The organism is Pseudomonas vranovensis DSM 16006 (assembly GCF_000425805.1).
In the GTDB taxonomy this organism is placed as follows: domain Bacteria; phylum Pseudomonadota; class Gammaproteobacteria; order Pseudomonadales; family Pseudomonadaceae; genus Aquipseudomonas; species Aquipseudomonas vranovensis.
Genome location: NZ_AUED01000024.1, coordinates 1 through 56,452, shown reverse-complemented (window position 1 = coordinate 56,452; position 56,452 = coordinate 1). Strand labels below are relative to the sequence as shown.

Annotated in this window: 55 protein-coding genes, 2 tRNA genes, 1 pseudogene and 1 riboswitch (1 of these 59 cut by a window edge); of the genes and pseudogenes, 33 read left to right on the top strand and 25 right to left on the bottom strand. The window is 61.0% G+C overall.

Going from position 1 to position 56,452, the window contains the following annotated elements; all coding sequences use genetic code 11:
* A protein-coding gene (recQ, locus tag H621_RS0118015) for a DNA helicase RecQ (RefSeq protein WP_028944738.1) crosses the window boundary here: on the top strand, positions 1-1,108 show its 3' portion. The gene continues 1,028 nt to the left of window position 1, outside the view; 1,108 of the gene's 2,136 nt are visible here — the last part of the coding sequence; the start codon falls outside the window, past its left edge; its stop codon occupies positions 1,106-1,108.
* Between the two features lie 117 nt (positions 1,109-1,225).
* Complete coding sequence (locus tag H621_RS0118010; protein ID WP_028944737.1) at positions 1,226-1,660, top strand: MarR family transcriptional regulator; 435 nt, start codon at positions 1,226-1,228, stop codon at positions 1,658-1,660.
* Between the two features lie 6 nt (positions 1,661-1,666).
* On the opposite strand, the gene H621_RS0118005 is transcribed toward H621_RS0118010, so the two are convergent.
* Complete coding sequence (locus H621_RS0118005) at positions 1,667-3,856, bottom strand: patatin-like phospholipase family protein (RefSeq protein WP_028944736.1); 2,190 nt, start codon at positions 3,854-3,856, stop codon at positions 1,667-1,669.
* A 70-nt stretch (positions 3,857-3,926) separates the two neighbouring features.
* Here H621_RS0118005 and H621_RS0118000 point away from each other — a divergent pair, with 70 nt between their 5' ends.
* Positions 3,927-4,211, top strand: coding sequence for an Rdx family protein (locus H621_RS0118000; protein ID WP_028944735.1), 285 nt, complete (start codon positions 3,927-3,929; stop codon positions 4,209-4,211).
* Positions 4,212-4,214: 3 nt separating this feature from the next.
* On the opposite strand, the gene H621_RS0117995 is transcribed toward H621_RS0118000, so the two are convergent.
* Together H621_RS0117995 and H621_RS0117990 are read right to left on the bottom strand one after the other, a co-directional pair.
* Positions 4,215-5,099 (bottom strand): DMT family transporter, encoded by an 885-nt coding sequence (locus H621_RS0117995; protein WP_028944734.1) that lies wholly within the window; start codon positions 5,097-5,099, stop codon positions 4,215-4,217.
* A gap of 77 nt (positions 5,100-5,176) precedes the next feature.
* Complete coding sequence (locus H621_RS0117990) at positions 5,177-5,941, bottom strand: helix-turn-helix transcriptional regulator (protein ID WP_028944733.1); 765 nt, start codon at positions 5,939-5,941, stop codon at positions 5,177-5,179.
* A gap of 136 nt (positions 5,942-6,077) precedes the next feature.
* Here H621_RS0117990 and H621_RS0117985 point away from each other — a divergent pair, with 136 nt between their 5' ends.
* Positions 6,078-6,887 (top strand): UDP-2,3-diacylglucosamine diphosphatase, encoded by an 810-nt coding sequence (locus H621_RS0117985; protein WP_028944732.1) that lies wholly within the window; start codon positions 6,078-6,080, stop codon positions 6,885-6,887.
* A 1-nt stretch (position 6,888) separates the two neighbouring features.
* On the opposite strand, the gene H621_RS0117980 is transcribed toward H621_RS0117985, so the two are convergent.
* On the bottom strand, positions 6,889-7,482 hold the full coding sequence (locus H621_RS0117980; protein WP_028944731.1) for an HD domain-containing protein: 594 nt from the start codon (positions 7,480-7,482) through the stop codon (positions 6,889-6,891).
* 95 nt (positions 7,483-7,577) lie between these two features.
* Positions 7,578-7,889: an Mpo1-like protein gene (locus H621_RS0117975; protein WP_028944730.1), complete on the bottom strand. Its 312-nt coding sequence runs from the start codon at positions 7,887-7,889 to the stop codon at positions 7,578-7,580.
* 160 nt (positions 7,890-8,049) lie between these two features.
* On the opposite strand from H621_RS0117975, the gene H621_RS0117970 reads away from it, so the two are divergent.
* Positions 8,050-9,117, top strand: coding sequence for an AraC family transcriptional regulator (locus tag H621_RS0117970; RefSeq protein ID WP_028944729.1), 1,068 nt, complete (start codon positions 8,050-8,052; stop codon positions 9,115-9,117).
* Here H621_RS0117970 and H621_RS0117965 read toward each other — a convergent pair.
* Positions 9,092-10,546 carry a TrkH family potassium uptake protein gene (locus H621_RS0117965; RefSeq protein WP_028944728.1) on the bottom strand — a complete coding sequence of 485 codons (1,455 nt, stop codon included), beginning with the start codon at positions 10,544-10,546 and terminating at the stop codon, positions 9,092-9,094. The two genes, H621_RS0117970 and H621_RS0117965, sit on opposite strands and share 26 nt — an antisense overlap.
* 100 nt (positions 10,547-10,646) lie before the next feature.
* On the opposite strand from H621_RS0117965, the gene H621_RS0117960 reads away from it, so the two are divergent.
* Positions 10,647-11,204 carry an NAD(P)H nitroreductase gene (locus tag H621_RS0117960; protein ID WP_028944727.1) on the top strand — a complete coding sequence of 186 codons (558 nt, stop codon included), beginning with the start codon at positions 10,647-10,649 and terminating at the stop codon, positions 11,202-11,204.
* 94 nt (positions 11,205-11,298) lie between these two features.
* Here H621_RS0117960 and H621_RS0117955 read toward each other — a convergent pair whose 3' ends face one another.
* From H621_RS0117955 to H621_RS0117930, 6 genes are all read right to left on the bottom strand, one after another.
* Positions 11,299-12,636: a sensor histidine kinase gene (locus H621_RS0117955; protein ID WP_028944726.1), complete on the bottom strand. Its 1,338-nt coding sequence runs from the start codon at positions 12,634-12,636 to the stop codon at positions 11,299-11,301.
* A 66-nt stretch (positions 12,637-12,702) separates the two neighbouring features.
* Positions 12,703-13,116, bottom strand: coding sequence for a Spy/CpxP family protein refolding chaperone (locus H621_RS0117950; protein WP_028944725.1), 414 nt, complete (start codon positions 13,114-13,116; stop codon positions 12,703-12,705).
* Positions 13,117-13,235: 119 nt separating this feature from the next.
* Positions 13,236-13,913, bottom strand: coding sequence for a response regulator transcription factor (locus tag H621_RS0117945; RefSeq protein WP_028944724.1), 678 nt, complete (start codon positions 13,911-13,913; stop codon positions 13,236-13,238).
* 7 nt (positions 13,914-13,920) lie between these two features.
* Positions 13,921-14,319, bottom strand: a complete 399-nt coding sequence (locus H621_RS0117940; RefSeq protein WP_028944723.1) for an SH3 domain-containing protein — start codon at positions 14,317-14,319, stop codon at positions 13,921-13,923.
* 118 nt (positions 14,320-14,437) lie between these two features.
* Positions 14,438-14,737 carry a YciI family protein gene (locus tag H621_RS0117935; protein WP_028944722.1) on the bottom strand — a complete coding sequence of 100 codons (300 nt, stop codon included), beginning with the start codon at positions 14,735-14,737 and terminating at the stop codon, positions 14,438-14,440.
* Between the two features lies 1 nt (position 14,738).
* Positions 14,739-15,347, bottom strand: coding sequence for a septation protein A (locus H621_RS0117930; protein WP_028944721.1), 609 nt, complete (start codon positions 15,345-15,347; stop codon positions 14,739-14,741).
* Between the two features lie 66 nt (positions 15,348-15,413).
* On the opposite strand from H621_RS0117930, the gene H621_RS0117925 reads away from it, so the two are divergent.
* The 6 genes and pseudogenes from H621_RS0117925 to H621_RS0117900 all read left to right on the top strand — a co-directional run bounded on the left by H621_RS0117925 (position 15,414) and on the right by H621_RS0117900 (position 21,887).
* Positions 15,414-16,277, top strand: a complete 864-nt coding sequence (locus H621_RS0117925; protein ID WP_028944720.1) for a PHP domain-containing protein — start codon at positions 15,414-15,416, stop codon at positions 16,275-16,277.
* Between the two features lie 13 nt (positions 16,278-16,290).
* Positions 16,291-16,920 carry an L-threonylcarbamoyladenylate synthase gene (locus H621_RS0117920; protein ID WP_036990014.1) on the top strand — a complete coding sequence of 210 codons (630 nt, stop codon included), beginning with the start codon at positions 16,291-16,293 and terminating at the stop codon, positions 16,918-16,920.
* An 86-nt stretch (positions 16,921-17,006) separates the two neighbouring features.
* Positions 17,007-17,747: a segregation and condensation protein A gene (locus H621_RS0117915; RefSeq protein ID WP_245219092.1), complete on the top strand. Its 741-nt coding sequence runs from the start codon at positions 17,007-17,009 to the stop codon at positions 17,745-17,747.
* Between the two features lie 14 nt (positions 17,748-17,761).
* A pseudogene (gene scpB / locus H621_RS0117910) lies at positions 17,762-18,526 on the top strand (SMC-Scp complex subunit ScpB); the annotation flags it as partial.
* Positions 18,527-18,679: 153 nt separating this feature from the next.
* On the top strand, positions 18,680-19,834 hold the full coding sequence (gene rluB, locus H621_RS0117905) for a 23S rRNA pseudouridine(2605) synthase RluB (RefSeq protein ID WP_028944716.1): 1,155 nt from the start codon (positions 18,680-18,682) through the stop codon (positions 19,832-19,834).
* A 631-nt stretch (positions 19,835-20,465) separates the two neighbouring features.
* Positions 20,466-21,887, top strand: coding sequence for an amino acid permease (locus tag H621_RS0117900; RefSeq protein WP_028944715.1), 1,422 nt, complete (start codon positions 20,466-20,468; stop codon positions 21,885-21,887).
* 47 nt (positions 21,888-21,934) lie between these two features.
* Here H621_RS0117900 and H621_RS0117895 read toward each other — a convergent pair whose 3' ends face one another.
* The 7 genes from H621_RS0117895 to H621_RS0117865 all read right to left on the bottom strand — a co-directional run bounded on the left by H621_RS0117895 (position 21,935) and on the right by H621_RS0117865 (position 29,232).
* Positions 21,935-23,062 carry a DUF1120 domain-containing protein gene (locus H621_RS0117895; protein ID WP_028944714.1) on the bottom strand — a complete coding sequence of 376 codons (1,128 nt, stop codon included), beginning with the start codon at positions 23,060-23,062 and terminating at the stop codon, positions 21,935-21,937.
* Positions 23,063-23,106: 44 nt separating this feature from the next.
* The gene (locus H621_RS27220) at positions 23,107-25,428 is read right to left on the bottom strand and encodes a fimbria/pilus outer membrane usher protein (protein ID WP_167332125.1); all 2,322 of its coding nucleotides are present in this window, start codon (positions 25,426-25,428) and stop codon (positions 23,107-23,109) included.
* Positions 25,429-25,556: 128 nt separating this feature from the next.
* Positions 25,557-26,270: a fimbria/pilus chaperone family protein gene (locus H621_RS0117885; RefSeq protein ID WP_051270588.1), complete on the bottom strand. Its 714-nt coding sequence runs from the start codon at positions 26,268-26,270 to the stop codon at positions 25,557-25,559.
* A gap of 135 nt (positions 26,271-26,405) precedes the next feature.
* On the bottom strand, positions 26,406-27,050 hold the full coding sequence (locus H621_RS0117880) for a DUF1120 domain-containing protein (RefSeq protein WP_028944712.1): 645 nt from the start codon (positions 27,048-27,050) through the stop codon (positions 26,406-26,408).
* A 71-nt stretch (positions 27,051-27,121) separates the two neighbouring features.
* Entirely contained in the window at positions 27,122-27,715 is a 594-nt protein-coding gene (locus H621_RS0117875) for a DUF1120 domain-containing protein (protein ID WP_146117336.1), read from the bottom strand.
* Positions 27,716-27,816: 101 nt separating this feature from the next.
* Positions 27,817-28,428 (bottom strand): DUF1120 domain-containing protein, encoded by a 612-nt coding sequence (locus H621_RS0117870; protein ID WP_051270585.1) that lies wholly within the window; start codon positions 28,426-28,428, stop codon positions 27,817-27,819.
* A gap of 150 nt (positions 28,429-28,578) precedes the next feature.
* A complete protein-coding gene (locus tag H621_RS0117865; RefSeq protein ID WP_028944709.1) occupies positions 28,579-29,232 on the bottom strand; it encodes a DUF1120 domain-containing protein in 654 nt (217 codons plus the stop codon).
* A gap of 342 nt (positions 29,233-29,574) precedes the next feature.
* Between H621_RS0117865 and H621_RS0117860 the strand changes: the two genes are divergently transcribed.
* Both H621_RS0117860 and arfB read left to right on the top strand, forming a co-directional pair.
* Positions 29,575-29,889, top strand: a complete 315-nt coding sequence (locus H621_RS0117860; RefSeq protein ID WP_084167979.1) for a helix-turn-helix domain-containing protein — start codon at positions 29,575-29,577, stop codon at positions 29,887-29,889.
* Between the two features lie 340 nt (positions 29,890-30,229).
* On the top strand, positions 30,230-30,640 hold the full coding sequence (gene arfB / locus H621_RS0117850) for an alternative ribosome rescue aminoacyl-tRNA hydrolase ArfB (RefSeq protein ID WP_036990018.1): 411 nt from the start codon (positions 30,230-30,232) through the stop codon (positions 30,638-30,640).
* 108 nt (positions 30,641-30,748) lie between these two features.
* Here arfB and H621_RS27215 read toward each other — a convergent pair whose 3' ends face one another.
* The 4 genes from H621_RS27215 to phhA are packed head-to-tail and all read right to left on the bottom strand — an operon-like array spanning position 30,749 to position 33,440.
* Positions 30,749-31,012, bottom strand: coding sequence for a hypothetical protein (locus H621_RS27215; protein WP_036990012.1), 264 nt, complete (start codon positions 31,010-31,012; stop codon positions 30,749-30,751).
* Positions 31,013-31,059: 47 nt separating this feature from the next.
* Complete coding sequence (locus H621_RS0117840) at positions 31,060-32,253, bottom strand: amino acid aminotransferase (protein WP_028944705.1); 1,194 nt, start codon at positions 32,251-32,253, stop codon at positions 31,060-31,062.
* Positions 32,253-32,609 (bottom strand): 4a-hydroxytetrahydrobiopterin dehydratase, encoded by a 357-nt coding sequence (locus H621_RS0117835; protein ID WP_028944704.1) that lies wholly within the window; start codon positions 32,607-32,609, stop codon positions 32,253-32,255. Before H621_RS0117835 ends, H621_RS0117840 begins: the two co-directional genes overlap by 1 nt.
* Before the next feature lie 42 nt (positions 32,610-32,651).
* Complete coding sequence (gene phhA / locus H621_RS0117830) at positions 32,652-33,440, bottom strand: phenylalanine 4-monooxygenase (protein ID WP_028944703.1); 789 nt, start codon at positions 33,438-33,440, stop codon at positions 32,652-32,654.
* A 292-nt stretch (positions 33,441-33,732) separates the two neighbouring features.
* Here phhA and H621_RS0117825 point away from each other — a divergent pair, with 292 nt between their 5' ends.
* Positions 33,733-35,307 carry a sigma-54-dependent phenylalanine hydroxylase transcriptional regulator PhhR gene (locus H621_RS0117825; protein WP_028944702.1) on the top strand — a complete coding sequence of 525 codons (1,575 nt, stop codon included), beginning with the start codon at positions 33,733-33,735 and terminating at the stop codon, positions 35,305-35,307.
* Between the two features lie 84 nt (positions 35,308-35,391).
* On the opposite strand, the gene H621_RS0117820 is transcribed toward H621_RS0117825, so the two are convergent.
* Entirely contained in the window at positions 35,392-35,652 is a 261-nt protein-coding gene (locus H621_RS0117820) for a DUF2790 domain-containing protein (protein ID WP_028944701.1), read from the bottom strand.
* Positions 35,653-36,059: 407 nt separating this feature from the next.
* Here H621_RS0117820 and acs point away from each other — a divergent pair, with 407 nt between their 5' ends.
* The 13 genes from acs (at position 36,060) to astE (ending at position 50,589) form a co-directional block, all read left to right on the top strand.
* Positions 36,060-38,021, top strand: a complete 1,962-nt coding sequence (gene acs, locus H621_RS0117815; protein WP_028944700.1) for an acetate--CoA ligase — start codon at positions 36,060-36,062, stop codon at positions 38,019-38,021.
* Positions 38,022-38,523: 502 nt separating this feature from the next.
* Positions 38,524-39,309 carry an ABC transporter substrate-binding protein gene (locus H621_RS0117810; RefSeq protein WP_028944699.1) on the top strand — a complete coding sequence of 262 codons (786 nt, stop codon included), beginning with the start codon at positions 38,524-38,526 and terminating at the stop codon, positions 39,307-39,309.
* A 90-nt stretch (positions 39,310-39,399) separates the two neighbouring features.
* Positions 39,400-40,089, top strand: a complete 690-nt coding sequence (locus H621_RS0117805; RefSeq protein WP_028944698.1) for an ABC transporter permease — start codon at positions 39,400-39,402, stop codon at positions 40,087-40,089.
* A complete protein-coding gene (locus H621_RS0117800; protein WP_028944697.1) occupies positions 40,086-40,784 on the top strand; it encodes an ABC transporter permease in 699 nt (232 codons plus the stop codon). Before H621_RS0117805 ends, H621_RS0117800 begins: the two co-directional genes overlap by 4 nt.
* A gap of 64 nt (positions 40,785-40,848) precedes the next feature.
* On the top strand, positions 40,849-41,613 hold the full coding sequence (locus H621_RS0117795; RefSeq protein ID WP_028944696.1) for an ABC transporter ATP-binding protein: 765 nt from the start codon (positions 40,849-40,851) through the stop codon (positions 41,611-41,613).
* Between the two features lie 97 nt (positions 41,614-41,710).
* Positions 41,711-42,691, top strand: a complete 981-nt coding sequence (gene argR / locus H621_RS0117790; protein ID WP_028944695.1) for a transcriptional regulator ArgR — start codon at positions 41,711-41,713, stop codon at positions 42,689-42,691.
* Positions 42,692-42,955: 264 nt separating this feature from the next.
* A complete protein-coding gene (locus H621_RS0117785; protein ID WP_028944694.1) occupies positions 42,956-44,176 on the top strand; it encodes an aspartate aminotransferase family protein in 1,221 nt (406 codons plus the stop codon).
* A 132-nt stretch (positions 44,177-44,308) separates the two neighbouring features.
* On the top strand, positions 44,309-45,328 hold the full coding sequence (gene aruF / locus H621_RS0117780) for an arginine/ornithine succinyltransferase subunit alpha (RefSeq protein WP_028944693.1): 1,020 nt from the start codon (positions 44,309-44,311) through the stop codon (positions 45,326-45,328).
* A 75-nt stretch (positions 45,329-45,403) separates the two neighbouring features.
* Positions 45,404-46,429, top strand: a complete 1,026-nt coding sequence (astA, locus tag H621_RS0117775) for an arginine N-succinyltransferase (protein WP_028944692.1) — start codon at positions 45,404-45,406, stop codon at positions 46,427-46,429.
* Complete coding sequence (astD, locus tag H621_RS0117770; protein ID WP_167332126.1) at positions 46,426-47,892, top strand: succinylglutamate-semialdehyde dehydrogenase; 1,467 nt, start codon at positions 46,426-46,428, stop codon at positions 47,890-47,892. The genes astA and astD overlap by 4 nt, the downstream gene beginning before the upstream one ends.
* Positions 47,893-47,916: 24 nt before the next feature.
* Positions 47,917-49,266 (top strand): N-succinylarginine dihydrolase, encoded by a 1,350-nt coding sequence (gene astB / locus H621_RS0117765; RefSeq protein WP_028944690.1) that lies wholly within the window; start codon positions 47,917-47,919, stop codon positions 49,264-49,266.
* A 14-nt stretch (positions 49,267-49,280) separates the two neighbouring features.
* Positions 49,281-49,571 (top strand): topoisomerase II, encoded by a 291-nt coding sequence (locus tag H621_RS0117760; protein ID WP_028944689.1) that lies wholly within the window; start codon positions 49,281-49,283, stop codon positions 49,569-49,571.
* A 10-nt stretch (positions 49,572-49,581) separates the two neighbouring features.
* On the top strand, positions 49,582-50,589 hold the full coding sequence (gene astE, locus H621_RS0117755) for a succinylglutamate desuccinylase (protein ID WP_028944688.1): 1,008 nt from the start codon (positions 49,582-49,584) through the stop codon (positions 50,587-50,589).
* Positions 50,590-50,664: 75 nt separating this feature from the next.
* On the opposite strand, the gene H621_RS0117750 is transcribed toward astE, so the two are convergent.
* The gene (locus tag H621_RS0117750; RefSeq protein WP_028944687.1) at positions 50,665-51,171 is read right to left on the bottom strand and encodes a 6,7-dimethyl-8-ribityllumazine synthase; all 507 of its coding nucleotides are present in this window, start codon (positions 51,169-51,171) and stop codon (positions 50,665-50,667) included.
* 93 nt (positions 51,172-51,264) lie between these two features.
* A riboswitch (FMN riboswitch) is annotated at positions 51,265-51,416 on the bottom strand.
* A gap of 362 nt (positions 51,417-51,778) precedes the next feature.
* On the opposite strand from H621_RS0117750, the gene alaS reads away from it, so the two are divergent.
* From alaS to H621_RS0117725, 5 genes are all read left to right on the top strand, one after another.
* The gene (alaS, locus tag H621_RS0117745) at positions 51,779-54,397 is read left to right on the top strand and encodes an alanine--tRNA ligase (RefSeq protein WP_028944686.1); all 2,619 of its coding nucleotides are present in this window, start codon (positions 51,779-51,781) and stop codon (positions 54,395-54,397) included.
* Between the two features lie 88 nt (positions 54,398-54,485).
* Complete coding sequence (locus tag H621_RS0117740) at positions 54,486-55,721, top strand: aspartate kinase (protein ID WP_028944685.1); 1,236 nt, start codon at positions 54,486-54,488, stop codon at positions 55,719-55,721.
* A 183-nt stretch (positions 55,722-55,904) separates the two neighbouring features.
* Positions 55,905-56,093 carry a carbon storage regulator CsrA gene (gene csrA / locus H621_RS0117735; protein WP_010226667.1) on the top strand — a complete coding sequence of 63 codons (189 nt, stop codon included), beginning with the start codon at positions 55,905-55,907 and terminating at the stop codon, positions 56,091-56,093.
* Positions 56,094-56,165: 72 nt separating this feature from the next.
* Positions 56,166-56,256 (top strand) — tRNA-Ser (locus tag H621_RS0117730).
* A 108-nt stretch (positions 56,257-56,364) separates the two neighbouring features.
* A tRNA-Arg gene (locus H621_RS0117725) sits at positions 56,365-56,441 on the top strand.
* The last annotated feature ends 11 nt before the right edge of the window (positions 56,442-56,452 follow it).

The window sequence follows — 56,452 nt, the reverse complement described above, 5'->3', positions numbered from 1 at the left end:
GTTGCAGAACTCCGAAGGGGACGAGCGCCACAAGCGTATCGAACAACACAAGCTCGACGCCATGCTCGCCTTGTGTGAAGAAACCCGTTGCCGCCGGCAGATCCTGCTCAACTACTTCGATGAAGAGCTGCTGCAACCGTGCGGGCACTGCGACAACTGCATCGATGGCGTGCAGACCTGGGACGCGACCGAGCCTGCACGCCAGGCATTGTCAGCGGTGTACCGCACCGGTCAGCGCTATGGCGTGGGCCATCTTGTGGATGTACTGCTGGGCCGCGACAACGAAAAAATCCGCAACTTCGGTCATGAAAAGCTGGCTGTTTACGGCGTCGGCAAGGACCGCTCCGAAGGCGAGTGGCGTTCATTGTTCCGCCAGCTGGTTGCCCGTGGGCTGGCCGATATCGACCTTGAAGGCTACGGCGGCCTGCGTCTGTCCGACACCTGCAGGCCGTTGCTGCGCGGTGAGATCAGCCTGGAACTGCGTCGCGACCTCAAGCCGCAAACCACCAGCAAGGGCAGCAGCATTGGCGGCAGCCCGGCCAGCCAGCTGGTGCGTGGCGAGGAGCGCGAGCAGTGGGAAGCCTTGCGTGCCTTGCGACGCAAGCTGGCCGAAGAGCATGGCGTGCCGCCGTACGTCATCTTCCCTGATTCGACCTTGCTGGAAATGCTGCGCAGCCAACCCGCCAGCCTCAGTGAAATGGCCCGGGTCAGCGGTGTGGGGGCGCGCAAGCTCGAGCGCTATGGCGAGGCCTTCCTCGAAGTGTTGGGGGGGGCGGCCGAGGCGCCACCGGTGGTGGCTGACCTGCGTCACGAACTCACCAGCCTCGCCCGTGCCGGCATGACGCCGGCGCAGATCGCCGGGCAGCTCAATTGCAGCGAAAAGAACGTCTACAGCATGCTGGCCGAGGCCATTGGCCGCCAGCAATTGTCGTTGGAGCAGGCCCTGGACCTGCCCGAAGACCTGCTGGCGGAAGTCCAGGATGCGTTCCTTGACGGCGAGGGCGAGCTACCGCCTGTATCGGCCATCGCCGAGCAGTTTGGTACACGGGTGCCGGAGGGTGTGTTGTATTGCGTGCGTGCAGCATTGGCCGCTGAATTCGAAATGTAATGCAAGGTTTGTCATCATTTCTAACGATTACCGGGTAGCGGGCGGCTTTATGAGCCTTGCCTGTTACGCAGGGTCATGGTTAGCTGGCTAATAATTAGTTCTGATGATGAGTTTTTTATGCCGTTGACTGACCACCACCGCTTCGGAATGCAGATAGCCCAGATGTCCCGAGGCTGGCGTGCCGAGCTGGACCGTCGCCTGGCCGGGTTGAATCTGTCCCAGGCCCGCTGGCTGGTGTTGTTGCACCTGGCGCGTTTCGATGAGGCCCCCACCCAGCGCGAGCTGGCCCAGAGCGTCGGCGTTGAAGGTCCCACCTTGGCGCGCCTGCTCGACAGCCTTGAATCCCAGGGGCTGGTGCGCCGCCAGGCTGTCCTTGAAGACCGCCGCGCAAAGAAAATCCATTTGTGCCCGCCGGCCAAGCCGCTGATCGAGCAGATCGAAACCATCGCCAACGCCTTGCGCGCCGAGCTCTTTACCGGAGTCGACGAAGAAGAGTTGCGCGTGTGCATGAAGGTCCACGCGCGTATCCTCGCCAACCTCGAAAAGTCCTGACGTAGTTCAGAAGGTGTGACCCAGGTTCAGGTACAACGCCTTCTGATTCTCGCTGTTTGCCCCGTAGCTGAAGTTCAGCGGTCCCAGGGGCGTCTCGAACCCAACGAAGATGCTGGCTGCATTGATGTAGCCACTGTCGAACTCGTTGTCATTGTTCCAGGCCCTGCCTCGCTCGAGCGACCCGCCCAGGTACAGCGGGAAGTCCAGCGGCAGGTAGGCGCGTGGGGTCAGCCTGCGGTAATAGACCACGCGCATCAGGCTCATGTTCTGGCCGGACACCGAGTCCTGGCGAAAGCCTGAAAGCTGCCTGGCACCGCCGAACACAAAGCTTGAAGTGATCACATCGGCGTCATCCAGCGTGCGACCGTACTGGGTGCCCAGTACCCAGGTGTTGGGCCCGCTGCTCAAGGCCTTGTCCAGTTTGAAGTTCCACTGCCGGTAACGCTGGTCAGAGCCAAGGTCCGGCTCGAACTGCCGCAGGGTCAGGCTGATGTCTTCACCTTCGTGCGGGAAGTAGACGTTGTCCAGGGTGTCGAAGGAGTACTTCAGCTCGTAGAAGCCCTCGTTGAAGCTGAAATGCGGCAGGTCCTGGTCGCCGATGCGTACATCCGCCTTGCCCCAGGCCTGGCCGACACCAAAGCGTACTTCACCGCTGTTGCCTATCTGGCGGCCCAGGTTCAGGCCGAAGCCGTAGCGCTGCAGGCGGTATTCGGCTACCGGGTCGTCGTCCAGAGTGGCTTCGACATTCTGTGAGCCCAGGTCCAGGTAGGGGGCGACGAAGTAGCGCGAGCCGGCATCCAGTGGTTGATAGAACTCGCTGTAGAGTTCCTGCTGATCACCAATCTGCGCCCGGGTCAGCCATTCGGCGCCCAGCTCGTTGATGCCGTTGACCCGATAGCTTGCGCCAATGTTGAAGGCGCTGTCGCCGCGCATGTCATCCGACAGGTTCAGGCCCAGGCGCAGGTAGTCGGTACCGCCGCGTCGACCGCGGGCGTTGATCACCAGGGTGTTGTCGCTGCCCTTGTGGACAACCCGGTATTGGACCCGATCGAAGTAGTCCAGGCCATACAGGGTACCCATGTCGGTCTGCAGGCGACCCAGTTCCAGTGGCTCACCGATCGGCTGGCGAATATAGAAGCGGATCACGTCATCGCTGACCTTGGAGTCGTTCTCGATCCTGATAGCGGTGATCACCGGATTGCGCTGGCTTGGCGAGCGGGCGACATCCAGTTCGGCATCGATGTTTTCCGGACGCTTGAGCACCGCCAGGCGCGCGTCCAGGGCGCGGGCGGCCCGGTAGCCGGCATCGATCATTTCCTGGGCACGGCCAAAGTCGGTCACACCGAAGCTGGCCAGCGGCGGCTGGATCAGGATGTCGTCACGGTGCAGGGCTGCCAACTGCTCTTCGGAGTTGCGACGGGTCATCAGGGTGATCGACTGATTGAGCACATCGACCACGGTTGCCAACTCTTTGCGGCTGCGCAACGGGGTGCCGATATCAACGACGATCGCCATATCGACGCCCATCTCGCGGGCGACGTCCAGGGGAATGTTATCGACCATGCCGCCATCCACCAGCAGGCGGCCATCCAGTTCCACCGGGGCGAACACCGCCGGGATCGACATGCTGGCGCGAATTACCTGGGGCAGGTGACCACGGCGGAATACCACTTTCTCGCCGCTGGCGATGTCGGTGGCCACTGCGCGGAACGGAATTGGCAGTTTGTCGAAGTCACGGGTGTCACTGGTATGGGCAAGCATGCTTTCCAGCAGCAGGGCCAGGTTCTGTCCCTGGATCACCCCCAGCGGCAGGCCAAGGCTGCCATCGTCGCGAAAGCTCAGCTTCTGTTGGACCAGAAAGTCACGATCATCCTGCTTGCGCCGGAACGGGACGTCCTTGCGGGGCGGGGCGTCCGACAGCGCCTGTTGCCAGTCGATACCCAGGGCGAGCTTTTCCAGCTCTTCGACTTTGTAGCCGGAGGCGTACAGGCCGCCGACCACCGCGCCCATACTGGTGCCGGCGATGGCATCGACCTGGATACCTTGCTCCTCCAGGGCCTTGAGCACACCGATATGGGCCAGGCCACGAGCGGCACCGCCCGACAGCACCAGGCCGACTTTCGGTCGTGGTGGTTCGGCAGCCAGAAGTGGAAAGGAAACGACGAACAGCAGCAGGCTCAACAGCAGGCGGTGCATCATGGCTCTCGGAGCTAAGGCTAAAGACCGCTAGTATAAGCGCGCCCGCCTGTCAGGAGTCTTTCGTCCCATGAATGCGCACAAAGCTGAAATTGTCATCACCTATTGCACCCAGTGCCAGTGGCTGCTGCGTGCTGCCTGGCTTGCCCAGGAGCTGCTCAGCACCTTTGGTGAAGATCTGGCCCGTGTTGCCTTGGAGCCTGCCACCGGCGGCGCCTTCCGTATCACTTGCGACGGTGTGCTGATCTGGGAGCGCAAGGCCGATGGCGGCTTTCCCGAGGCCAAGGTGCTCAAGCAGCGCGTGCGCGACCAGATCGACCCACAGCGCGACCTGGGCCACAACGACCGCCCGTGAGCCTCAACCTTGCGCCGCAGCCGTCTTGACGGTCGTGTTGCTGGCCGCCAGGCGGCTGGAGATGACGATGGCCAGGATGATCAAGGCACCACCCAGCAACATGCGCAGCGTCGGGGTCTCGGCGAAGATCAGCCAGGCCATGGCAATGCCATAGACCGGTTCCAGGGCGAACACCACCGCTGCAGTGCGAGCCTTGATCACTGCCAGGCTTGCGACGAACAGGCTATGGGCAACACCGGTGCAGAACACCCCCAGCAACGCAATCCACAACCAGTCCATCGCGGGCACATCAGCCAGCGCGGGGGCCGCAGCCGGCAACAGGCACAGGGCGACCACGGCGTTCTGGCACAACGCTGCCTGCACGGCTGGGATACGTCCGTTGGACGCGCGGTTTGTCAGTGACAGCAATGAAAACAACAGGCCCGACAATAAGGCCCAGAGCAGACCGCCGGTGGCCTGGCTGGCCAGGTCGAAATCCGGGGTGACCAGGACCAGGCCGATGCTTACCAGCAGTACCAGGATGATTTCGTTGCTGCGGATCCGCTCGCGAAACAGCAGCCCTTCGAGTATCACGGTAAAGGCCGGGAAGCTGGCAAAGCCCAGGGTGGCGATGGCGACCCCGGCAACTTTGACGGCAATGAAAAAACTCACCCAGTGTCCGGCCAGCAAAATGCCGCCCAGCAGCAGGCGGCGCCAGTCCTGGCCTTGCAGCGGTTGCCAGCCCTTGCGCGCGCAACCGGCGAAAATCGCCAGCGCCAGCACGGCAAAGGCAGCACGGCCGAAGACGAGGATCGACGGTGCCGCCTGGGCCAACTTGCCGAAGACGCCGGTCAGGCCAAAGAACAGCGCGCCGATGTGCAGGGCGCCGAGGGCAGTGCGGTGGTTCATGGTGATCCTTTTGGTAGGCGGGACAGCCCGGCCAGTCTACGAGGCTGTGGCGGCGGCTGTCTGTCGCGTTCCTCGCGTCAGTTGTCGTCAGGCTCTCGTCGCATGTCCCGGGGCGCACGACCGAACGCCTTGAGCATGGCCGCCGAAAATGCGCTTTGTGAGCTGTACCCGACCCGGCTGGCAATTTCGCCGATGGCCAAGGAGGTTTCGACCAATAGTTTGCGCGCCTGCAGCAGCCGGCGCTGGCGGATGTAATCCATGGGCGTCATGGCCGCTTCGAGCATGAAGCGGGCATGCAGGCGGGCACTGGAGAGGCCGGCCAGGCGGGCCAGGTCGGCCACTTGCAGAGGATGGGCGGCGTGTTGGTCGATGTGGACATCAAAGGCGGCGTAGGGCAACAGCTTCTGCTCAACAACCGGAACCTGGACGCTGCAGAGGCTGGCAAGCAGCAATACGGCACCTTGCTGGGCTATCACCGGGTCGTCCACTGGGCTTGCCGCCAGCCAGTCGACCAGTTGCTGCTGGCGATTGTCCAGGTTCAACGGACCACGGTGTTCGACCAGGCGCTGGCTGGCCGAGGTATGTTCGCCAAGGCTTCGGGAAAGCCACGTATCACCTGGCACGTCGAGCACCAGGCAATGGCTGCCTGCTGCGCTGCCACAGGTGTGGTGGGCGCCTGCCGGCACTACCATCAAGCCTTGGCGGTCAACCCGCGCGCCACGGCCATCGAGCTCGAAGTCCAGTTGCCCGCGCAGGCCGAACACCAACTGCGGGTGCTCATGGCTGTGGGCGATCAGGTCGTCGCGATAATGGCGCAGGGAAAGTAGCGAGCTGCCGCTCATTGCAGTGTCCTCCAGGCAGTGGCGGCAGTGTACAGGCTGGCGCGGGCAGCGGGTGTGTCATCAGATCGACGTGGTTTCGTCACCTTGGCTTCACTGCCCACTGGCACGCTCGACAAAACAGCCCCGGAGCCCGCTCATGAGCCATGCCGAGCTTGTCAGACCTTCACGCAAGCAGCGTGTGCGCACGTTGTGGATTTCCGACGTACACCTGGGCACCCGAGACTGTCAGGCCGAACACCTGTCGCACTTTCTCAAGGGGTTCCAGGCCGATCGGATCTACCTGGTGGGCGACATTATCGACGGCTGGAAGCTGCGTGGCGGCATGTATTGGCCCCAGGCACACACCAACGTGATCCGCCGCCTGCTGACCATGAGCAAGCGCGGCACCGAGGTGATCTATGTCACCGGCAACCATGATGAGTTTCTGCGGCGCTACTCCAAACTGGTGCTGGGCAATATCCAACTGGTCGATCAGGCCGAACACCTGACCGCCGACGGTCGTCGGTTGCTGGTTATCCATGGCGACCAGTTCGATGTCATTACCCGTTATCACCGCTGGCTGGCGTTCCTCGGGGACTCGGCCTATGAATTCACACTGACCTTGAATCGTTGGCTCAACCACTGGCGTGCTCGCTATGGCTACGGGTACTGGTCGTTGTCGGCGTACTTGAAGCACAAGGTCAAGTCGGCGGTCAGTTTCATCAGCGATTTTGAAGAGGCCATTGCCCATGAGTGCGTCAAGCGCGGGTTTCATGGGGTGGTGTGCGGGCATATCCACCATGCCGAGATTCGCAAGGTAGGCGGGGTCGACTATTTGAATTGCGGCGATTGGGTCGAGTCATGTACGGCCCTGATCGAACATTGGGACGGCAGTATAGAACTCTACCGCCTGGCCGACGCCCAGGCCCGCGAGGCGCGGCGCCTGGCCGGGCTGGAGCTGGTTTGACTCAGGCGTTTTCGCTCATCTGCTGCAATGCCGCCTTGTAGATCGACTGGCGTGGCTGGGCGAACAGGCGCTTGAGCATGGGCTCGAAGAAACTCAGCGGCAGATTGTCGTAGGCCGGGTCGAAGGCGGCGGCATCGTAGCGGGCGCAGAATTCGATGGTTTGCTGGTACTGCGGGTGGTGCTGGAACTGCTCGCGCAGGTGTCGATCCATCCCCAGATGGTGGAAAAAGTAGTAGCCCTGGAAGATCCCGTGCTTTTCGACCATCCACAGGTTTTCAGCGCTGACGAAGGGCTTGAGGATGGCGGCGGCAATGTCGGGGTGGTTGTAGCTGCCCAGGGTGTCGCCGATGTCGTGGAGCAGGGCGCAGATCACGTACTCTTCGTCGCGCCCATCACGCCATGCGCGGGTAGCGGTCTGCAGGGAATGACTGAGACGGTCGATGGGAAAGCCACCAAAGTCGCCGTCGAGCAAGCGCAGGTGCGCGAGGATCCGTTCAGCCAACTGGCTGGCATAGGCCCTGAAGTCACTGGCGATGATCGCCCAGTCCTGCTGGGTGCCGTCTTGCATATGGGTGAAACGGGCCTGCTGATTCATCGGCGCTCCAGGGGCGGTAGGGCAACCCACTGTAGCGCGACCGCCTGTCGGGACAGTGGCCAATGAAGACGGGTTTCTGACCTTGTGGGCCGAAATCAGAACGATACTTTTCCACGCAGCATGTCGCGGTACATGGCGAAATCGCCGATCAGGCTGTACAGCGGGTGCTTGAAGGTGGCTGGACGGTTCTTTTCATAAAAGAAGTGCCCGACCCAGGCAAAGCCATAACCGGCAAGGGGCACGGCAAGTAGCAGTAGCCAGGTGCCGCTGGCCATGGTGTAGGCGAGCAGGGCGATCACCAGCGTTGTGCCGACAAAGTGCAGGCGACGACAGGTGGGGTTGCTGTGCTCCTCCAGATAATAGGGATAGAACTCGGCAAAGCTGCGAAATTGCTGGGGGCTGTTCACGGCACTGCTCCCGGGACTGTCGATACTGACGAAGATACACGGCGTGGAGCCTGATCTGAGTCTAGAGTGACTAACACTACAGAGCAGTGACAATAGGCGCCAATTAAGTATCCTTTGAGTTCGCCGCAGGAGCGGTCAGTTCGAACATAAGAAGCCAGCCATGAGCGAGAGAACCACGTCAGCAAGCTGGGCATCAGGGATCGTCAAGGCACTCGAGCTCGAAGGGCTGGATTGTCGTGCCATGTTCAAAAAGCTCGGCCTGGACTTTGCCGCCCTGGATGACCCCGACGCCCGTTTCACCCAGGACTCCATGACCCGCCTCTGGCAACTGGCGGTCGACCTGTCCGGCAACCAGGCGATCGGGCTGAACATGGCCCGGGTAGTACGCCCGGCGTCTTTCCATGTGGTTGGCTATGCCCTGATGTCGAGCCGAACCCTGGCCGAGGGGTTCGAGCGCCTGGTGCGCTATCAGCGCATCATCGCCGAGAGCTCAGACCTGAGCTTCCGCCTGGAACCCGACGGCTATGCCTTGATCCTCACTGTCCACGGTGATCACCTGCCGCCTACCCGGCACAGTGCCGAAGCGTCACTGGCTTGCGCATTGTCGTTGTGCAGCTGGCTCAGTGGGCGAGTGATCCAGCCCCGGCGGGTGCTGATCCAGGGGCCACAGCCGGTTGATGTCACGCCCTACAAGGTAGCCTTTCATTCGCCGCTGTTGTTTGGCGCAGCCCATGATGCGCTGGTGTTCGAGCGTGCCGACATGGAGGCCCCCCTGCCCACCGCCAACGAGGCCATGGCCACCTTGCATGATCGCTTTGCCGGGGAGTACCTGGCGCGTTTTTCCGAAAGCCGCGTAACCCATCGTGCTCGCCAGGTGCTGTGCCGGGTATTGCCCCAGGGCGAGCCCAAGCGCGAGACGATTGCCCAGGCACTGCACTTGTCGCAGCGCACCCTGCAGCGGCGCTTGCAGGAAGAAGGCACCAGCTTCCAGACACTGCTTGACGATACCCGTCGCGAACTGGCGGAGCAGTACCTGGCGCAGCCAAACATGACTCTGTTGGAGACCGCCTACCTGTTGGGTTTTGCCGATCCGAGCAACTTTTTCCGGGCTTTTCGTCGCTGGTTTGATGTCACTCCCGGCGAATACCGGGCACGGATTGCTACCAGCACACCGGCGCCCGAACCGGACGCCGAAGCAGCGGTCAGTGACGCCAGAACGCCGGCATAAACAGCACCAGTACCGTAATGATCTCCAGGCGTCCCAGCAGCATGCCGAACGCCAGGATCCACTTGGCAGCATCCGGCAGGGTGGCGAAATTGCCGGCCGGGCCGATAGTTTCGCCAAGGCCAGGGCCGACCCCCGACACGGTGCTGGCGGCGCCGGTCAGCGCCGTCATCCAGTCGACCCCAAGCAGCGACAGCAGCAACGCGATCACGCAGATGGTGATGGCGAAGAAGAACGAGAACGTCAGGATCGAACGGACGATTTCTTCGTCGAGGCGGTGACCGTTGTACTTCTGCTTGATCACCGCGCGCGGGTGGATCAACTGATTGAGGTTGGCCTTGAGCAGGATATAGGCGACCTGGAAACGGAAGATCTTGATCCCGCCGGCGGTCGAGCCGGAGCATCCCCCGATAAAGCCCAGGTAGAAGAACAGCATCAGTGAAAAGTTGCCCCACAGGCTGTAGTCACCCAGGGCGAAGCCGGTGGTGGTGACCACCGAGGTGACGTTCAATGCCACATGGCGCAAGGCGTCTAGCCAGTGCAGATTGGTGGTGGCCCAGTACCAGGTGCCCAGTACCAGCCAGGTGACTACCAGCAGCGCCAGCAAGCCCTGGACCTGCTGGTCCTTGATCAGCGCCTTGCGATTGCCACGCAACGTGGATACATACAGGGCAAAGGGTAAGCTGCCGAGGATCATCACCACGACTGCGACCCAGTGCACTGCAGGCTGGGTCCACTTGGCCAGGGACTGGTCGGAGGTGGAGAACCCGCCAGTGGAAATCGCCGACATGGCGTGGTTGATTGCATCGAACACGTTCATGCCCGCCAGCCAGAAGGCCAGGCCGCCCAGTGCGGTGATGCCGACGTACACTGCCACGATCGACTTGGCGACCATGTGCGAGCGTGGCATGACCTTTTCGGAGCGGTCCGAGGACTCGGTCTGGAACAGGCGCATGCCACCGATGCGCAGCAACGGCAGGATCGCCACGGCCATGGCGATAAACCCGATGCCGCCGAGCCAGTGCAGCAGCGAGCGCCACATCAGGATGCCTGGCGACATGGTGTCCAGGCCACTGAGTACGGTGGCACCGGTGGCCGTGATGCCGGACATGCTCTCGAAGAAGGCGTCGGTATAGCTGATGTGCTGGGTCAGCAGGAACGGCAGGGCGGCAAAGATACACACCACCAGCCAACTGCTGACCGTCAGCAGGTACATGTCCCGTGGGCGCAGGTGAACGTGTTCCGGTCGGCCGGGGATCACCAGGGCGAGCCCGCCGATGAAGGTGATCATGCTGGCCCACAGGAACGACGGCAGATCGCCCGTGCGATCGAAGATCACCAGGGTGGCCATGGGCACGACCATGCTGATCGCCAGGGTGATCAGGAAGATGCCGATGATGAAACCAATGATCCTTAAGGTCGGCAACGCCATGTGATCTGCTCTGACTCGAAACGGAAGGGCGCCATTCTACCTATGGACCTTTTTAAGTAAACGCTAGAATAGCCGCACATTTCTCTTCAGGGGGTAGCCGATGGAGGCTCTCGACGCATTGCTCAACCGTGTTTCCGTTCCACGCCTGACGGAACCTGCGCCCAATGCCGCACAACGCGAGGCCCTGTTCCAGGCCGCCTTGCGGGCGCCGGACCACGGCCAACTGCGGCCTTGGCGCTTCTTGACGGTCGAAGGTGAGGGCCGCGAAAAACTCGGTGCCTTGCTGGCCGAGGCGGTGAAGCTCGAGGGCGACGCTACCGAAGCGGCCCTGGACAAGGCACGCGCCATGCCGTTGCGCGCCCCGCTGCTGGTGGTGGTGATTGCCCGGGTGCAGGATCACTTCAAGGTGCCCGCTTCGGAGCAACTGCTGGCAGCGGGTTGTGCGGCCCACGGAATTCTGCTGGCGGCCCATGCGCAGGGTATCGGCGCGGTGTGGCGTACCGGCGACCTGGCCTACAGCAAGCATGTGGCCAAGGGCCTGGGGTTGGCGGACAACGAAGAGATCGTTGCCTTCTTGTACCTGGGTACGCCGCTGAACGAGCCACGCACGGCACCGGTGCTGGCGACCGCTGATTTTGTGACTGCCTGGGGGCAGTAAGCACTTCGTACAGCACCACGGCCGCTGCGCGGCCGATCGCAGGCTGTCGCCAGCGGCTACAGGGGCTTGTCAGCCACCTGTAGCCACTATCCCGTCACCCAGGCGTTCCGGGGCCCGTCAATGGCAACTCGAGGCTCGCCACGAATCCACCCTGGGGATGATTGCTCAAGCTCAGGTTCCCGCCATGACGCTCTGCCGCCTTGCGTGCGATGGCCAGGCCAAGGCCATGCCCGGCTGCGCTCTGCCCAGGCGCACGGTAGAACGGCTCACCCAATTGTGACAGGTGCTCCTCGGCCACCCCTGGCCCATGATCACGCACGCTCAGCACGATCCGATCGCTGTCGCGTACCCCAGCGATCTCGATGGGTTGTCCCGGCGGGTTGAAGCGCAGGGCATTGCGTAGCAGGTTGTCCAGCGCTCGCTCGATCAGTGTCGGCCACCCCTGCAAGCGCAAACCGCTTTCATGCTGCAGCTGGATGTCCTGCTCCGGCGCGCTGTGCTGGGCATCCTTGTGGACGGTCTGCAACACGACATCCAGGTCCATCGGCTCGGCCCGCGTCTGTTCGGCATCGACCCGGGCCAGCACCAGAATCTCGCTGATCAGCGCTTCCAGGCGGTCGCACTCTCGGGTCAGGCGTGGCCACAAGGCTTCGCGCTGTGCCGGTTCGGCGCGTTCGGCCAGGGCCAGGGCGATGCGCAGGCGCGCCAGGGGGGACCGCAATTCGTGGGACACGTCTCGCAACAGCTGGCGCTGACTGCCAATCAGGCTCTGCAAGCGCGCGCCCATGCGGTTGAAGTCGTTGGCCAGCACGCCGAATTCATCGCGCCGATTGGCCAGGCGCGCCAGGCTGTTCTGTTGATAGGTGGTTTGCCCAAGGTCATGTACGGCCCCGCGCAGGCGGCTCAGCGGGCGGGTGATGGACAGGGTCACCAGCAGGCTGAACAAGGTCAGTACCACCAGGGCGATACCCAGCGCGCTGAGCGGCCAGAGCAGGCTGTCGCGGTGCCAGGCGTCAAGCTCGGGGTGCGGGATTCGGTAGATCAGCAGGTAGGTCTCGCCGCTGTCGGGGCTGGTGTACTCCTCGGTCAGGCGGCGCCAGGGCAGTCGGCGTTCATCGTTGTGGCGGCGGGCCTCGAACGCCGCTGCGCGACGCGGGAACGTGCCGGGGACCACAGCATCGCCGCTGTCGTTGAGCACCTGCACATCGATGTTGAAGCGGTGCTTGCGTCGCTCAAGAAATCGCTGGGCCGACTCCGGCCCTTGCTGTTCGTACAGTTGGGTCCACTTGGGTGCCAGCGTGTTGAGGCCAGGATGGCGACTGAGAATCCAGGCGTCCTGGTTGAGCATGTGCCCGAGCAGGATCGACAAGCCGGCGACCAGGGCGATGGCCAGCCAGAAACTGGCCAGGATGCGCCAGAACAATGAACGCAAGGGAGGCTCCTTCAACGGCAAAAAGCCCGGCCTGCACAGGGGCAGGCCGGGCGGGTGGCTGACAGCTTACTGGGCCTTGGTGGCTTTTTCAGCCTTCCAGGCCTTGAACTCGTTCCATTCGGCGCGACGTTGGTCCTGTTCTTTCTTCAGTTCATCGAACTTCTTTTGCTGGTCAGGCTTGAGCAGGGCGCGGATGTCGGACTGGGTCTTGTCCTTCTTGGCTTGCAGCTCGTCTTTCAGGGCTTTCTGGTCGGCTGCCGGGAGTTTTTCCAGGTAGCGCTTGGTGATTTCCTGGCGGCTCTTCATTTGCTCGCCCATCAGCTTGCCGATCTGCTGGCGCTGCTCGCGGCTCAGGTCCAGCTGGGCGAAAGGCGCTCCACCGCGGTGGTGATCGCCGTGGCGTGGGCCGCCTTCTGGCATGGCCATGGCGACGGTCGGCAGTGCGGCAGCGAACATCAGGGCGATAAGGGTCTTGCGCATGGTGTCTCTCCTTTCAAGGGCCGGTGATGACCGGATGTGCCCAGTTTAGGGAGATCAAGGTCAACGGCGGTCAGGCAAGGGTAAAGCTTGCGTAAAGATGCCCCGTTGCCTTGCTGACATTACAGGCTGTAGTAGTAACCGCGGCTGCGCAGGGCGACGATGCGCGGGCGCCCGTCAGGGTGGGGGCCGACCTTCTTGCGCAGGTTGCTGACATGCATGTCCAGACTGCGGTCGTACAGGGTGAGCTTGCGACCCAGGGCGATCTGCGCCAGCTCCTGCTTGTCCAGGGGCTCGCCAGGCTGGCGCAGCAGAGCTTCGAGGATGCGGCTCTCGGAAAGGGTCAGGGTCAGTTCCTGTTCGTCGACGCTGACCACGCCTCGGGCGGGGCTGAAGCACAGGTCGCCGACTTCGATCTGGCTGGGCGTTGCGCTGGGATGGCTACGGCGCAGTACGGCGCGCAGGCGGGCGGTGAGTTCGCGTGGATCGCATGGCTTGGCCAGGTAGTCATCGGCGCCCAGTTCAAGGCCAAGGATCCGGTCCAGCGGCTCGCCACGGGCCGAGAGCATCAGTACCGGCAAGTCGGCATGCTCGCTGCGCAGCTGCTTGAGCAGCTCCAGACCGCTGCCGTCGGGCAGCATGACATCCAGCACCACCGCAGCCGGTGCCTGCTCGGCCAGGGCCTTGCGGGCGCTCTGGCCGTCGTGGCACGCACGCACTACAAAGCCTTCCTGGGTCAGCCAGCTGCCTAGCAGCTCGCAGAGTTCCTGGTCATCATCAATCAGTAACAGCTCGCTCATGACTCACTCAATTCAACCATTGCCGACGCTTTCTGTGTCCGCCGCTGGCAAAGATACCGCAGAGTGCAGCCAACAGGGCAACTGCACCGCCAATCAGGAACCATTGTTGCTGATCGGTGATCAGTCGCTCAGCGGGTTTGGCCTGAAGTTCCTTGAGGGCCAGCTTCAATCGCTGGTTTTCCTGGCGCAGGCGGGTCAGTTGGGCGCTTTCGCGTTCGTTGTCGGCATTGTGCAGTTGCTGGGTCAGGGCCTCGCGCAGGCGTTCGCTTTCCTGCAGGCGCTGAGTAAGCTCGGTGATCTGGCTGCCGGCACTGAGCGACAGCGGGGTGCTGGTGGCGGGCTCTTCACCCTGGGCAAGCGGGCTCAGCAGCAACAGGCACAGCAGGGACAACGGACCTTGACGCATTGGAACTCCTGATTCTTGTCGGTTCAGCAGGTTGTCGGCTGTCGGGCGAGAATAATGAGCAGTTGCGTCGGCAAGAGGCGCAAGGCGGTGCGCACAGTGGCGCACCGCATGCAGGAGGTTACGGCAGGACTTGTTTGAACGGCTTGACCACGACCTTGTCGTAGACGCCGGCGGCAATGTACGGGTCGGCATCGGCCCAGGCCTGGGCGGCGGCCAGGGAGTCGAACTCGGCGACGATCAGGCTGCCGCTGAAACCGGCAGCACCCGGGTCGTTGCTGTCGATGGCCGGGTGTGGGCCGGCCAATACCACGCGGCCTTGTTCCTTGAGTTGCTGCAGGCGCTCGATGTGCGCAGGGCGAGCGGCCAGGCGTTTTTCCAGCGAATCGGCAACGTCACTGGCGATGATGGCGTAGAGCATGTCAATCCTCGTGCTTCGGAGTGGAAGGCGGGGTGGTGGGGTCGCTGTCGTGCAGGTGGCGTGACAGGTACACGCCCTGGGCCACCAGGAACAGTACGGTCATGCCGAGGCTGCCGAATACCTTGAAGTCGACCCAGATGTCCTGGAAGGTAAAGGCCACGAACAGGTTGGCCGCGCCGCAGAACAGGAAAAAACCGATCCAGGCCAGGTTCAGGCGCGACCAGACAGGCTCTGGCAGGTTGATGGCATGGCCCATGATGCGTTTGATCAGCACCCGGTCGCCGATGAAGTGGCTACCGGCGAAGGCCACGGCGAACAACCAGTTGACCACCGGGGCTTTCCACTTGAGGAAGGTTTCGCTGTGGAAGGCCAGGGTCAGGCCACCGAACACCAGGCAGGCGACCAGGGTCAGCCATTGGCCCTTTTCCAGCTTGCGCTGGCGGATGAACAAGGCGCCGTAGACCACTACGGAGCTCAGGATCAGCATCGCCGTGGCACTGAAGATGCCTCCAAGTTCGAAGCTGTGACCGGCTAATTCGACGGCACGAGGTTCAAGCTTGAAGACGATGAAGAACAGGAGCAGCGGGATGAAATCGATGAATTGTTTCACAGTGGCAGCCAGAAGCAGGATGTGACGGCATAATAACAAACATCAATGACAGCGAAAGCGCCACCTATGAATGTTGATCTGCACTGCCACAGTACGGCCTCCGACGGCGCCTTGTCGCCTACGGCACTGGTCGCCCGGGCCCATGAGCATGGCGTGCGGATGCTCTCGCTGACCGACCACGACACCCTCGAGGGCCAGGTCGAGGCACGCGTCGCCACCCAGGCCCTGGGTATACAGTGGGTCAGCGGGGTGGAACTGTCGTGTACCTGGGGCGGCGCGACCATCCATGTGCTGGGCTACAACTTTGCCCTCGACGCCGAGCCCCTGGTGGTGGCCATCGAGTCGTTGCACCGTGGGCGCTGGCTGCGCGCCGAAGAAATCGACCGACGGTTGGGCCTCAAGGGCATGCCCGGGGCGATGGACGGTGCGCGGGCCGTCCAGCAGGAGCTGGGCGACAGCGGTAATGCCCCGGCACGGCCGCACTTTGCCGAGTACCTGGTGCGAGCAGGCCATGTAAAAGACCGTGCTGAGGCGTTCCGCAAGTGGTTGGGGGCCGGCAAGCTGGGCGATGTCAAACTGCACTGGCCAACCCTGGAAGACACGGTCCAGACCCTGCGCCAGTCCGGTGCCTGGGTAAGCCTTGCGCATCCGATGCACTACGAATTAACCCGCAGCAAGCGCCGCCGGCTGATTGCCGACTATATTCAAGCAGGCGGCCAGGCACTGGAAGTGGTTAACGGGATGATGCCGGCCGAGCAGGTGGGCACCCTGTCCATCCTGACCCGTGAATTCGGCCTGCTGGCCAGTGCTGGCAGTGACTTCCATGGCCCAGGCACCTGGGGTGAGATCGGTGCCTACCGGCCATTGCCGGAGGACTTGCCGCCCTTGTGGCGTCGATTCAAACATGAGCAGCCTATCGCGGCCGTCTGAACAGGAAGAGAACGTGAGTCAGTTTTTCCAGATTCATGCGGAGAACCCGCAACCGCGCCTGATCAAACAGGCCGTTGAAATCATTCGCAAGGGCGGAGTTGTCGTCTATCCGACCGACTCGTCCTACGCCATGGGTTGCCAGATCGGCGACAAGAATGCCGTAGAGCGCGTTCGGCGCCTGCGTCAGCTGGACAAGAATCACAATTTCACCCTGATCTGTTGTGATCTCTCGCAGATGGGCCTGTTCGCCAAGATCGACACGTCGATCTTTCGTTTGCTCAAGGCGCATGTACCGGGACCGTACACCTTCATCCTCAACGCTACGCGCGAAGTCCCCCGCCTGTTGCTCCATGAAAAACGTCGCACCATCGGCTTGCGTGTACCGTCCAACCCGATTGCCCTGGCGCTGCTTGAAGAGCTGGGCGAGCCGTTGATGAGCGTCAGCCTGATCATGCCCGGCGAAACCGAGCCGATGACCGACCCCTACGAGATTCGCCAGGCCCTGGAGCACCATGTCGACCTGATCATTGACGGTGGTTTTGGCGATTTGAAGGCCTCCACCGTGATCAACCTGGCCGGCGACGAGCCCGAGGTGATCCGCGTTGGTTGCGGCGACCCGGCGCCCTTCATGGTCGAAGCGTGAGCCAGGCACCTACCACCGAGTCGATCCTCGATCCCCAAGCAGGTGCTCAGCAAGAGCTGCCACTGGTGCTGGTCTATGGCGAAGCCATGACCGAAATGCCGGTGGACCTGTACATCCCACCAGACGCCCTCGAGGTGTTTCTCGAAGCCTTTGAAGGCCCGCTGGACCTGCTGCTCTATCTGATCCGCAAGCAGAACGTCGACATCCTTGATATTCCCGTGGCGGAAATCACCCGCCAGTACATGGGCTATGTCGAGCTGATGAAAACCGTGCGCCTGGAGTTGGCCGCCGAGTACCTGGTCATGGCGGCGATGCTGGCCGAGATCAAGTCACGCATGTTGTTGCCGCGTTCGGTCGAGATCGAGGAGGAAGAGGGTGATCCGCGGGCCGAATTGATCCGTCGTCTGCAGGAATATGAACGCTTCAAAGCCGCGGCAGAAGGTATCGATGGGCTGAGTCGGGTGGGGCGCGAGATCATCGTGCCGCGACTGGAAGCGCCCCAGGCCAAGGTGCGCAAGTTGCTGCCAGACGTGAGCCTGGAAGAGCTGCTGGTGTCGATGGCCGAAGTGCTGCGCCGCGGCGACCTGTTCGAGAGCCATCAGGTCAGCCGTGAGGCATTGTCGACCCGCGAGCGCATGAGCGAGGTGCTCGAACGCCTCAAGGGCGGTGGCTTCGTGCCTTTCGTCGCGCTGTTCAGCGCCGAAGAAGGCAAGTTGGGGGTGGTGGTGACCTTCATGGCGATTCTTGAACTGGTGAAGGAATCCTTGATCGAACTGGTGCAAAATGAGCCCTTTGCGCCGATCCACGTCCGCGCCCGGGCCGAGTGACCACGAGCAACGCCATGAACCTGAACGATCCGCGCGACCTGGCGCCCCTGCTTGAAGCCTTTTTGCTGGCCTCGGGAAAACCGCAATCGATGGAGCGCTTGTTCGAGCTGTTCGAAGAAGCCGAGCGCCCTGAGCCTGCGGTGTTCAAGAAAGCCCTGGAGGTACTGCGCAGGTCCTGCAGTGGCCGCGCCTTCGAGCTCAAGGAGGTGGCCTCGGGCTATCGCCTGCAGATTCGCGAGGATTACGCTCCCTGGGTGGGTCGTTTGTGGGAGGAACGCCCGCAGCGGTATTCCCGGGCATTGCTTGAGACCATGGCGCTGATTGCCTACCGCCAGCCCATCACCCGTGGCGAAATCGAGGACGTACGGGGCGTGGCGGTCAACAGCAATATCATCAAGACTTTGCTTGAGCGTGAGTGGATCCGCATTGTCGGCTACCGCGAAGTGCCGGGTAAGCCGGCAATGTTCGCCACTACCAAGGCCTTCCTCGATCACTTCAACCTCAAGAACCTCGACGATCTTCCTGCCCTGGCCGAGCTGCGGGAAATGGAGCCTGAGCCGCTGCTTGAAGTCGATGACGCGCCGGTGCCCGCTCACCTGCAGGCCCTGGCCGACGAAAGTGCCGAGCCAGCAGACGGGAAGGAAGAAACCAGCTTCCGCAGCCTGCTGGTGGAGCTCGACTCGATGGAGGAAGGGCTCAAGACCGACTTTGACGACCTGGTCGATGACACGGCGGCGGTCGAAGACGCCGAAAACCTTGAGCCTGAGACGCCACGCGAGTGAACGGCGGCCTTCGGGCGGAAACAGACGGTGGCCTGGATAAATTCAGCTAGTCTCAGGTGCGCTCCACGCGTGATCAGCGTATGATTCGCGACCTTTTTGGCGCATGTTCGCCTTAATCAGTTTTCAATACCTACACCGGGAGGTGCCCAGATGAGTGATAAAGATCTGCAAGAAACCCAGCCGTTGCCGCCATCAGGCGAGAAGCTGCAAAAAGTGCTGGCGCGTATCGGCGTGGGCTCGCGCCGCGATGTCGAGGCCTGGATCAGCCAGGGCCGGATCAAGGTCAATGGCAAAGATGCCACCTTGGGCCAGCGCGTCGACCTGCATGACGCGATCTCCGTGGATGGCCGCGTGATCAAGCGTGAAGAGTCTGCCGAGACTGTGCGCCGGGTCATCATGTACAACAAGCCCGATGGCGAAATCTGCACCCGTGACGACCCGGAAGGCCGTCCGACCGTGTTCGACCGCCTGCCGCGGCCAAAAGAAGGCCGCTGGATCAACATCGGTCGCCTGGACATCAACACCACTGGCCTGCTGATGTTCACCACCGACGGTGAGCTGGCCAACCGCCTGATGCACCCTTCCTACGAGATGGACCGCGAGTACGCAGTGCGTGTGCGTGGGGAAGTGGACGAAGACATGATTGCCCGCCTCAAGGCCGGTGTCGTGCTCGAAGACGGTCCTGCGCGCTTTACCGATATCCAGGAAGCGCCAGGCGGCGAAGGTTTCAACCATTGGTACCACTGCGTGGTGATGGAAGGGCGCAACCGCGAAGTGCGTCGTCTGTGGGAATCCCAGGGCCTGGTGGTCAGCCGTCTGAAACGCGTGCGTTTCGGCCCGGTGTTCCTCAATTCCGACCTGCCGATGGGCCGCTGGCGCGAAATGAGCCAGCAGGAAGTCGATATCCTGGCGGCCGAAGTGGGCCTGACCCCGGTGGCCATGCCAACCTTGAACCACAAGTCCAAGGACAAGCTGGAGCGCCTGCAACGTAAGTCCACCCGTCCGCTGGGGCGTGGTGAGCGTGTGCGCACCTTGCGCCCCGCCCAGGACGCCGGCGCCGCCGAACGTCCTGCGCGCCAGCCGCGTGGTGAGGCCGAGCGTCCTGCGCGCCAACCGCGTGGTGAGGAGCGTCCAGCACGTCAGCCGCGCGGTAATGAGCGTCCAGCACGTCAGCCTCGTGGGGAAGCCCCGCGCAAGGACTCGGGCCGTGGCAGCGCCGTGGCCGAGCGTCCGAGCGATATGAACAAGCGCGGCAAGCCAGCACCGAAGCGTCCAGGCAGCACCCGCAACAAACCACGCCCGTAACGTATCGTGTGGGAAAAAAGCCAACCTTCGGGTTGGCTTTTTTTTGCCTTGAAAATCCGTGTCTTACAGAAATTTCGCTAAGGGGTGGAAAGTTTTTGAACCGGCTTGTAAATAAATCGTTACAAAGATTGGCGCCTTTGCCTGGCCTGCCAGTGGCCGCTCGTCGCTGTAAACAGAACTTGCCGAAAACCCCGCGCTAAAGCGGTTTCCGCGAACGTCAACCGCTTGCCCCAAGGCTGCCGCAGGGTTGAGATGTGTGCCATTGCCGTGTGCAAAGCCAGGGCCGGAGAGCCGGGCATTCAATAAGAACAAATGGAGGCGCCATGTACGCCGATTACCCCCAAAGGCTTGAACCTTTCCTCAGGACCGGTGCGTTTTGTCATCAGACAGTCACGCAACGTGTTGACCCCTGCGCGTCTGCAGGGGTATACAATGCGCCGCGTTTTAACTGTGACCCCAATGCGTACCGCGCACTCTTGCTGACACCCGGCTGATTCGACCACGGCGTTTGCCCTGGATGGGCAGCAGTTGGCCAAGAACCCTCAAGGTAACCACCTTGTTAATTCCGCTGCGCCACGAGCGTGGTGGGTCCGATTCCGTCACAGATAAAAACAAGCAGGTGACTTCGTTCATGAGTGGACAAAACACGCATTCAGGCGAGCTGAAACGCGGCCTGAAAAATCGCCATATCCAATTGATCGCCCTGGGCGGTGCGATTGGTACCGGCCTGTTCCTGGGTTCGGCCGGGGTGATGAAGTCGGCGGGTCCGTCGATGATCCTCGGCTATGCGATCTGTGGCTTCATCGCCTTCATGATCATGCGCCAGCTCGGCGAGATGATCGTCGAAGAGCCGGTGGCCGGTTCGTTCAGTCACTTTGCCCACAAATACTGGGGCGGTTTCGCAGGCTTCCTGTCGGGCTGGAACTGCTGGGTGCTGTACATCCTGGTGGGCATGTCGGAGCTGACCGCTGTCGGTAAGTACATCCACTACTGGTGGCCGGAGATCCCGACCTGGGCTTCGGCGGCAGCTTTTTTCATCCTGATCAACGCCATCAACCTTGCCAACGTCAAAGTCTTTGGCGAGGCCGAGTTCTGGTTTGCGATCATCAAGGTACTGGCCATTGTCGGCATGATCGCCCTGGGCAGCTGGATGCTGACCACCGGTAGCGGCGGCCCGCAAGCCTCGGTCAGCAACCTGTGGGAGCACGGTGGGTTCTTCCCCAATGGCGTGAGCGGCCTGGTGATGGCGCTGGCGATCATCATGTTCTCCTTTGGCGGCCTGGAAATGCTCGGTTTCACCGCAGCCGAGGCCGACAAGCCGAAGACTGTAATCCCCAAAGCGATCAACCAGGTGATCTACCGCATCCTGATTTTCTACATCGGTGCCCTGGTCGTGCTGCTGTCGCTGACCCCGTGGGACAGCCTGGTCACCAGCCTCGATGCCGCCGGCGGCACCTATGGCGCCAGCCCGTTCGTACAGGTGTTCTCGCTGCTCGGTAGCGATGTGGCTGCTCACATCCTCAACTTCGTGGTACTGACGGCGGCGCTATCGGTTTACAACAGCGGTACCTATTGCAACGCCCGCATGCTCTACGGCATGGCCGCGCAAGGCGATGCCCCGGCCGGCCTGGCCAAGATCGACAAGCGCGGTGTACCGGTGCGTTCGATCCTGGCCTCGGCTGCCGTGACCCTGGTCGCGGTGCTGCTCAACTACTTCATCCCGCAGCACGCGCTGGAGCTGCTGATGTCGCTGGTGGTTGCGGCCCTGGTGATCAACTGGGCGATGATCAGCTACTCGCACCTGAAGTTCCGCCAGCATTTGAACAAGACTGGCCAGACGCCGTTGTTCAAGTCCCTGTGGTACCCCTACGGCAACTACATCTGCCTGGCCTTCGTGGTGCTGATCCTGGGCATCATGCTGCAGATCCCGGGTATCCAGATCTCGGTCTATGCGATTCCGGTCTGGCTGCTGGTGATGGTTATCTGCTACAGCCTCAAGTCCAAGCGTGGCAAGCCTGTGGAAAGCGTTGCTGCCGAGGCGCTGAAGCACTGAGTCACCGCTGTTAGCTGAAACGCCCCGCATTGCGGGGCGTTTTGCGTTTACAGGTAAACGATTTCGAGGGTCGCCGAGCCATCCAGGGAGATGTCCTGGCGCAGGTCCAGGTCCAGCGTCGGGGCTATCACCGGTTTGATCTCGATGCTGGTGCTCAGGTTACGAAACGGCACCGGGCCCTTGGTGGTGTTGTCTTCATCGGTGAAGGCGAGCAGGGTCTTGCTGGTGATGCTGTTGCTCTGGGCGCTGGCATTGCTCCAATACGTCCCGCCGCCGGTGGAGTAGGTCAGGTAGGCCGCGGGCACTTGATCGGCGCTGATCAGTCTGGGGTCGAAGACCACTTCGAAAAGGCCGATGCGGTTGCTGGCGGCGTCCAGGCCCAGGCCATAGAACACCATGGAGTTGACCAATGCGGTGCCGTCGCGGTTGTCGTGCATGAGCAAGGCATAGCGTGCCGGGCTGTCGCAGCTGATGGTCAGGTTCAGGTGGCGTGATGGCAGCCGTGTACGCTTGTCGGGTTGCAGCGATTGCGCCGAAATCTTGCCGTAATCCACCACGCCGTTATTCGACAGCTGCGGTGTACAGGCAGCCGGCTGGATCTGCCAGTGCAGGTCAAGGTTGCTGGTGGCGCCACTGGCCGGTGCCTGCAACTGCCCGCTGGCGGTGGACTGGATCATCCCGTGGACCTGGAAGGCCGAAGCGGACAGCTCACCCTCTAGGGTCAAGGTCAGGCTCAGGCTGCGCCCACGCAGTGTCTGCCCCGCGCGAACCGGGGTCATGCCATGTTGCGGGCGCCAGTCCAGGCTGGCGGCGGCAGGTCCCGGGGCGGCGCCGGGGTGGCTGAGCAGGCCAAGCTCGACCGGCTCACCATCAACCACGGCATTGCCAGCCTTGATGCGCAAGTGACCGTTGTCGGTGAGTCGCCAGCGCTCGCTGTCCAGGAATTCGGCCTTGAAGAACAGGCTGAGGTCGACTGGGTGGGTACAACTGAGGTGGATCTGGGTGGTTTTTTCGGGCAGGGCCAAGGCCGGTTGCTGGGGGGTGAGCCGGGAGCGATCCAGGGTGCCGTAGTCAATCTGCTCGGGGCTGCTCAGCAGTCTGCATTCGTCGGCGTTGGCAGCCAGGAGGGGGAGTGCACCGGCACAGGCCAGGGCCAGGGTCAGCAGTCGTTTCATGGAAATGTCCTTGGTCGGGTCGATTGCGAGAACGCGGCGGCGGTTCAACTACAGGTGCGTTGGACGCTGGTGTAGTAGGTCTTTTGCGGCGCATCTGCGGCGGCATCGAGGACCACCCGGCATTCACGGGCCTGCGGATCGCTGACAATCAAGTGGCTGATGGCTTCGCTGCTGTCGATAAACACCAGGCCACCGGGTTGGACCAGGCTGATGAAGCGGCCCCGGTCATCGAACACCGAAGCGCCGGCAGGCAAGGGCTGGCCGCGGCCGTCGGTGACGGTCAGGAGCATCCGCCGTACGCTCCATGCATTGAAGGTCAGCCGCGGCACAGCACCACGGCTGGCCTTGAGTACCGCGGCGCCTTCCTCGACATTGACGTTGATCGGCAGGCTCTGGTTGTCGACCTGTACGGCGCTGCGGCCATAGGGACTCAGCGCCGGGATCACCGCACGGCCGGCAAAGTCCGTCCATACCGGGCCGTTGGGCGTGCTGGCTTTGACGCCAGGGGTGTCGGTCACGGTGAGAATGGCAAAGGTGTCGCGAATCGGGTAGGGCGAGGGGGTGATGCCGGCGCCGTGCACTGCCAGGCCACCGCGCAGGCCGACGTTGTAATTGGCGTCGCGCCCGTCGCCAGCATAGTTCAGGTCTAGCTGGGTATAGCGCGGGATTGCCGAAAGGCCCGCACTGGCCAGGTTGTTGCTGTCTCCTGAGCGGTGTTCGGCGCCCAGGCGGTAGCCGAAACTGTCGGTGACCTGCTGCTGGTAGTTCACGGTACTGGTGGTGTCATTGTCGCGGTGACGTATGCTGCTGCGCGCACGAGCGGTACTGCCCAGTGGCAGACTGACGCTGAGGTAGATCGCGTCGCCATTGTCGCCGTTGGTGTCGCCGACCGATTTTTCCACAGACGCCGAGACACTCACCCCGTTGTAACTGTTGCCCCAGGACAGGAACAGGCGTTGATTGCTGTCGTGCTGGTAGTAGGTGGTCTGGGTGTAGCCAAGGCTGAAACTGCCAATCACCGGGCTCCCCCAGCGCAGGCTGGTGCTGAGCTGGTCGCGGTAACTGGAGGTGTTGTCGCTCGCGTGGTAGGTGCTGTCGAGGAGTTCGCGGTAGCCTTGGCTACGATGATTTACGGCGACCAGGCTCGACCATTGTTCGTGCAGTTGCCAGTTCAACTGGCCGCCCAGTTGCAGTCCCTGGTGCTCCAGCGCCGTTGCCTGCGAGCCGATGGCAGATGCCTGGGCACTGAGCGAAGGGCTTAAGGCACCGTCGAGGCTGGCGCCTATGCTGCGATAGCCCTGGGCCAGGATCAGACCGCTGCTCAAACGCGAGGTCTGACCAATGGCGTCGGTCTGTCCCAGGCTCAGTACGGCCGGCTCGTCGGCTTCGTGGCTATAGCTGCGCACCCTGCCGGCACCGATACTGAAGCCGCGTTGAGCGGGCGCAGCAGCAGCCAGGTTGGCCGGTACGCGAAAACTGCGGCGCTCACCACTGGTTTCGATCACCGTCACTTCCAGGTCCGATTGGGAGGTGAGGCGAGGAATGTTGCTGATGCTGAACGGACCTGGCTGCACCACCGTGGCGTACAGCAAGGCACCGTTCTGGTGGATCTCCACCCGCGCCTGGCTGTTGGCGATGCCTTGCACACTGGCGTTGTCCAGTTGGGACAGCAAGCCATGTTCCGGGGTGAGCTGGGCGCCAATAATCTGCGCGCCGTTGAGCGCAGGGTTGACCAGGCTGATCTCGCCGGCCTGGAAGATGCTACGGCTCTGGACAAAGCTGCGTTGTGCATAGGTGTCGAGCATTTCACTGTGGACCCGGCCATCGGAACGACTGTGTACCTGGCGGCTGCGCAGGATCCAGTTGTCAATGTTGATGCCGAATTCTGTGTTGGCGGCTGCATAGCGGCTCGATTCGCCACCATAGCGGTTGAAGGTGCCGAACAGGTCGTAGTTCAGAAGACCTGCAACGCCACCCTGGCTGAAGCCATCGACGTTGTGCGGACGTCGCTCCAGGGCTTGATCGGGGATCACCAGTCGCACCTGCTGCCGTCCCGGGTCGAGTTCCACCTGCATGTGCGGGTAGGCTTCGCGCAAGTCTCGGCAGTCAGGCGCCAGGGGTGCTTTTGGTTCATCAACTACCGTCGGCCAGTCGGCGGGTCTCGCTGCCCCGGCAAACTGCAGCAACGCGTCGTCAAAGCACAAGGCACCGCTGGCGTCGAAGCGCGCTGCGGTCGAGCCCTTGTCATGACCGTTGACGTTCAGGCCGATGTGCTGCCTGCCAGGAGGGAAGCGTGCATGCTGGCTGAACAGCTGCGCCAACTGCGGGTCGATGCCGCGCAGGCGCAGGACCTCGTGGTCGAACACGGTAGGCGGCTCCGGGCTGTTCGAGGCGTGGGCAAGCTTGACGGATTCAAGGCTGATCAAACCTAGGCATAGCCCAGCCAGCAGTTGATTCGGGCAGTTGAAACTGCTCTTGTTAGGGGGAGAGGCGATCACTGTATGGCGGCCTCGTAGGGGTCAGTGGCGTAACCGTATACCGTCGCCGGCTGGAAGCGCACGCTGGACGCGGCACCGATGGCGGTGGGTAGCTCAAGGCTCACGTGCTCGTTGGCCAGTACGTAGCTGCGGGGAAGGTCCACGCGCAATTGACCGGGGTTGAGCAGCAATTCGCGGCCCAGGCGTACCACGTAGGGCGTGTTGTTCTCGACCCGCAACTGGTTGCCGTCTACGTGCCAGGTCAACCCCTCCCAGGGCGAACGATTTTTTGCCAGGCCCTTGGGGTGGAGGATCACCGGCAGGTTCTGGCGCACGCCGAAGCTGACGCGCATGCTGCCATTAGCGCCTGGGGCTTGCTCACGAATGCCTTCGAAGATCACCCGTTTCAGGCGCTGTTCCTTGAGCGGTTCAGTGCCGACGTAGTGGAACAGCACCTGTTGCTCGTGACCTGCCTCGACTCGGGTCACGGTGGGTTGCACCACCAGCAGGTTGTCCTGGTCTTCGGGCAGGTTTTCGATGAACACCGCCAGCAATGAGGCATGTGGGTCGGTATTGGTGACCAGGAAAGCGGTGCCGCTGGTATTGGCTTCCTCGAGAATCACCACCGAAGATTTGGGCACCATGCCGTCAGCCAGGGTGCTGGTTGCATGGGCAAGCAGTAAAGCTGCAGGCAGCAGGGAGCCGGTAATACAGTCGCGTAGGTATTTCATCGTATCGATTCATTGATGGCGTGCGGCGCAAGACCTTTGAGATGACTTCCTTGAGCTACTGGAAGGCGGTGCGCCGGCCGGGTGTGTCATGAAGGGCGAGCATCCGTTGTTCGCGATCTGAATGGGCTCAACGGTTCAGAGGTAGCGGACTTCGAAAGTTGTGCTGCCGTCGATCTGGACATCGCTGCTGTAGTCAATTCTTGAGTCCGCCCGACCTGTTACCGTTAGGGTGGTACTCAGGTCCTTTGCCGGTGTGGGGCCGCTGGCGACGTCGCTTGGATCTCCGAAACCGAGCAGGAAGTCTGGTCTGAGTTGGGCACGTTCAAATCCCTGAGTAGATCCACCGACACGTACCCAGTTTTCCCCCCGATCTCGAGAGGTGATGGTGTGCCGCACTACACCATCCACCAAGGCCGTAGTGGCTTGTATAAACATGTAGCCAATGACTTCATCTTTATGCGTGCCGAGCCCAAAACGGTTGACAGCCCCTGTCGCGTTATCAATTCGGTTGTCGAAGTTGACAAGTGCGAACAGTGTGGCGACTTCGCACTTGATAGTCAGGTCCAGCTGTTTGACCGGCAGTTGGTAATGAACGGTAGCTCCAGTGTCGAGGTCGTCAACGAAAAGGGGACCATAGTCAATCACACCGCCATTGCTCAGTGCTGGCGTGCAGGCCGAAGGGGTGAGGGTGCCGGTGAGTGTAACGTCGCTGGTAGAGGCGATGACGTGTGTACTGGCAAGGGTCGCGAGGAGTGAAAAGGATGCTACGGAAATTCTCATTATTATTTCCTTGGTTAGGGAGTTCGGGGATTTAGCGATCCCTTCTTGTTTTAAATTCAGGTCGTGCTTGATCAGAGATAAACAATGTTGAACGTTGTACTGCCGTCGATCTGAATGTCTTCGTTGGCAGGCAATGCCTTGTAAATAAAACTATTGATATCGAGGTTTGCGCTCAGGCGAGTGGCGGGAACAGGGGTATTCAAGTCGCCGAAAGCCACGCGGTTATCGGGCATTTTTTGAGAGGGGGCGAAGTACTGAAAAATACCGGCGAACCAGGTGTTGCCGGCGTTGTACGACACCAGGGTATTGACTGGTATGCCATCCAGTTCAGGGGTGCTGAGGCCTATCCCCATGGTGCCGATTTGCTGCTGTTTGTGCATGCCCAGGCCATGGCTGACGGGACTGATGCCGGAACTTTCGTGGCGGTTGTCGGTGGTGGTCAGGGCGAACGAAGTTTCACTGGCACATTGGATGGTCAGGCTCAATTGCTTGGCCGGAAGTTTGTATAAAGTAGCGTTCTCGTCTTCGAGGTCCCCGGTGGATACATGGCCATAGTCGACCACGCCGCCGTTGCCCAGCATGGGTGTACAGGCCGAAGGGGTCAGGGTGCCCGTGAGGGTGATCTCAGCGGTTGATGCCAAGGCGTGATTGCTGGCGAGGGTCAAGAGAAGTGCCAGGGGCACAACGAACTTCTTCACTGTTATTTTCCTTGGTGGATGAGTGAGGGCTTCTGACGTCCCTCTTAATAGAATGTCTAGGCGATGAATCAGAGGTACTTGATCTCGATGGTGCTGCTGCCGTCGAGATCGATATCGTCGGTGAAGGGCAGGTCTTTATTGATCGAGCCCTGAATGCGCATGGTGGCGCTCAAGAGCGTTGTCGGTTGCGGAGTGGTGTTGCCAAACCCCAGCATGAAGCCTTGGGCTATCGTCGAGTCGCGCATCAAGACAATATTGCTGGCTTTCCAGGTGACGCCACTGTCCTGAGATTCCAGTGCACCCCTCTGCTGACCATCGACCTGGGCGTTCTGGAACGCCATCGAATAGCGTCCGATGGGCATGGACTGGTAGGTTCCCATGCCGAAGTGGATGTCGCCGGTGGTGCTGGCGGTGCCGCTGCGGTTGTCTGTTGCAATCAGGGAGATGGGAGCTTCGGCCCCGCAACTGATGGACAGGGTCAGGGTTCTGTCTGGCAGTTGGAAGTTGTCGAGGGTCTGGGCATGGATCGGGCCGTAGTCGATGACCCCGTTGTTGCTTAGTGTTGGAGTGCACGCGTACGGCGTGATGGTGCCGGTGACGGTCATTTCGGTGGTGGAGGCGATCGCGTGAGTGCCAGCCAGGGAAGCGACAAGGGAGAGGGACAATACGGACTTCTTCACAGGTTTTTCCTTTATTGGTTCTTGTGTTAGGTGGTGCGGATGTCCCGTTTTTGAGCGCAGAAATGCGTCACTGGCCACGTGGGGCAATGTGCAGGTCTGCAGTCGACGGGATTCTGTAAGGCCGATCAGGCCATGTTCTTCTGGTAGGTGCTAGAGGTACTGGACCTCGACGGTCAGGTTGCCATCCATGAGCGACTGGTCGAAATGGATGATGTCGTTGCGAACCCAGCCGCTGACTTCCAGTTCCAGGCTCAGTTGCCGCGCGGGCGTCGGGCTGGTGCTGCCAGTAGAGGCAAAGCCGAACCTTGTATCGGGGCGGTCGCCCAGATGCTTGAACAATGCGCTGGTCAAGGGCGTCCAGGTCTGGCCCTGGTCAGTGGAATAGAGGGTGTCCGCCGGAAGATTGTCGAGCAGGACAGTGCCGCCAGCCCAGCCCGCGGTATAGAATCCGATAGGCTCGCCTTTGGGCGTATTGCCCAGGCCGAAGGTACGGGCTTCGCCGGCGGAGTTGCTGTCGCGACGGTTGCCGGTCGCTACCAGGGCCAGCGGCGTCGGCCCACCACAGTTCACCAGCAGGGTCAGGTTACGCAGTGGCAGGGTCGAGTGCGTGGGATCGTCGGGGTCGATCGGCAGCTCAGGGATGCTGAGGTCTCCGTAATCCACCCGCCCACCCAAGGACAGCGACGGCGTGCAGGCGGACGGTGTGAGGGTACCGACCAGGCTGACATCCGTGGTACTGGCGTTGGCGCCGAGACTGAGGCAGGTTAGTAATGCTGCCAGGGTGCATGGCGTTGCGTTGCTCATGACTCGGTCCTTTGACTAAGGGAAGGAGCCTCCGCGCCGGTGCAGACACTGTTGAAGCATCGACGCCGGAAGGCACTTCGGGTCGCAACCTAACTCGGTTTTGCCCGTTACCAGAAACCGGTTTCTGGTCCTGTGTCATCCATGACGGTACTGCTGGTGCATAGGGTTGAGGGTGAGCGCTGTGAATGTGCTTTGCTTAAAATGGCCTGACCAAAACTGCAAAAGCGGGCTTGTCTGCGCTGTGAGGGTGCCGATTATGCCCAATAAAATGTTCCTGTAAAGAGGTGGTGATTGAAAATTTGTGCTTATGACGCAGTGCGATCAACAGAGTGCGGAGAGCGTTTGCGTCATGAGCGCACCCGCCTTGGGATGCGGCAGGATGATTTTTCCCGTCTGGGCGGCGTCAACCGCAATACCCAGGGAAGCTATGAAAAGGGCGAGCGCAATCCCGATGTCGCCTACCTGGCTGCGGTGGCACAGGCGGGGGTTGATGTGTGCTTCGTCATCACTGGAATGCGTACGGTTGAAACCGCGCAGGGACTGACCGAACCGGAGCAGCGTCTACTGGCGCGCTACCGTTCGTTGGCCAATGCCGACCAGGAAATTGTGCATCGAGTGATTGGCGCAATGGCCAGTGCGATGAGTGATGTCGAATAGCGGTTGTTCACTCTTCCTACAAAATTATCAGACCGATTAAGGTCTATTTTAATACGATTCCCCGTAACGTCTTTCCTTTCAAAAATCCAAGGGAAGGATGGTCATGCCTACGTACAAAATTTGTTTTCCCGATCAGGCGTCCGGCATTCACCCTGACAGTCAGCTCAATGAATCGGAGTGCGATCTGGTCGTGTTGTTTCGACAGTTGTCCTCGGCCGATCAAGTTCGGGTCAGGCGAGTGATCGAGGTGTTGGCCCGGAGTACATCTGTCATGATCGACGAGGCCTCCTGAGGCGGGAGGGCAGCGTCGTTTTTTACTGTTTTGCAAGGGTAGGTGAAAGTGCAACTTTCAAACACGGTGCAATTGCCCGATGACGAAATCGAACTGACGGCCATCCGTGCCCAGGGGGCGGGCGGGCAGAACGTCAACAAGGTTTCCAGCGCCATGCACCTGCGCTTCGACAGCCAGGCATCGTCATTGCCGCCGTTCTACAAGGAGCGCTTGTTGGCCCTGCGCGACGGCCGTATCACCCGCGATGGGGTGATCATCATCAAGGCTCAGCAGTACCGCACCCAGGAGCAGAACCGCAATGATGCGCTGGAGCGCCTGCGCGAGTTGATTCTCTCGGCCATCAAGGTTGAGAAGACGCGACGCCCGACCCGACCGACCCTGGGTTCGAAAACCCGGCGGTTGGACACAAAAAGCAAGCGTGGAGCGATCAAGGCCGGACGCGGCAAGATCGATTATTGAGGCGGGGAAATGAGGCCGTTGCAGCGAGGGGATTCTTGACGGTGTGAAAACGTGTTGACGGGGTAGTCCCTGCATCAGCCGTTTTCACACAGTCTGATCGGTGCGCGATTATTCCTGGTCGGCGCTTGAGGTGTCGTCGCCGTCGTGGTCAGCCTGAGCTGGTTCGGCGCTGTGAGTGGCAGGAGTCTGCTCTTCTGGGTTCAGGCTTGGGAAGGGAAGATTCGGGATTTCATGCATCTCGTCGTTCCTCGCAAGTGTGTGGAAAGGCTGCGCAAGGCGCGCGTGGCTTTTGAAAGCCTGTGCAGGATACAGGAAGCTGAATGACAGTATGAATTTTCCTGCCGATTGGTGTTTGAACGCCTTGCGGGGCAAGCCCGCTCCCACCTGTCCGGTGGGAGCGGGCTTGCCCCGCGATGGTTCTACCGGCAGACGTCGGCTATCGCCGCCGCCAACGCCCCGAGCCGCGAGGCATCAGCCCCGGCGACATTCGCCCGGCCAGTGCCGACCATGTATACGCTGTGCCGGTCACGCAACTGCCTGACCTGCTCTGGCGACAAGCCTGTGTAGGAGAACATTCCGCGTTGCTCGGCGATGTGTGCAAAGCGTTCGCTCAAGCCATGCGGTGCAAGCGCTTCGACCAGTCCGACCCGCAGCTGGGCAATGCGCTGACGCATGGCCTCGACTTCTTCGATCCATAGGCGTTTCAAGTCGGCATCGCCAAGAATCTGCGCCACGACCGCAGCGCCGTGATCCGGTGGCGTCGACCACAGGTTGCGGGCCAACCACGCCAGCTGACTGCGTACATCCACCAGCTTCTCGGCATCATGGCTGCACACCAGCAAGGCGCCGGTGCGGTCACGGTATAGGCCGAAGTTCTTTGAACATGAACTGGTGATCAACAGCTCAGGCAGTTCGGCGGCAAAGAGTCGGACTGCCCAGGCATCCTCTTCCAGGCCATCGCCGAACCCCTGGTAGGCAAAGTCGATCAGCGGCAGCAGCTCGCGACGGCGGACCACTTCAAGCACTGCGCGCCAGTCGTCCTGCGACAGGTCGAACCCGGTCGGGTTGTGGCAGCAGGCATGCAGGAGCACCACATCGCCTTTTGGCGCCGACTCCAGTGCAGCCAGCATCCCGGCCACGTTCAGGCAGTTGTCCGCACCGACATAGAGGTAGTGACTGACCTTGAGGCCAGCCCCGGCAAAAATGGTTTCGTGGATCGGCCAGGTAGGATCGCTCAGCCAGATGCCGCGGCCGGGCAGGCAGTGTTCGATGAACTCTGCCGCCAAGCGCAGGGCGCCGGTACCGCCCGGGGTCTGGGTGGCGCCGGCGCGCTTGTTGCTGAGCAACGACGAGTCACTGCCCAACACCAGTTCGCTGACCAAACGACCGAAGTCTGCGTCGCCATGACCGCCCACATAACTCTTGCTGGCCTGCTGCTCAAGCAGGCGCTGTTCGGCGTGCTTGACCGCCGCCGGAATTGGCGTCAGGCCCTGGGCATCCTTGAACACGCCGACGCCCAAGTCGAACTTGTTTGGATTGCTGTCTTTGGCATACGCCTCCATCAGCCCCAGGATCGGGTCGCCGGGTACGCGCTCGATCGCGCCAAAGTGCATTACTTGCGGCCTTCGGCGGTGTTGGCGACCTCGTCGGTGCGCGCGGCCATGATGAAGTCGTTGCGATGCAGGCCCTTGATCGAATGGCTCCACCAGGTCACGGTGACTTTGCCCCACTCGGTCAGCAGGCCAGGGTGATGGCCTTCGGCTTCGGAGATTTCGCCGACGGCATTGGTGAAGGCCAGGGCGTGTTTGAAATTCTTGAACAGGAAGATCTTTTCCAGCTGCATGATGCCGTCACGGACTTCGATGTTCCAATCCGGGATCTGCTTGATCAGTACCGGCAGTTCTTCGTCGCTGACCTGTGGGGCATCGGCACGGCAGGCTTCGCAGTGGGCTTGGTTCAAGGCGTTCATAAGGTTTTCCGCAAGTGGTTTGTTATTGGTTTGCAAGGTCGCTCAGGCAGCGACCTTGGGTGGAAATTTAGGTGCGTGCAGGCCCATCTTCATTGCAGTGTGGACCATGCCCATGATGTCTTCGTGGGCAAGATCGAACAGGCGCTTGAGGTTGGGCAAGGCAAAGTACAGCGGCTGCAGGATGTCGATGCGGTACGGGGTACGCATGGCTTCCAGCGGGTCGAAGGCCTGGTGCTCAGGCTCGTCGGACAGGCTGTAGACAGTTTCTTTTGGCGAGGAAAGAATGCCGCCGCCGTATATCTTCCGGCCCTGCGGGGTATCGACCAGGCCGAATTCGATGGTCATCCAGTACAGCCGCGCCAGGTACACGCGCTCTTCCTTGGTAGCCTGCAGGCCAAGTTTGCCGTAGGTATGAGTGAATTCGGCGAACCAGGGGTTGGTCAGCAGCGGGCAGTGGCCAAAAATCTCGTGGAAAATATCGGGCTCTTGCAGGTAGTCGAGCTCTTCTTCGGTACGAATGAAGGTCGCTACCGGAAAGCGCTTGCTGGCCAGCAGTTCAAAAAAGGTCTGGAAGGGGATCAGCGCAGGAACCCGGGCGACTTGCCAGCCGGTGGTGGCGCCCAGCACTTTGTTGATTTCGCCCAACTGCGGAATGCGGTCGTGCGGCAGGTTCAGCTGGTCGATGCCGTCCAGGTATTCCTGGCACGCGCGACCTTCGATCACCTTCAACTGACGGGTAATCAGGGTGTTCCACACCGCATGCTCTTGCTGCGGGTAGTCGATAAACCCTTGCGCATCGGGCTCGCGAGCCACGTATTGCGTCTGTTTCATACTGCTCTCCTGCTGAGGGCCTTTTTTGTTATGTGATCAAGCCGTTGCTTAAGTGATACCCCGCTGGGCGGCACTTTGCATCGGTCCCGGGCCCGCTGGCGGTGGTGGCTGCCCGCTCAAATCGTAACGATAACTTTACAAAAAAGACAAAAGGCCGAAAAATCGGAGGCGGCTGTGAGGATGATTCCCGGTTTTCGTCACGTAATCTTTACAAGAATTCTTCGGCGCTGATAAATAAATGCCTGTCGGGTAGGCGCCAAAGCTTGTTGTAGACCTACTAGTAGGACATTTCATGCGTATCAAAGTGCATTGCCAGAACCGCATCGGCATTCTGCGCGACATCCTCAACCTGCTGGTGGAGTACGGCATCAACGTTGCCCGTGGCGAGGTGGGTGGCGAGCATGGCAATGCCATCTACTTGCATTGTCCGAACCTGATCAATCTGCAGTTCCAGGCCCTGCGGCCCAAGTTCGAGTCGATTACCGGTGTATTCGGGGTCAAGCGGGTAGGGCTGATGCCCAGCGAGCGGCGCCACATGGAACTCAACGCCTTGCTCGGCGCCCTGGACTTTCCGGTGCTGTCGATCGATATGGGCGGCTCCATCGTTGCCGCCAACCGGGCGGCCGCACAATTGCTGGGGGTGCGGGTGGATGAAGTACCCGGCATTCCGCTGTCGCGCTATGCCGAAGACTTTGACCTGCCGGAGTTGGTGCGGGCCAACAAGTCGCGGATCAACGGGCTGCGGGTCAAGGTCAAGGGCGATGTGTTCCTGGCCGATATTGCTCCGCTGCAGTCGGAGCACGACGACAGCGAGGCTCTGGCGGGGGCAGTCTTGACCTTGCACCGTGCCGACCGCATAGGTGAGCGTATCTATAACGTGCGCAAGCAGGAATTGCGCGGTTTTGACAGCATCTTCCAGAGCTCGCGGGTAATGGCGGGGGTGGTGCGTGAAGCGCGCCGCATGGCGCCACTGGATGCGCCGCTGCTGATCGAGGGCGAGACGGGCACCGGCAAGGAGTTGCTGGCGCGCGCCTGCCACCTGGCCAGTCCTCGCGGTCAGGCACCCTTGATGGCACTCAACTGCGCCGGCCTGCCGGAGTCCATGGCCGAGACTGAACTGTTCGGTTACGGGCCGGGTGCTTTTGAAGGCGCGCGTGCCGAAGGCAAGCTCGGGTTGCTGGAACTGACGGCGGGCGGCACCTTGTTTCTCGACGGTGTCGGCGAGATGAGTCCGCGGCTGCAGGTCAAATTGCTGCGCTTTCTGCAGGACGGTTGTTTTCGCCGGGTCGGTAGTGACGAGGAGGTTTACCTGGACGTGCGGGTGATCTGTGCCACTCAGGTCGATCTCTCGGAATTGTGTGCCCGCGGCGAGTTTCGCCAGGACCTGTACCATCGCCTGAACGTGCTTTCGCTGCATATTCCGCCGCTGCGCGAGTGCCTCGATGGCTTGGCGCCGCTGGTGGAGCACTTCCTTGACCAGGCCAGCCGACAGATCGGTTGCCCCCTGCCACGCCTGGCGCCAGCGGCAATGGAGCGGTTGAGCCAGTATCACTGGCCGGGCAATGTGCGCCAGTTGGAGAACGTGTTGTTCCAGGCGGTATCGCTGTGTGATGGCGGGGTGGTGAAGAGTGAGCACATTCGCTTGCCGGATTATGGCGCTCGGCAACCCTTGGGCGAGTTTTCGTTGGAGGGGGAGCTGGGGGATATTGTCGGGCGTTTCGAGAAGGCAGTGCTGGAGCAACTGATCAATGAGTTTCCCAGTAGCCGGGCGTTGGGTAAACGCCTGGGGGTTTCACATACAACCATTGCCAACAAGTTGCGCGAACATGGACTAGGTAAATCAACTGAGTTAAGCGACGTTAAATAACAGCGTTGTCAGTATTTGGGGCGATTCACTATAAATCGCCCGCCCTGCCTCAGGGGCAGGGCGGGCGAAACAAGAGTGTTGTGATTAGCCGTTGGAGCAGCCGTCCCCCATCACGCGGTATTCGAGAATGTGCTGTTGGCCCTGGGAGTCTTCATAGGTCATGCGGACCGGGACCACTTCGCAAACGTGCGGGACTTCACTCATGGAGATGACCTTGGCGATGTCCAGGTGCTGCGAGTAACTGTACTGTTCAACCGGAATCTGCCCGGCAGAATCGTTTGCAACTTCAGCGGCCATCGCCGTGGTGCAAAGACTGCCAAGTACCAATACCAGTAACGCTTTCATTTTCATTTTACCTGTCTAAGGTCGAGAGGGGGCACGCAGCGCGCGTGGCGCCGCGTGTGCAACTTAAGTTCAACTATCACAGTTATCGCGGGATTAACGGCCTTCGTGGGGGTGTTACAAGAAGTTAATCTCGTTGCCGTTGCTGGCGAGGTGAATTTTAGGCAGGTGCGCCTGCCTTAAACAGATGACGTTTTGATAAACACTGTTGGCAAAAAACGTAACAATCGCCTTGCGGGTGCAATTGAAAATTATTTTTCCAGGCGCCGAGGCCCGGCCTTGAGCCCGCCGTCAATTGCAGGGGTGCAAAAAGAGCAGGGCGTTACTACCAACGTCGAATGGCCCGCCCGGTCTGGTACAGTTACAAACGAGGTCATACAAAAACAACTATTACACCGAGGTAGATAAAGATGAGTGCGGCTCCCCTGTACCCCGTTCGTCCCGAGGTTGCGGCCAACACGCTGACTGATGAGGCGACCTACAAGGCCATGTACCAGCAGTCGGTGATCAACCCGGACGGCTTCTGGCGTGAGCAGGCGCAGCGCCTGGACTGGATCAAGCCCTTTACCAAGGTCAAGCAGACTTCCTTCGACGATCACCATGTCGATATCAAATGGTTTGCCGACGGCACTCTGAACGTCTCCTACAACTGCCTGGACCGCCATCTGGCCGAGCGCGGCGATCAAGTCGCAATCATCTGGGAAGGTGACGATCCTTCCGAGCACCGCAACATCACCTACCGCGAACTGCACGAGCAGGTCTGTAAATTCGCCAACGCCCTGCGTGGCCAGGACGTGCACCGTGGTGACGTGGTTACCATCTACATGCCAATGATCCCCGAGGCCGTGGTCGCCATGCTGGCGTGCGCCCGCATTGGTGCGATTCACTCGGTGGTATTTGGTGGCTTCTCGCCAGAGGCGCTGGCCGGCCGCATCATCGACTGCAAATCAAAAGTGGTGATCACTGCCGACGAGGGGCTGCGTGGCGGCCGTCGCACCCCGCTCAAGGCCAATGTCGACCTGGCGCTGACCAACCCGGAAACCGCCAGCGTGCAGAAGATCATCGTGTGCAAGCGCACCGGTGGCGACATTGCCTGGCACCAGCATCGCGATATCTGGTTCGAAGACCTGATGAAGGTTGCCTCCAGCCATTGCGCGCCAAAAGAAATGGGCGCCGAAGAGGCGCTGTTCATCCTCTACACCTCCGGCTCCACCGGCAAGCCCAAGGGTGTGCTGCACACCACCGGCGGCTACATGGTCTATGCCGCTCTGACCCATGAGCGGGTGTTCGACTACCGTCCGGGCGAAGTCTACTGGTGTACCGCCGACGTCGGCTGGGTCACCGGCCACAGCTACATCGTCTACGGCCCGCTGGCCAATGGCGCGACCACCGTGCTGTTCGAAGGTGTGCCGAACTACCCGGATATCACCCGCGTGTCGAAGATCATCGACAAGCACAAGGTCAACATCCTCTACACCGCGCCTACCGCGATCCGCGCAATGATGGCCGAAGGTCAGGCTGCGGTCGCCGGTGCCGATGGCTCCAGCCTGCGCCTGCTAGGCTCGGTGGGCGAGCCGATCAACCCGGAAGCCTGGAACTGGTACTACCAGACGGTGGGCAAGGAGCGTTGCCCGATCGTCGATACCTGGTGGCAGACCGAGACCGGCGGCGTGCTGATCAGCCCGTTGCCAGGCGCCACGGCGCTCAAGCCGGGCTCGGCAACCCGTCCGTTCTTTGGTGTGGTGCCGGCCCTGGTGGACAACCTGGGCAACCTGATCGAAGGCGCTGCCGAGGGCAACCTGGTGATCCTCGACTCGTGGCCAGGCCAGTCGCGTTCGCTGTACGGCGATCACGACCGCTTCGTCGACACCTACTTCAAGACTTTCCGTGGCATGTACTTCACCGGCGACGGTGCCCGTCGCGACGAAGACGGCTACTACTGGATCACCGGCCGGGTCGATGACGTACTCAACGTCTCGGGTCACCGCATGGGGACCGCCGAGATCGAAAGCGCCATGGTTGCCCACCCGAAAGTCGCCGAGGCCGCCGTGGTTGGCGTACCGCACGACATCAAGGGCCAGGGCATCTATGTCTACGTCACCCTCAACGGTGGCGAAGAGCCAAACGAGGCGCTGCGCATGGAGCTGAAGAACTGGGTGCGTAAAGAGATTGGTCCGATTGCTTCGCCGGATGTCATCCAATGGGCACCGGGCCTGCCCAAGACCCGTTCGGGCAAGATCATGCGCCGTATCCTGCGCAAGATTGCCACGGCCGAGTATGACGCCCTGGGCGATATCTCCACCCTGGCCGACCCGAGTGTGGTGCAGCACCTGATTGATACGCACAAATCGATGAGCCTGGCTTCGGCCTGATAAACCCACCGCGGGACAAACCCCGCGATGAACGCCACAAAGCCCCGCTGCTCACCCAGCGGGGCTTTGTGCTTTCTGTTACTTCGACAATCATCGGTAACCTATGTGTCACCACGCTCGCGCACAAACGGGGCGAAGGGAAACGTTATCGCACCGTTTGAAGGCGTTTTCGGCAGCAATTCAAATGCACTGAAACGCTACGCTTGCCGGATTAGAAGGGTTTGCCAATAATAGGCCCGGTTATTGCTTCGTTGATAGGTTATTTGTCTTTTGCTTTTGCATATTTTGCCAAAGCTGTCAATATCTCCAGCCGCTACTTCCTGTGCTTCTGTAATTAGTTGTCGCATTGAGGAAATATCGGCTACGGAGCTGTCGTTAAAATGCCGATCACTCGCTCGTGGCGTTCGACCTTCGTCGACCCTGCGCGGCTCGCGTTGTACCCATTTGCATATGGGGCAGTTTCTACCCTGCCTTGTAGTGCCCTTTACCGATGGAGTTCCAGATGAAGAAACTCGCACTGCTTGGCGCCCTGGCGCTGTCTGTGTTTTCCCTGGCATCGCTGGCTGATGAGAAACCGTTGAAGATCGGGATCGAGGCCGCCTACCCGCCGTTCGCCTCCAAGGCGCCGGACGGCAGCATTGTTGGTTTCGACTACGACATCGGCAACGCCCTGTGCGCCGAGATGAAGGTCAAGTGCACCTGGGTCGAGCAAGAGTTCGACGGCCTGATCCCTGCGCTGAAAGTGCGCAAGATCGACGCCATCCTCTCGTCCATGTCGATCACTGAAGACCGCAAGAAGTCCGTTGACTTCACGGGCAAGTACTACCTGACCCCAGCTCGCCTGGTGATGAAGCAAGGCACTACTGTCAGCGACAGCCTGACTGAGCTCAAGGGCAAGAAAATTGGCGTGCAGCGTGGCTCTATCCACGATCGCTTCGCCAAGGAAGTCCTGGCTCCACAAGGCGCGACCATCGTGCCTTACGGCACTCAGAACGAAATCTACCTGGACGTCGCTGCCGGCCGCCTGGACGGTACCGTTGCCGATGCCACCCTGCTTGAAGACGGCTTCCTGAAGACTGATGCAGGCAAGGGCTACGCCTTTGTCGGCCCGTCGTTCACTGACGGGAAATACTTCGGCGACGGTATTGGTATTGCCGTGCGCAAAGGCGACAAGGCCAACCTGGATCGCTTGAATGCTGCCATTGCGGCCATCCGCGCCAATGGCGAGTACAAGAAAATCCAGGATAAGTATTTCAACTTCGACATCTACGGCCCTGAAGCCAAGTAAATCGTCGACGTTTCACCTGTGTAATGGTGCAAGCAGCAGAGACTCTGAGGTTTGCACCATTTTTTCATCCCTAAGGTCGAGGACCTCATCATGTTGAAAGGCTACGGGGCAGTCATCCTCGACGGCGTGTGGCTCACGCTGCAGCTCGCCTTGTCGTCCATGGCCCTGGCTATCGTACTCGGCCTTATCGGTGTGGCCCTGCGTCTGTCGCCGGTGCGCTGGCTGGCCTGGCTGGGTGACCTGTACTCCACGGTGATCCGCGGGATTCCCGATCTGGTACTGATCCTGCTGATTTTCTACGGCGGCCAGGATCTGCTCAACCGCGTCGCGCCGTTGCTCGGCTACGACGACTACATCGACCTCAATCCGCTGGTGGCGGGTATCGGTACCCTGGGTTTCATCTTTGGTGCCTACCTGTCGGAAACCTTCCGTGGCGCCTTCATGGCTATCCCCAAGGGGCAGGCTGAAGCCGGCATGGCCTATGGCATGAGCAACCTGCAGGTGTTCTTCCGGGTCATGGTGCCGCAGATGATCCGCCTGGCGATTCCAGGCTTCACCAACAATTGGCTGGTCTTGACCAAGGCGACGGCACTGATTTCGGTGGTCGGCCTGCAGGACATGATGTTCAAGGCCAAGCAGGCGGCCGATGCCACCCGCGAGCCTTTCACCTTCTTCCTGGCGGTCGCAGCCCTGTACCTGGTAATCACCAGTGTCTCGCTGCTGGCCCTGCGGTACCTCGAGAAGCGCTACTCGGTTGGCGTAAGGGCGGCTGATCTATGATTTTCGACTACAACGTGATCTGGGAAGCGCTGCCGCTGTACCTGGGTGGTTTGCTGACCACGCTCAAGCTGCTGGCGCTGTCGCTGTTCTTCGGTTTGCTCACGGCCATTCCGCTTGGCCTGATGCGGGTGTCCAAGCAGCCGCTGGTCAACCTGACCGCCTGGCTCTACACCTATGTGATCCGCGGCACGCCGATGCTGGTGCAGTTGTTCTTGATCTACTACGGCCTGGCCCAGTTCGAGGCGGTGCGCGAGAGTATCCTCTGGCCGTGGCTGTCGAGTGCGACCTTCTGTGCGTGCCTGGCCTTCGCCATCAACACCAGTGCCTACACTGCTGAAATCATTGCCGGCAGCCTCAAGGCCACGCCCCATGGTGAAATCGAGGCGGCCAAGGCCATGGGTATGTCGCGGGTCAAGATGTACCGCCGCATTCTGCTGCCATCGGCCCTGCGCCGGGCCCTGCCGCAGTACAGTAACGAAGTGATCATGATGCTGCAGACCACCAGCCTTGCCTCGATCGTGACCCTCATCGACATCACTGGTGCCGCGCGTACGGTCAACGCCCAGTATTACTTGCCGTTCGAGGCCTATATCACTGCCGGCGTGTTCTACCTGTGCCTGACGTTCATTCTGGTGCGCCTGTTCAAGTTGGCCGAACGCCGTTGGCTCGGCTACATGGCGCCGCGCAAGGCCTGAGGCCTGCGGTAACTAATTCGCCTGAGCGTTAGCTCAAACTGACTGCTTTGTGAGAACCGACAGCATGTACAAACTCGAAGTCCAAGACCTGCATAAACGCTACGGCAGTCACGAAGTGCTCAAGGGCGTGTCCCTGGCCGCCAAGGCGGGCGACGTGATCAGCATCATCGGCTCCAGTGGTTCGGGCAAGAGTACCTTCCTGCGCTGCATCAACCTGCTCGAGCAGCCGCATGCGGGCAAGATCCTGCTCAACAACGAAGAGCTCAAGCTTGTGGCCAACAAGGACGGCGCCCTCAAGGCCGCCGATCCCAAGCAGCTGCAGCGCATGCGTTCGCGCCTGTCGATGGTGTTCCAGCATTTCAACCTGTGGTCGCACATGACTGCGCTGGAAAACATCATCGAAGCGCCGGTACATGTGTTGGGCATGTCGAAAAAGGAGGCCCTGGAAAAAGCCGAGCACTATCTGGCCAAGGTCGGGGTTTCCCATCGTAAAGACGCCTATCCTGGGCATATGTCCGGTGGTGAGCAGCAGCGTGTGGCCATTGCCCGGGCGCTGGCGATGGAGCCGGAAGTGATGCTGTTCGACGAGCCGACCTCGGCGCTCGACCCGGAGCTGGTGGGCGATGTGCTCAAGGTCATGCAGTCGCTGGCCCAGGAAGGCCGGACCATGGTGGTGGTGACGCACGAAATGGGCTTTGCCCGCGAGGTGTCCAACCAGCTGGTGTTCCTGCACAAGGGGTTGGTGGAGGAGGCGGGCAACCCGCGTGAGGTGTTGGTCAATCCGCAGTCCGAGCGTTTGCAGCAGTTCTTGTCGGGCAGCTTGAAGTAAGATTGCCGCGTCGCACCAAAATGGGTCATGCTGCGTGCCTTGCGCAGCCTGACCGGCTCCATCCTCTTGACCTTTCTCAGGTTTCGGACCGCACCCAATGACCACCCAGCGAATCGGTTTTCTCATCTGGCCCAGCACCAAAGCCCTGACCCTGGCGCTGGCCGAAGAGGTTTTGCGGGTTGCCCAGAAAGTGCATCCGGAAGTGGTCTACGAACTGTTGTTCCTGCAGGCCGAGCCCGCAGCCGAAGGCGCCTGGCGTTTGCCGGGCGAGCCGTGGGCGGGGCGCCTGGAGGGCTGCCAGAAACTGTTCTTGCTGGCCGATGAGCCGCCCCATGCGGTGGCATCGGGGCTGGGCAGCGCGCTCAAGCAGCTGGCGCGCGCCGGATGTGTGATCGGCGGCCTGTCGGCCGGGGTATACCCACTGGCGCAGTTGGGTTTGCTCGATGGTTACCGGGCGGCGGTCCACTGGCGCTGGCAGGATGATTTTGCCGAGCGATTCCCCAAGGTCATCGCTACCAGTCACCTGTTCGACTGGGATCGTGATCGCCTGACCGCCTGCGGCGGTATGTCGGTGATCGACCTGCTGCTGGCGGTGCTGGCCCGTGATCATGGTGCCGAGCTTGCCGGTGCGGTGTCCGAGGAGCTGGTGGTCGAGCGGATTCGTGAGGGCGGGGAGCGTCAGCGTATTCCACTGCAGAATCGTCTGGGCTCGAGCCATCCGAAGCTGACCCAGGCGGTGTTGCTGATGGAAGCCAACATCGAGGAGCCGCTGACCACCGACGAGATCGCTCAGCACGTATGTGTCTCGCGGCGTCAGCTGGAGCGGATCTTCAAGCAATACCTCAATCGTGTACCGAGCCAGTATTACCTGGAGTTGCGCTTGAACAAGGCGCGCCAGATGCTGATGCAAACCAGCAAGTCGATCATCCAGATCGGTTTGTCGTGTGGCTTCTCCTCGGGGCCGCATTTCTCCAGTGCCTACCGCAACTTCTTCGGCGCAACGCCGCGGGAAGATCGTAATCAGCGACGAAGCAGCAGTCCGTTCGAGTTGTCGTCGGCACCCGCCGAGCGCGGCTGACACCGTGGGAGCGGGCTTGCGTCGCGATTCGATGTAGCGTCTAGATTGCCATCGCTCGGCAAGCCCGCTCCTACCACCCCACCTTCGCACCGTTTAAACTGCGCCTTTGCGACCCTATTTGTCGCATTGCCGAAAGCCTTGGTAAAACAGGGTTTGGCGCTATAAGAAGTTGTCGCTTGGCGGCAATGTCGGGCGCCGATCTGTCCTTACAATCCCCCCATCGCTCGCCAGTTCCAGGCAGGCGTTCCTTTTCAGGAGACTCCGATGTCCGCTCCGCAAGCTCCAGTGCAACGCGCCGATTTCGACCAGGTAATGGTCCCCAATTACGCACCGGCGGCCTTTATCCCCGTTCGTGGCGCGGGCTCCCGAGTCTGGGATCAGTCGGGCCGCGAGCTGATCGACTTCGCGGGCGGGATTGCCGTGAACGTTCTGGGGCATGCTCATCCGGCGCTGGTGGGCGCCCTGACCGAGCAGGCCAACAAACTGTGGCACGTGTCCAACGTCTTCACCAACGAGCCGGCCCTGCGCCTGGCCCACAAGCTGGTCGACGCGACCTTCGCCGAGCGGGCGTTCTTCTGCAACTCCGGCGCTGAAGCCAACGAGGCCGCCTTCAAGCTGGCCCGTCGTGTCGCCCACGATCGTTTCGGCCCTGAAAAACACGAGATTATCGCTACCGTCAACAGCTTCCACGGTCGCACCCTGTTCACCGTCAGTGTGGGCGGCCAGCCCAAGTACTCTGACGGTTTCGGCCCGAAGATCACCGGTATCAGCCATGTGCCGTACAACGATCTTGAGGCGCTCAAGGCACAGATTTCCGACAAGACCTGCGCGGTGGTGATCGAGCCGATCCAGGGCGAGAGCGGTGTGGTACCGGCCGACCTGGTCTACCTCAAAGGCGCTCGCGAGCTCTGCGACAAACACAACGCCCTGCTGATCTTCGACGAAGTGCAGACCGGCGTTGGCCGTACCGGCGAGCTGTTTGCCTACATGCACTACGGCGTCACCCCGGACATCCTCTCCAGCGCCAAGAGCCTGGGTGGCGGCTTCCCGATCGGTGCCATGCTGACCACCGAAGACCTGGCCAAGCACCTGGCTGTTGGCACCCACGGCACCACCTACGGTGGCAACCCACTGGCGTGCGCCGTGGCCAATGCCGTGCTGGATGTGGTCAATACCCCTGAAGTGCTGGCAGGCGTCAAGGCCAAGCACGCGCGCTTCAAGGCGCGTCTGGAGCAGATCGGCCAGCAGTACGGCTTGTTCACCCAAGTGCGTGGTGTGGGTCTGCTGATCGGTTGCGTATTGTCCGAGGCCTGGAAAGGCAAGGCCAAGGACGTCTTCAATGCGGCCGAGAAAGAAGGCCTGATGGTGCTCCAGGCCGGTCCCGATGTGGTGCGTTTCGCCCCGAGCCTAGTGGTCGAGGATGCCGACATCGATGAAGGCCTGGACCGTTTCGAGCGTGCCGCAGCCAAATTGACCCAGGCCTGATTTAGCCTGTGGTCCGTTCACCGGCCCAGTGGGGCCGGTGAATCCGAATTCCAGAGCGTGCGCCCTGTGGGCGCCTGCTGTTTTTTTCTGTGCCGGCAGACGCTGGCCTGTTTTCCCGAAAGGAGTGACACCATGCTGGTGATGCGCCCCGCGCAAATGGCTGATCTGGGCGAAGTACAGCGTCTGGCAGCGGACAGCCCCATTGGTGTCACGTCCTTGCCGGATGATACCGGGCGCCTGGGCGACAAGATTGCCGCCTCCGAGACGTCCTTTGCCGCCGAAGTCAGCTTCAACGGCGAAGAAAGCTACTTCTTCGTGCTCGAAGACAGCAGTAACGGCAAGCTGGTCGGCTGCTCGGCCATTGTCGCGTCGGCCGGCTACTCCGAGCCGTTCTACAGCTTTCGTAACGAGACGTTCGTCCACGCCTCGCGCGAGCTGAAGATCCACAACAAGATCCATGTGCTTTCGCAGTGCCACGACCTGACCGGCAACAGCCTGCTGACCAGTTTCTACGTACTGCCGGAGCTGGTGGGTACTGGCTGGTCGGAGCTCAACTCTCGCGGTCGCCTGCTGTTCATGGCTGCGCACCCTGAGCGCTTCGCCGACTCGGTAGTGACCGAAATCGTCGGCTACAGCGACGAGAACGGTGACTCGCCATTCTGGGACGCCATCGGCCGCAACTTTTTCGACCTCAACTATGCCGAGGCCGAACGCCTGTGTGGCCTCAAGAGCCGGACCTTTCTCGCCGAGCTGATGCCGCATTATCCGATCTACGTGCCGCTGCTGCCGGATGCCGCGCAAGAAGCCATGGGCCAGGTGCATCCACGTGCGCAGATCACCTTCGACATCCTGATGCGCGAAGGCTTCGAGACCGATCACTACATCGACATTTTCGACGGGGGTCCGACCCTGCATGCACGGGTGTCGAGCATTCGCTCGATCGCCCAGAGCCGAGTGGTTCCGGTCAAGCTGGACAGCACCATGGTCAAGGGTGGGCGCCCGTACCTGGTCTGCAATGGCCAGCTGCAGGACTACCGCGCCGTGCTGCTGGAGCTGGACTGGGTACCTGGCAAGCCGGTCACCTTGAGTCGTGAAGCCGCCGAGGCCCTTGGCGTTGGCGAAGGCGCCAGTGTGCGCCTGGTCGCGGTTTGATACCTGCGGTTCGATAACCGCGCACCCCAGGTCGAGTTTCGCGGCAGGCCACAGGCCGCCGCCCGAGGAGATAGCATGATCGTTCGTCCCGTACGCAGCAGTGATTTACCTGCGCTGATCGAGCTGGCGCGCAGCACCGGCACCGGCCTGACCACCTTGCCGGCCAATGAAGAGCGCCTGGCACACCGGGTCGGCTGGGCCGAGAAGACCTTCCGTGGCGAAGCCGAACGTGGCGATGCCGACTACCTGTTCGTACTGGAAAACGACGAAGGTGTGGTGGTCGGTATTTCCGCCATCGCCGGTGCCGTCGGCCTGCGTGAGCCCTGGTACAACTACCGGGTAGGCCTGACCGTCAGCGCTTCGCAAGAGCTGAACATCTACCGCGAAATTCCTACCCTGTTCCTGGCCAATGACCTTACCGGTAATTCCGAACTGTGCTCGCTGTTCCTGCGTGCCGATCACCGCAGTGGCCTCAACGGCCGTCTGTTGGCCAAGGCGCGGATGCTGTTCATTGCCGAGTTCCCGGAGCTGTTCGGCAACAAGATCATCGCCGAGATGCGCGGCATGTCGGATGAGCAGGGCCGTTCGCCGTTCTGGGAAAGCCTGGGCCGGCATTTCTTCAAGATGGAATTCAGCCAGGCCGATTACCTCACCGGCGTCGGCAACAAGGCGTTCATCGCTGAGTTGATGCCCAAGTTCCCGCTGTACACATGCTTCCTCTCCGAGGCAGCACGTAACGTGATCGGCCGCGTGCATATCGACACCGAACCTGCACTGGCGATGCTCAAGAGCGAAGGATTCAGCTACCAGGGATACGTCGATATCTTTGATGCGGGCCCTGCCGTGGAATGCGAGACCAGCAAGATCCGCGCGGTACACGACAGCCAGGCGCTGGTACTGGCGGTGGGTACGCCGGGCGACGACGCAACGCCTTTCATCATTCACAACCGCAAGCGTGAGGACTGCCGTATCACCGCGGCACCTGCGCGTCTGGCGGCCGGTACCCTGGTGGTCGATCCGCTGACCGCCAAACGCCTGCGCCTGAGCGCCGGCGACCAGGTGCGTGCCGTGCCGCTGTCTGCTGCCCGGGAGGCCAAATAATGACGACTCACTACATCGCTGGCACTTGGCAGGCAGGGCAGGGCGAGGCCTTGCAGTCGCTGAACCCGGTTACCCAGGAGATTGTCTGGGAAGGTCGCGGTGCTACCGCCGAGCACGTTGATGACGCCGTAAAGGCTTCGCGTCAGGCGTTCCCGGCGTGGGCGCTGCAGTCGTTGGAGGCGCGCATCAGTGTGCTGGAGGCGTTCGCCGCTGCCCTCAAGGCCAGGGCCGACGAACTTGCCCGCTGCATTGGTGAGGAAACCGGCAAGCCTTTGTGGGAGTCGGCGACCGAAGTCACCAGCATGATCAACAAAGTAGCGATTTCGGTGCAGAGCTACCGTGAGCGCACGGGCGAGAAGAGTGGCCCGCTGGCGGATGCCACCGCGGTGCTGCGCCACAAGCCACACGGTGTTGTCGCCGTTTTCGGCCCGTACAACTTCCCGGGGCATTTGCCTAACGGGCACATTGTTCCGGCGCTGCTGGCCGGCAACACCGTGGTGTTCAAGCCCAGCGAGCTGACACCCAAAGTAGCCGAGCTGACGGTCAAGTGCTGGATCGAAGCCGGCTTGCCGGCGGGCGTGTTGAACCTGGTCCAGGGTGCCCGTGAAACCGGCGTGGCCCTGGCCGCCAACCCGGGTATCGACGGTTTGTTCTTCACTGGCTCCAGCCGCACCGGCAACCTGTTGCACCAGCAGTTCGCCGGGCGCCCGGACAAGATCCTGGCCCTGGAAATGGGGGGCAACAACCCGTTGGTGGTCGACGAGGTAAAAGACCTCGACGCGGCGGTCTACACCATCATCCAGTCTGCATTCATTTCTGCCGGCCAGCGCTGCACCTGCGCCCGTCGCCTGCTGGTACCGCAAGGCCCCTGGGGCGATGCGCTGCTCAAGCGTCTGGTCGAAGTCTGCAAGAACATCAGTGTTGGTGCTTTTGACCAGCAGCCAGCGCCTTTCATGGGCTCGGTGATCTCCCTGGAGGCGGCCAAGGCGCTGCTCGATGCCCAGGTGCAATTGCTGGCGGGTGGTGGTGTATCGCTGCTGGAAATGACCCAGCCACAAGCGTCGGCAGCCTTGCTCACGCCGGGCATTGTCGATGTCACGGCCGTTGCCGGCCGCCCCGACGAAGAGTTCTTCGGCCCGCTGCTGCAGGTGATCCGCTACAGCGATTTCGACGCAGCCATTGCCGAGGCCAACAACACCCAGTACGGCCTGGCTGCCGGCCTGTTGTCCGACTCCCGTGCGCGCTACCAGTATTTCTGGCTCAACAGCCGCGCCGGCATCGTCAACTGGAACAAACAGCTGACCGGTGCCGCCAGCAGTGCGCCATTCGGCGGTGTGGGGGCCAGTGGCAACCACCGCGCCAGTGCCTACTACGCAGCCGATTACTGCGCCTACCCGGTAGCCTCGCTGGAGACCGCCAGCCTGACCCTGCCTGCCACATTGACGCCGGGCGTCTCCCTATAACAAAAGGTCTACGGAGCCTTGCCGATGAAATCGTTTGAAATGAATTTTGATGGTCTGGTGGGACCGACGCATAACTACGGCGGGCTGTCCTACGGCAACGTTGCTTCGCAAAGCAACAGCCAGCAGGCGTCCAACCCGCGTGAAGCGGCGCGCCAGGGCCTGGCAAAAATGAAAGCGCTGATGGAAATGGGCTTTCAGCAGGGCGTGCTGGCTCCGCAGGAGCGTCCGGATGTCGCTGCGCTGCGTCGCCTGGGCTTTTCCGGTAGCGATGCCGAAGTGATCCAGCGTGCGGCCAAAGAAGCCATGCCGTTGCTGGTCGCCAGTTGCTCGGCGTCGAGCATGTGGGTGGCCAACGCTGCTACGGTCAGCCCAAGTGCCGACACGGCTGATGGCCGCGTGCATTTCACCGCGGCCAACCTCAACTGCAAGTATCACCGCAGCATCGAGCACCCGACTACCAGCCGTGTGCTGGGGGCGATGTTCGCCGACAGCAGGCACTTCGCCCACCATGCCGCCTTGCCGGCGGTGGCGCAGTTCGGTGATGAGGGGGCGGCCAACCACACACGTTTCTGCCGTAGTTACGGCGAGGCGGGGGTGGAGTTCTTTGTCTATGGCCGTAGTGCATTCGACAGCCGGGTTCCGGCGCCCCAAAAATACCCGGCACGCCAGACCCTTGAAGCCTCGCAAGCGGTTGCCCGCCTGCACGGCCTGAGCGAGGAAGGTGTGGTGTTCGGCCAGCAGAATCCGGCCGTGATCGATCACGGCGTGTTCCACAACGATGTGATCGCTGTGGGGAACGGCGAAGTACTGTTCTATCACGAGGATGCCTTCCTCGAGACCGAAGCGATGCTTGGCCAACTGCAGGCTAAACTGGCTAAACGGGGTGGCAACTTCAAGGCGATCTGTGTGCCGCGCTCGGCTGTCACGGTAGAAGATGCAGTGCGATCCTACTTGTTCAACAGCCAGTTGCTGACCCGTGCCGATGGTTCGATGTTGCTGATCGTGCCGGAAGAATGCCGCAACAACGAGCGGGTCTGGGCGTATCTGTCGGCCCTGACGGCTTCGGGTGGCCCGGTTGCCGAGGTCAAGGTGTTCGACCTCAAGCAGAGCATGCAGAACGGTGGCGGCCCGGCGTGCCTGCGTTTGCGCGTGGCACTCAATGAAACGGAACTGGCGGCGGTCAATCCAGGGGTTATCATGACGGCGCCGCTGTACGACACCTTGACCCAGTGGGTCGACAAGCACTACCGCGATCGCCTGAGCGAAACCGATCTGGCCGATCCGCAGTTGTTGATTGAATGTCGTACGGCACTGGATGAACTGACCCAGATCCTCAAACTGGGTTCGGTCTATCCGTTCCAACTCCAACCTTGAGAGAGAATTCGACTATGTCCGACGCCCTGCAGCTGATCCTTGAAGATGACGATGGTACCCAGCTGGAAACTTCCTGCACCCGCTTTGCGGTGGTCTGGCAAGGCAAGGAGGTATGGATTCAGCAGGATGGCCGTGGTCAGCTGCTGATTGGCGTCGATGTCGAAGAAGACGACGCCGAGTACGCCAACCTGCTGCTGCGTCCGCTGGCCACCAACCTGGTCAGCCTGCAGCTGGAAATGGAACCGGCCGACGCCGGCGACGATGATGATCACGTTCATGGTCCCGATTGCGGCCACCATCACTAAGGAATCGCCCATGCTCGCCCTCGGCAAACTGCTCGACCTGACCCTGGCCGGTCGTGAACCGGCAGAGAAGACCCAGCTGACTGTCGAAGGCGTGCGTATGCGCTGGCTCGGCGAAGGCGCACTTGAAGTGCGCCCGGCCGAGGCGCGGGACAATGGTATGGACTTGCTGTTATCGGCCGGCATCCATGGCAATGAAACTGCACCGATCGAACTGCTCGACGAGCTGTTGCATGGCATTGCCCGGGCTGAAATCAAGCCGCGCGCCCGTATCCTGTTCCTGTTCGGCAACCCTGAAGCGATTCGCAAGGGAGAGCGGTATATCGAGCAGGACGTCAATCGCCTGTTCAATGGCCGGCACGAGTTGTCCAGCGGCAGTGAAGCCTTGCGGGCGGGACAGCTGGAGCAGTTTGCCAAGACCTTCTTCAGCGTGCCGGGGCGTACGCGCCTGCACTACGACCTGCACACCGCCATTCGTGGCTCGAAGATCGAACAGTTCGCACTGTATCCGTTCAAGGAAGGTCGCCAGCATTCGCGTCGCGAACTGGCGCGGTTGCGTGCGGCGGGCATGGAGGCCGTGCTGCTGCAGAGCAAGGCGTCGATTACCTTCACTGCCTTTACCTACGAGCAGTTGGATGCCGAGGCCTTTACCCTGGAGTTGGGCAAGGCGCGCCCCTTCGGGCAGAACGAGCAGGTCAATCTTGATCGGCTGGAGACCCGTCTCAAGCAGATCATCGAAGGCAATGAGCCAGAAGAGGCCGATGCGCTGGATGGTTTGCAGCTGTTCAGCGTGGCCCGTGAGATCATCAAGCACAGCGACAGCTTCCGCCTGCACTTGCCGGCAGATATCGAAAACTTCTCGGAGTTGTCCAAGGGCTATCTGCTGGCCGAAGACCTGGCCGAATCGCGCTGGATCGTCGAAGAGGAGGGGGCCCGTATCATCTTTCCCAACCCAAAGGTCAGGAATGGGCTGCGGGCCGGCATTCTGATCGTGCCCACCTCGCCCGACCAACTCGCCTGACCTGCAGGGGCGGGCTTGCCCCGCGATAGCAATCTACGTGTTACATCGCATCGCGGGGCAAGCCCGCTGCTGCATTCAGCCAGCCATTTTCTGTGGCGCGTCGATGCGGCGCAGGGCACGCAGCTTCTGCAGTGTATCGGCACAGGTCTTCGCCGCCTCGGCACCCTTGACCAGGAAATGCTCGAAATAGAAGTTCTGGTGTTCGTCACCGGCATGGAAGTGGTGCGGGGTCAGTACTGCCGAGAATACCGGTACTTCGGTTTCCAGCTGCACTTGCATCAGGCCGCTGATCACGGACTGGGCGACGAACTCGTGGCGGTACAGGCCGCCATCGACCACCAGGCCTGCTGCAACAATACCGGCATAGCGGCCGGTACGCGCCAACAGCTTGGCATGAAGCGGGATTTCGAATGCGCCACCGACTTCAAAAAAGTCGATATCGCTCGCTTGATAGCCTTGTTTTCCCATTTCCTCGACAAAAGCCTTGCGCGCCTGGTCGACAATATCCTTGTGCCAGCAGGCCTGGATAAACGCGATGCGCTCGTGGGATGGGTTCTTGCTATCGATTGCGGTAGGTTGCATTGAAACGGACTCCTGTTTGTATGAGAAACAGGGCATCTGGATCGAAGGGGATTCCGTCGCGCAGCTGCGCAACGACAGGCGCAGACGTGCCTATCCCGTTCTCTCTTTATCCGGACTATGACCGTCGGCCCCGGAATCACACCGGGTCTGCTGACCTTGCAGGGTGGCCTGCAAGCGCTCGCGGGCTATGCGCAATGGGCGCAATTACCGCCGGTGGGGAATTGCACCCCGCCCTGAGAACGTTGCCACCGGTCGCCGGCGGCGGGGAATTATTAGCACAACTCTCAGGCTAACGTATAGGCTGCTAACGGTTTTTTTGCCGATGAATGACATTTCATCCGGCAGGCCTTGCCAATTGCAATTGGTGACCGCAGTAATACCGTATCAGCAGAATCAGCCAGGTCTTGGTATTGCGGCCGTGTGCAGCGAAGGGGGTTTCCATCACTTTTGTCTGCCCGGGTCGTTGCAGAGCGTCCAATTGACGGTTTCTATAGCATAAACACACTGCACCCAAGCCGAAGGCCCGATATAATGCGGCCCTTTGCCGTCGTTTCGTCAATTTGACGCAAGCATTTGCCTTAAGGCCGCCGTTTCCGTGGAAGAACCTATGAAAAGCGCAGAAATCCGTGAAGCCTTCCTTCGCTTCTTCGAAGAGCAGGGACACACCCGAGTTGCCTCCAGCTCCTTGATTCCGGGCAACGACCCGACCCTGCTGTTCACCAACGCGGGGATGAACCAGTTCAAGGACTGCTTCCTTGGCCAGGAAAAGCGTGCCTACACCCGCGCAACCAGCAGCCAGAAGTGCGTGCGTGCCGGTGGCAAGAACAGCGACCTGGAAAACGTCGGCTATACCGCCCGTCACCACACCTTCTTTGAAATGCTGGGCAACTTCAGCTTCGGTGATTATTTCAAGAAGGACGCCATCACCTACGCCTGGACCTTCCTGACCAAAGTCCTGGGCCTGCCGGAAGAAAAGCTCTGGGTGACCGTCTATGCCAGCGACGATGAGGCATACGACATCTGGACCAAGGAAATCGGCGTTCCCGAAGAGCGCATGGTGCGCATCGGCGACAACAAGGGTGCCCCTTACGCCTCCGACAACTTCTGGACCATGGGTGATACCGGTCCGTGCGGCCCGTGCACCGAGATCTTCTATGACCACGGCCCGGACATCTGGGGCGGCCCACCCGGCTCGCCGGAAGAAGACGGTGACCGTTACATCGAGATCTGGAACAACGTTTTCATGCAGTTCAACCGTACTGCCGATGGCGTGCTGCACCCACTGCCAGCGCCCTCGGTGGATACCGGCATGGGCCTTGAACGCATCAGTGCGGTCATGCAGCACGTGCACTCGAACTATGAAATCGACCTGTTCCGCAGCCTGCTCGACGCTTCTGCCGTGGCCATCGGCTGCAAGAACGAAGATCAGTCGTCGCTCAAAGTGGTATCTGACCACATCCGTTCGTGCGGCTTCCTGATCGCCGACGGTGTACTGCCTTCCAACGAAGGCCGCGGCTACGTGCTGCGCCGCATCATTCGCCGCGCCTGCCGTCATGGCAACAAGCTGGGTGCCACCGGCAGCTTCTTCTACAAGATCGTGGCCGCACTGGCTGCCGAGATGGGTGAAGCCTTCCCGGAACTCAAGCAGCAGCAGGCCAACATCGAGCGCGTTCTCAAGGCTGAAGAAGAGCAGTTCGCCAAGACCCTGGAGCAGGGCCTGAAGATCCTCGAACAGGACCTCGCCGAGCTCAAGGGCCGCGTGGTTCCGGGTGACGTGGTGTTCAAGCTCTATGACACCTACGGCTTCCCGATGGACCTGACCGCCGACATCGCCCGCGAACGCGAGCTGACCATCGATGAAGAAGGTTTCGAGCGCGAGATGGAAGCGCAGCGTGAGCGTGCGCGTTCTGCCAGCGCCTTCGGCCTGGACTACAACACCCTCGTCAAGGTTGATGTGGCCACTGAGTTCACTGGCTACACCACCACAGAAGGCGAAGCCAGCATCGTTGCTATCTATAAGGATGGCAAGGTTGTCGAGCAACTGGGTGAAGGCGAGGAAGGTGTGGTCATTCTCGACCGTACGCCGTTCTACGCCGAGTCGGGTGGCCAGGTCGGCGATACTGGCTACCTGCAGGCGGGCGGCGTGCGCTTCGATGTGCGCGACACCACCAAGACCGGCGGCGCGTTCCTGCATCACGGCATCGTGGCCAGTGGTTCGCTGGTGGTCGGCGCCAAGGTTCAGGCCAAGGTCGATGCCGATGTTCAGCACGCCACCTCCTTGAACCACTCGGCGACTCACTTGCTGCATGCTGCACTGCGCCAGGTGCTGGGCGATCACGTGCAACAGAAAGGCTCGCTGGTGGATAGCCAGCGCCTGCGTTTCGACTTCAGTCACTTCGAGGCGGTCAAGCCAGAGCAGCTCAAGGCACTGGAAGACATCGTCAACCGTGAAGTGCGTAAGAACTCCGAGGTGCAAACCGAAGAGACCGACATCGAGACCGCCAAGCAGAAGGGCGCCATGGCGCTGTTCGGCGAGAAGTACGGCGACAACGTTCGGGTGCTGAGCATGGGCGGCGATTTCTCCGTCGAGCTGTGCGGTGGTATCCACGCCAAGCGTACCGGCGATATCGGCCTGCTCAAGATCATCAGCGAAGGTGGCGTGGCCTCCGGTGTGCGCCGTATCGAAGCGGTCACCGGGGCGGCGGCACTGGCTTACCTGAACGCTGCTGAAGATCAGCTCAAGGAAGCGGCGCAACTGGTCAAGGGCAGTCGCGACAACCTGATCGACAAGCTTTCGGCTGTGCTTGAGCGCAACCGTCAGCTGGAAAAACAGCTGGAGCAACTGCAGGCCAAGGCCGCCAGCGCTGCTGGTGACGATCTCTCCAACAGTGCTGTCGAGGTCAAGGGCGTCAAGGTCCTGGCCGCGCGCCTGGATGGCCAGGACGGCAAGGCGTTGCTGGCGCTGGTCGATCAGTTGAAGAACAAACTCGGCCGCGCAGTGATCCTGCTCGGCAGTGTCCATGAGGAAAAGGTCGTGCTGGTAGCCGGTGTGACCAAAGACCTGACTGGCCAACTCAAAGCCGGTGATTTGATGAAGCAAGCTGCTGCTGCCGTGGGCGGCAAGGGTGGCGGTCGTCCGGACATGGCGCAAGGCGGTGGCGTTGACACTGCTGCGCTGGACAACGCGCTGGCCCTGACCGTGCCATTCGTGGAGCAGGGCGTTTAAGACACCGCTTGGCCCGTCGTCTAGTGGCGGGCCATGGTGTCGTTTGAATGTTTATTGGGTGCCCTTCATGGGCTGAGGCGGCTTTGAAATGGCGTTGATCGTACAGAAATTTGGCGGCACTTCCGTTGGCACGGTCGAACGAATCGAACAGGTTGCCGACAAGGTCAAGAAATTCCGCGATGCCGGCGATGACCTGGTGGTTGTACTGTCGGCGATGAGCGGCGAAACCAATCGTCTTATCGACCTGGCCAAGAAGATCAGCGATCAGCCGGTTCCGCGTGAACTGGATGTGATCGTTTCCACCGGCGAGCAGGTCACCATCGCCTTGCTGGCCATGGCGTTGATCAAGCGTGGCATTCCGGCGGTGTCCTACACCGGTAACCAGGTGCGTATCCTCACCGACAGCGCGCACAACAAGGCGCGCATCCTGCAGATCGACGACCAGAAGATCCGTGCCGACATCAAGGCTGGGCGTGTGGTTGTTGTGGCAGGCTTCCAGGGTGTGGACGAGCACGGCAACATCACCACCCTCGGTCGTGGTGGCTCCGACACCACAGGTGTGGCCCTGGCGGCTGCGCTCAAGGCTGATGAGTGCCAGATCTACACCGATGTCGACGGTGTCTACACCACCGACCCGCGTGTGGTCTCGCAGGCCCAGCGGCTGGACAAGATTACCTTTGAAGAAATGCTGGAAATGGCCAGCCTTGGTTCCAAGGTGCTGCAGATTCGTGCCGTCGAGTTCGCCGGCAAGTACAACGTTCCGCTGCGCGTGCTGCACAGCTTCCAGGAGGGTCCGGGTACCCTCATTACTATTGATGAAGAGGAATCCATGGAACAGCCGATCATTTCCGGCATCGCCTTCAATCGCGATGAAGCCAAGCTGACCATCCGTGGCGTACCGGATACCCCGGGCGTTGCTTTCAAGATCCTCGGCCCGATCAGTGCCGCGAACATCGAAGTCGACATGATCGTGCAGAACGTTTCGCACGATAACACCACCGACTTCACCTTCACCGTACACCGCAATGACTACGACAAGGCGCACAAGGTGCTGGACACCACGGCGCTGGAGCTCAATGCCCGTGAAGTGGTTGGCGATACCAACATCGCCAAGGTCTCGATCGTGGGGGTCGGCATGCGTTCCCACGCCGGTGTTGCCAGCCGCATGTTCGAATCCCTGGCCAAAGAGAGCATCAACATCCAGATGATCTCTACCTCCGAGATCAAGGTTTCGGTTGTTATCGAAGAGAAGTACCTGGAACTGGCTGTGCGTGCCCTGCACACCGCGTTCGAACTGGATGCCCCCGCCCGACAGGGTGAGTAATGCAATGCCTCAAGGGCGCGGCTTAGCCGCGCCCTTCGTTTTTCTGGCTGGTGTGAGAAATCTGTCGTTTCGCTCGCGCTAGACAATACTTAGGCATAGGTCGGTAGCCGTCACGGGTTGCAGGCTGAAGCCCTTTTTTTTGCAGACTGTTGACCCTGAACTGAATTTCGTGAGGAGAAAGGTATGTTGATTCTGACTCGTCGGTGCGCCGAGAGCCTGATCATTGGCGACGGCGAAATCACCGTGACCGTGCTCGGCGTCAAAGGAAACCAGGTGCGAATCGGTGTAAACGCCCCTAAGGAAGTCGCCGTCCACCGTGAGGAAATCTACCTGCGGATCAAGAAAGAGAAGGACGAAGAACCAACCCATTAATTTTTATCGAGTTTTTTTCAAAAAAGAGTTTGCAAACGGGGAAGGGTCTGGTTATTATACGCCCCGTGTTGCGGAGAGGTGGCCGAGTGGCCGAAGGCGCTCCCCTGCTAAGGGAGTATACCTCACAAGGGTATCGGGGGTTCGAATCCCCCCTTCTCCGCCATTATTCATGTAGAGCGCTGTAATCAGCCTTGAATCGCTAAGTAGTTGAAATTAAACGAAAAAGTGGTTGGCAAAAAGATTTAGCGGTCTATAATGCGCGGTAACAAATGCACTCATAGCTCAGCTGGATAGAGTACTCGGCTACGAACCGAGCGGTCGGAGGTTCGAATCCTCCTGAGTGCACCATACGACGAAGC

Coding starts and splice junctions, on each gene's coding strand:
- H621_RS0118010 (WP_028944737.1), top strand. CDS start 1,226: ATGCCGTTGACTGACCACCACCGCTTCGGAATGCAGATAGCCCAGATG.
- H621_RS0118005 (WP_028944736.1), bottom strand. CDS start 3,856: ATGCACCGCCTGCTGTTGAGCCTGCTGCTGTTCGTCGTTTCCTTTCCA.
- H621_RS0118000 (WP_028944735.1), top strand. CDS start 3,927: ATGAATGCGCACAAAGCTGAAATTGTCATCACCTATTGCACCCAGTGC.
- H621_RS0117995 (WP_028944734.1), bottom strand. CDS start 5,099: ATGAACCACCGCACTGCCCTCGGCGCCCTGCACATCGGCGCGCTGTTC.
- H621_RS0117990 (WP_028944733.1), bottom strand. CDS start 5,941: ATGAGCGGCAGCTCGCTACTTTCCCTGCGCCATTATCGCGACGACCTG.
- H621_RS0117985 (WP_028944732.1), top strand. CDS start 6,078: ATGAGCCATGCCGAGCTTGTCAGACCTTCACGCAAGCAGCGTGTGCGC.
- H621_RS0117980 (WP_028944731.1), bottom strand. CDS start 7,482: ATGAATCAGCAGGCCCGTTTCACCCATATGCAAGACGGCACCCAGCAG.
- H621_RS0117970 (WP_028944729.1), top strand. CDS start 8,050: ATGAGCGAGAGAACCACGTCAGCAAGCTGGGCATCAGGGATCGTCAAG.
- H621_RS0117965 (WP_028944728.1), bottom strand. CDS start 10,546: ATGGCGTTGCCGACCTTAAGGATCATTGGTTTCATCATCGGCATCTTC.
- H621_RS0117960 (WP_028944727.1), top strand. CDS start 10,647: ATGGAGGCTCTCGACGCATTGCTCAACCGTGTTTCCGTTCCACGCCTG.
- H621_RS0117950 (WP_028944725.1), bottom strand. CDS start 13,116: ATGCGCAAGACCCTTATCGCCCTGATGTTCGCTGCCGCACTGCCGACC.
- H621_RS0117945 (WP_028944724.1), bottom strand. CDS start 13,913: ATGAGCGAGCTGTTACTGATTGATGATGACCAGGAACTCTGCGAGCTG.
- H621_RS0117940 (WP_028944723.1), bottom strand. CDS start 14,319: ATGCGTCAAGGTCCGTTGTCCCTGCTGTGCCTGTTGCTGCTGAGCCCG.
- H621_RS0117935 (WP_028944722.1), bottom strand. CDS start 14,737: ATGCTCTACGCCATCATCGCCAGTGACGTTGCCGATTCGCTGGAAAAA.
- H621_RS0117925 (WP_028944720.1), top strand. CDS start 15,414: ATGAATGTTGATCTGCACTGCCACAGTACGGCCTCCGACGGCGCCTTG.
- H621_RS0117915 (WP_245219092.1), top strand. CDS start 17,007: ATGACCGAAATGCCGGTGGACCTGTACATCCCACCAGACGCCCTCGAG.
- rluB (WP_028944716.1), top strand. CDS start 18,680: ATGAGTGATAAAGATCTGCAAGAAACCCAGCCGTTGCCGCCATCAGGC.
- H621_RS0117900 (WP_028944715.1), top strand. CDS start 20,466: ATGAGTGGACAAAACACGCATTCAGGCGAGCTGAAACGCGGCCTGAAA.
- H621_RS0117895 (WP_028944714.1), bottom strand. CDS start 23,062: ATGAAACGACTGCTGACCCTGGCCCTGGCCTGTGCCGGTGCACTCCCC.
- H621_RS0117885 (WP_051270588.1), bottom strand. CDS start 26,270: ATGAAATACCTACGCGACTGTATTACCGGCTCCCTGCTGCCTGCAGCT.
- H621_RS0117880 (WP_028944712.1), bottom strand. CDS start 27,050: ATGAGAATTTCCGTAGCATCCTTTTCACTCCTCGCGACCCTTGCCAGT.
- H621_RS0117865 (WP_028944709.1), bottom strand. CDS start 29,232: ATGAGCAACGCAACGCCATGCACCCTGGCAGCATTACTAACCTGCCTC.
- H621_RS0117840 (WP_028944705.1), bottom strand. CDS start 32,253: ATGCACTTTGGCGCGATCGAGCGCGTACCCGGCGACCCGATCCTGGGG.
- H621_RS0117835 (WP_028944704.1), bottom strand. CDS start 32,609: ATGAACGCCTTGAACCAAGCCCACTGCGAAGCCTGCCGTGCCGATGCC.
- phhA (WP_028944703.1), bottom strand. CDS start 33,440: ATGAAACAGACGCAATACGTGGCTCGCGAGCCCGATGCGCAAGGGTTT.
- H621_RS0117825 (WP_028944702.1), top strand. CDS start 33,733: ATGCGTATCAAAGTGCATTGCCAGAACCGCATCGGCATTCTGCGCGAC.
- H621_RS0117820 (WP_028944701.1), bottom strand. CDS start 35,652: ATGAAAGCGTTACTGGTATTGGTACTTGGCAGTCTTTGCACCACGGCG.
- acs (WP_028944700.1), top strand. CDS start 36,060: ATGAGTGCGGCTCCCCTGTACCCCGTTCGTCCCGAGGTTGCGGCCAAC.
- H621_RS0117810 (WP_028944699.1), top strand. CDS start 38,524: ATGAAGAAACTCGCACTGCTTGGCGCCCTGGCGCTGTCTGTGTTTTCC.
- H621_RS0117805 (WP_028944698.1), top strand. CDS start 39,400: ATGTTGAAAGGCTACGGGGCAGTCATCCTCGACGGCGTGTGGCTCACG.
- H621_RS0117800 (WP_028944697.1), top strand. CDS start 40,086: ATGATTTTCGACTACAACGTGATCTGGGAAGCGCTGCCGCTGTACCTG.
- H621_RS0117795 (WP_028944696.1), top strand. CDS start 40,849: ATGTACAAACTCGAAGTCCAAGACCTGCATAAACGCTACGGCAGTCAC.
- argR (WP_028944695.1), top strand. CDS start 41,711: ATGACCACCCAGCGAATCGGTTTTCTCATCTGGCCCAGCACCAAAGCC.
- H621_RS0117785 (WP_028944694.1), top strand. CDS start 42,956: ATGTCCGCTCCGCAAGCTCCAGTGCAACGCGCCGATTTCGACCAGGTA.
- aruF (WP_028944693.1), top strand. CDS start 44,309: ATGCTGGTGATGCGCCCCGCGCAAATGGCTGATCTGGGCGAAGTACAG.
- astA (WP_028944692.1), top strand. CDS start 45,404: ATGATCGTTCGTCCCGTACGCAGCAGTGATTTACCTGCGCTGATCGAG.
- astB (WP_028944690.1), top strand. CDS start 47,917: ATGAAATCGTTTGAAATGAATTTTGATGGTCTGGTGGGACCGACGCAT.
- H621_RS0117760 (WP_028944689.1), top strand. CDS start 49,281: ATGTCCGACGCCCTGCAGCTGATCCTTGAAGATGACGATGGTACCCAG.
- astE (WP_028944688.1), top strand. CDS start 49,582: ATGCTCGCCCTCGGCAAACTGCTCGACCTGACCCTGGCCGGTCGTGAA.
- H621_RS0117750 (WP_028944687.1), bottom strand. CDS start 51,171: ATGCAACCTACCGCAATCGATAGCAAGAACCCATCCCACGAGCGCATC.
- alaS (WP_028944686.1), top strand. CDS start 51,779: ATGAAAAGCGCAGAAATCCGTGAAGCCTTCCTTCGCTTCTTCGAAGAG.
- H621_RS0117740 (WP_028944685.1), top strand. CDS start 54,486: ATGGCGTTGATCGTACAGAAATTTGGCGGCACTTCCGTTGGCACGGTC.
- csrA (WP_010226667.1), top strand. CDS start 55,905: ATGTTGATTCTGACTCGTCGGTGCGCCGAGAGCCTGATCATTGGCGAC.